General features: G+C 66.6%; 59 protein-coding genes (1 of these 59 only partly in view). 42 read left to right on the top strand and 17 right to left on the bottom strand.

Annotated elements, in window-relative coordinates:
• From HQ308_RS20250 to HQ308_RS20155, 20 genes are all read left to right on the top strand, one after another.
• Positions 1 to 727, top strand: partial view of a hypothetical protein gene (locus HQ308_RS20250; RefSeq protein ID WP_222647646.1) — the 3' portion only. 104 nt of this gene lie to the left of the window's left edge; the window shows 727 of its 831 coding nt (coding positions 105-831); its start codon lies off the left edge, out of view; it ends in the stop codon at positions 725 to 727.
• Complete coding sequence (locus HQ308_RS20245; RefSeq protein ID WP_222647645.1) at positions 724 to 1,572, top strand: hypothetical protein; 849 nt, start codon at positions 724 to 726, stop codon at positions 1,570 to 1,572. Before HQ308_RS20250 ends, HQ308_RS20245 begins: the two co-directional genes overlap by 4 nt.
• The gene (locus tag HQ308_RS20240; protein WP_222647644.1) at positions 1,569 to 3,197 is read left to right on the top strand and encodes a cutinase family protein; all 1,629 of its coding nucleotides are present in this window, start codon (positions 1,569 to 1,571) and stop codon (positions 3,195 to 3,197) included. Before HQ308_RS20245 ends, HQ308_RS20240 begins: the two co-directional genes overlap by 4 nt.
• Before the next feature lie 54 nt (positions 3,198 to 3,251).
• Entirely contained in the window at positions 3,252 to 4,928 is a 1,677-nt protein-coding gene (locus tag HQ308_RS20235; RefSeq protein ID WP_308115839.1) for a peptidoglycan DD-metalloendopeptidase family protein, read from the top strand.
• Positions 4,925 to 5,527 (top strand): hypothetical protein, encoded by a 603-nt coding sequence (locus HQ308_RS20230; protein WP_222647643.1) that lies wholly within the window; start codon positions 4,925 to 4,927, stop codon positions 5,525 to 5,527. The genes HQ308_RS20235 and HQ308_RS20230 overlap by 4 nt, the downstream gene beginning before the upstream one ends.
• Entirely contained in the window at positions 5,524 to 6,186 is a 663-nt protein-coding gene (locus tag HQ308_RS20225) for a DUF6668 family protein (RefSeq protein ID WP_222647642.1), read from the top strand. The genes HQ308_RS20230 and HQ308_RS20225 overlap by 4 nt, the downstream gene beginning before the upstream one ends.
• Positions 6,183 to 6,383, top strand: coding sequence for a hypothetical protein (locus HQ308_RS20220; RefSeq protein WP_222647641.1), 201 nt, complete (start codon positions 6,183 to 6,185; stop codon positions 6,381 to 6,383). Before HQ308_RS20225 ends, HQ308_RS20220 begins: the two co-directional genes overlap by 4 nt.
• A gap of 102 nt (positions 6,384 to 6,485) precedes the next feature.
• Positions 6,486 to 6,773 carry a hypothetical protein gene (locus HQ308_RS20215; RefSeq protein WP_222647640.1) on the top strand — a complete coding sequence of 96 codons (288 nt, stop codon included), beginning with the start codon at positions 6,486 to 6,488 and terminating at the stop codon, positions 6,771 to 6,773.
• Positions 6,770 to 7,063, top strand: a complete 294-nt coding sequence (locus HQ308_RS20210; protein ID WP_222647639.1) for a hypothetical protein — start codon at positions 6,770 to 6,772, stop codon at positions 7,061 to 7,063. The genes HQ308_RS20215 and HQ308_RS20210 overlap by 4 nt, the downstream gene beginning before the upstream one ends.
• 20 nt (positions 7,064 to 7,083) lie before the next feature.
• Positions 7,084 to 7,725: a hypothetical protein gene (locus HQ308_RS20205; protein ID WP_222647638.1), complete on the top strand. Its 642-nt coding sequence runs from the start codon at positions 7,084 to 7,086 to the stop codon at positions 7,723 to 7,725.
• Positions 7,726 to 7,773: 48 nt separating this feature from the next.
• Positions 7,774 to 8,625 carry a hypothetical protein gene (locus tag HQ308_RS20200; RefSeq protein WP_222647637.1) on the top strand — a complete coding sequence of 284 codons (852 nt, stop codon included), beginning with the start codon at positions 7,774 to 7,776 and terminating at the stop codon, positions 8,623 to 8,625.
• Between the two features lie 227 nt (positions 8,626 to 8,852).
• Positions 8,853 to 10,109 carry a hypothetical protein gene (locus HQ308_RS20195; RefSeq protein ID WP_222647636.1) on the top strand — a complete coding sequence of 419 codons (1,257 nt, stop codon included), beginning with the start codon at positions 8,853 to 8,855 and terminating at the stop codon, positions 10,107 to 10,109.
• Positions 10,110 to 10,226: 117 nt separating this feature from the next.
• On the top strand, positions 10,227 to 11,726 hold the full coding sequence (locus tag HQ308_RS20190; protein ID WP_222647635.1) for an SCO6880 family protein: 1,500 nt from the start codon (positions 10,227 to 10,229) through the stop codon (positions 11,724 to 11,726).
• A gap of 65 nt (positions 11,727 to 11,791) precedes the next feature.
• Positions 11,792 to 13,519, top strand: a complete 1,728-nt coding sequence (locus HQ308_RS20185; RefSeq protein ID WP_222647634.1) for a hypothetical protein — start codon at positions 11,792 to 11,794, stop codon at positions 13,517 to 13,519.
• Positions 13,516 to 13,824, top strand: a complete 309-nt coding sequence (locus tag HQ308_RS20180) for a transposase (protein WP_222647633.1) — start codon at positions 13,516 to 13,518, stop codon at positions 13,822 to 13,824. The genes HQ308_RS20185 and HQ308_RS20180 overlap by 4 nt, the downstream gene beginning before the upstream one ends.
• Positions 13,821 to 15,821, top strand: a complete 2,001-nt coding sequence (locus tag HQ308_RS20175; protein WP_222647632.1) for a type IV secretory system conjugative DNA transfer family protein — start codon at positions 13,821 to 13,823, stop codon at positions 15,819 to 15,821. Before HQ308_RS20180 ends, HQ308_RS20175 begins: the two co-directional genes overlap by 4 nt.
• A complete protein-coding gene (locus HQ308_RS20170) occupies positions 15,818 to 16,330 on the top strand; it encodes a DUF4913 domain-containing protein (protein WP_308115838.1) in 513 nt (170 codons plus the stop codon). The genes HQ308_RS20175 and HQ308_RS20170 overlap by 4 nt, the downstream gene beginning before the upstream one ends.
• Positions 16,331 to 16,384: 54 nt before the next feature.
• Positions 16,385 to 17,137 carry a hypothetical protein gene (locus HQ308_RS20165; protein ID WP_222647631.1) on the top strand — a complete coding sequence of 251 codons (753 nt, stop codon included), beginning with the start codon at positions 16,385 to 16,387 and terminating at the stop codon, positions 17,135 to 17,137.
• Positions 17,138 to 17,516: 379 nt separating this feature from the next.
• A complete protein-coding gene (locus tag HQ308_RS20160; protein ID WP_308115837.1) occupies positions 17,517 to 17,876 on the top strand; it encodes an Lsr2 family protein in 360 nt (119 codons plus the stop codon).
• 189 nt (positions 17,877 to 18,065) lie between these two features.
• Entirely contained in the window at positions 18,066 to 18,584 is a 519-nt protein-coding gene (locus tag HQ308_RS20155; RefSeq protein WP_222647630.1) for a hypothetical protein, read from the top strand.
• A gap of 43 nt (positions 18,585 to 18,627) precedes the next feature.
• Here the strand turns inward: HQ308_RS20155 and HQ308_RS20150 are convergent, their stop codons facing one another.
• Positions 18,628 to 19,410 (bottom strand): GAF and ANTAR domain-containing protein, encoded by a 783-nt coding sequence (locus HQ308_RS20150; RefSeq protein WP_222647629.1) that lies wholly within the window; start codon positions 19,408 to 19,410, stop codon positions 18,628 to 18,630.
• Positions 19,411 to 19,554: 144 nt separating this feature from the next.
• Positions 19,555 to 20,565 carry an AraC family transcriptional regulator gene (locus tag HQ308_RS20145; protein ID WP_222647628.1) on the bottom strand — a complete coding sequence of 337 codons (1,011 nt, stop codon included), beginning with the start codon at positions 20,563 to 20,565 and terminating at the stop codon, positions 19,555 to 19,557.
• Between the two features lie 141 nt (positions 20,566 to 20,706).
• On the opposite strand from HQ308_RS20145, the gene HQ308_RS20140 reads away from it, so the two are divergent.
• The 6 genes from HQ308_RS20140 (at position 20,707) to HQ308_RS20115 (ending at position 26,697) form a co-directional block, all read left to right on the top strand.
• The gene (locus HQ308_RS20140; RefSeq protein WP_222647627.1) at positions 20,707 to 21,027 is read left to right on the top strand and encodes a 2Fe-2S iron-sulfur cluster-binding protein; all 321 of its coding nucleotides are present in this window, start codon (positions 20,707 to 20,709) and stop codon (positions 21,025 to 21,027) included.
• A gap of 26 nt (positions 21,028 to 21,053) precedes the next feature.
• The gene (locus tag HQ308_RS20135; RefSeq protein ID WP_222647709.1) at positions 21,054 to 22,442 is read left to right on the top strand and encodes a cytochrome P450; all 1,389 of its coding nucleotides are present in this window, start codon (positions 21,054 to 21,056) and stop codon (positions 22,440 to 22,442) included.
• The gene (locus HQ308_RS20130) at positions 22,439 to 23,644 is read left to right on the top strand and encodes an NAD(P)/FAD-dependent oxidoreductase (RefSeq protein WP_222647626.1); all 1,206 of its coding nucleotides are present in this window, start codon (positions 22,439 to 22,441) and stop codon (positions 23,642 to 23,644) included. The genes HQ308_RS20135 and HQ308_RS20130 overlap by 4 nt, the downstream gene beginning before the upstream one ends.
• Positions 23,645 to 23,976: 332 nt before the next feature.
• A complete protein-coding gene (locus HQ308_RS20125) occupies positions 23,977 to 24,738 on the top strand; it encodes a transglutaminase-like domain-containing protein (RefSeq protein WP_222647625.1) in 762 nt (253 codons plus the stop codon).
• A gap of 1 nt (position 24,739) precedes the next feature.
• On the top strand, positions 24,740 to 25,852 hold the full coding sequence (locus HQ308_RS20120; RefSeq protein ID WP_222647624.1) for a BtrH N-terminal domain-containing protein: 1,113 nt from the start codon (positions 24,740 to 24,742) through the stop codon (positions 25,850 to 25,852).
• Positions 25,853 to 26,151: 299 nt separating this feature from the next.
• Positions 26,152 to 26,697 carry a PaaI family thioesterase gene (locus HQ308_RS20115; RefSeq protein ID WP_222647708.1) on the top strand — a complete coding sequence of 182 codons (546 nt, stop codon included), beginning with the start codon at positions 26,152 to 26,154 and terminating at the stop codon, positions 26,695 to 26,697.
• Between the two features lie 192 nt (positions 26,698 to 26,889).
• Here the strand turns inward: HQ308_RS20115 and HQ308_RS20110 are convergent, their stop codons facing one another.
• Positions 26,890 to 28,338: an MFS transporter gene (locus HQ308_RS20110; protein WP_261776381.1), complete on the bottom strand. Its 1,449-nt coding sequence runs from the start codon at positions 28,336 to 28,338 to the stop codon at positions 26,890 to 26,892.
• Between the two features lie 201 nt (positions 28,339 to 28,539).
• On the opposite strand from HQ308_RS20110, the gene HQ308_RS20105 reads away from it, so the two are divergent.
• Positions 28,540 to 29,169, top strand: coding sequence for a TetR/AcrR family transcriptional regulator (locus HQ308_RS20105; RefSeq protein WP_222647622.1), 630 nt, complete (start codon positions 28,540 to 28,542; stop codon positions 29,167 to 29,169).
• Between the two features lie 71 nt (positions 29,170 to 29,240).
• Here HQ308_RS20105 and HQ308_RS20100 read toward each other — a convergent pair whose 3' ends face one another.
• Entirely contained in the window at positions 29,241 to 30,269 is a 1,029-nt protein-coding gene (locus HQ308_RS20100; protein WP_308115844.1) for an epoxide hydrolase, read from the bottom strand.
• Between the two features lie 547 nt (positions 30,270 to 30,816).
• Between HQ308_RS20100 and HQ308_RS20095 the strand changes: the two genes are divergently transcribed.
• The 4 genes from HQ308_RS20095 to HQ308_RS20080 all read left to right on the top strand — a co-directional run bounded on the left by HQ308_RS20095 (position 30,817) and on the right by HQ308_RS20080 (position 33,355).
• Complete coding sequence (locus HQ308_RS20095) at positions 30,817 to 31,347, top strand: hypothetical protein (RefSeq protein WP_222647621.1); 531 nt, start codon at positions 30,817 to 30,819, stop codon at positions 31,345 to 31,347.
• 249 nt (positions 31,348 to 31,596) lie between these two features.
• Positions 31,597 to 31,755, top strand: coding sequence for a hypothetical protein (locus HQ308_RS20090; RefSeq protein WP_222647620.1), 159 nt, complete (start codon positions 31,597 to 31,599; stop codon positions 31,753 to 31,755).
• Between the two features lie 67 nt (positions 31,756 to 31,822).
• Positions 31,823 to 32,023 carry a three-helix bundle dimerization domain-containing protein gene (locus HQ308_RS20085; RefSeq protein WP_222647720.1) on the top strand — a complete coding sequence of 67 codons (201 nt, stop codon included), beginning with the start codon at positions 31,823 to 31,825 and terminating at the stop codon, positions 32,021 to 32,023.
• A gap of 738 nt (positions 32,024 to 32,761) precedes the next feature.
• Positions 32,762 to 33,355, top strand: a complete 594-nt coding sequence (locus HQ308_RS20080; protein ID WP_222647619.1) for a GAF and ANTAR domain-containing protein — start codon at positions 32,762 to 32,764, stop codon at positions 33,353 to 33,355.
• Positions 33,356 to 34,010: 655 nt separating this feature from the next.
• Here the strand turns inward: HQ308_RS20080 and HQ308_RS20075 are convergent.
• From HQ308_RS20075 to HQ308_RS20060, 4 genes are all read right to left on the bottom strand, one after another.
• Complete coding sequence (locus HQ308_RS20075; protein WP_222647618.1) at positions 34,011 to 34,424, bottom strand: hypothetical protein; 414 nt, start codon at positions 34,422 to 34,424, stop codon at positions 34,011 to 34,013.
• Positions 34,425 to 34,438: 14 nt separating this feature from the next.
• On the bottom strand, positions 34,439 to 36,235 hold the full coding sequence (locus HQ308_RS20070) for an LGFP repeat-containing protein (protein ID WP_261776379.1): 1,797 nt from the start codon (positions 36,233 to 36,235) through the stop codon (positions 34,439 to 34,441).
• Positions 36,236 to 36,478: 243 nt separating this feature from the next.
• Positions 36,479 to 36,637: a hypothetical protein gene (locus HQ308_RS20065; protein WP_222647617.1), complete on the bottom strand. Its 159-nt coding sequence runs from the start codon at positions 36,635 to 36,637 to the stop codon at positions 36,479 to 36,481.
• A gap of 41 nt (positions 36,638 to 36,678) precedes the next feature.
• On the bottom strand, positions 36,679 to 37,779 hold the full coding sequence (locus HQ308_RS20060) for an ImmA/IrrE family metallo-endopeptidase (RefSeq protein WP_222647616.1): 1,101 nt from the start codon (positions 37,777 to 37,779) through the stop codon (positions 36,679 to 36,681).
• 546 nt (positions 37,780 to 38,325) lie between these two features.
• Between HQ308_RS20060 and HQ308_RS20055 the strand changes: the two genes are divergently transcribed.
• The 3 genes from HQ308_RS20055 (at position 38,326) to HQ308_RS20045 (ending at position 40,711) form a co-directional block, all read left to right on the top strand.
• Positions 38,326 to 38,793, top strand: a complete 468-nt coding sequence (locus tag HQ308_RS20055; RefSeq protein WP_222647615.1) for a hypothetical protein — start codon at positions 38,326 to 38,328, stop codon at positions 38,791 to 38,793.
• A 47-nt stretch (positions 38,794 to 38,840) separates the two neighbouring features.
• The gene (locus HQ308_RS20050) at positions 38,841 to 39,170 is read left to right on the top strand and encodes a hypothetical protein (protein ID WP_222647614.1); all 330 of its coding nucleotides are present in this window, start codon (positions 38,841 to 38,843) and stop codon (positions 39,168 to 39,170) included.
• A 62-nt stretch (positions 39,171 to 39,232) separates the two neighbouring features.
• Positions 39,233 to 40,711 carry a ThiF family adenylyltransferase gene (locus HQ308_RS20045; RefSeq protein WP_222647613.1) on the top strand — a complete coding sequence of 493 codons (1,479 nt, stop codon included), beginning with the start codon at positions 39,233 to 39,235 and terminating at the stop codon, positions 40,709 to 40,711.
• Between the two features lie 128 nt (positions 40,712 to 40,839).
• Here HQ308_RS20045 and HQ308_RS20040 read toward each other — a convergent pair whose 3' ends face one another.
• From HQ308_RS20040 to HQ308_RS20025, 4 genes are all read right to left on the bottom strand, one after another.
• Positions 40,840 to 41,469 (bottom strand): PIN domain-containing protein, encoded by a 630-nt coding sequence (locus HQ308_RS20040; RefSeq protein WP_222647612.1) that lies wholly within the window; start codon positions 41,467 to 41,469, stop codon positions 40,840 to 40,842.
• A 61-nt stretch (positions 41,470 to 41,530) separates the two neighbouring features.
• A complete protein-coding gene (locus HQ308_RS20035; protein ID WP_261776378.1) occupies positions 41,531 to 42,034 on the bottom strand; it encodes a helix-turn-helix domain-containing protein in 504 nt (167 codons plus the stop codon).
• Between the two features lie 192 nt (positions 42,035 to 42,226).
• On the bottom strand, positions 42,227 to 44,050 hold the full coding sequence (locus tag HQ308_RS20030; protein WP_222647611.1) for a relaxase/mobilization nuclease domain-containing protein: 1,824 nt from the start codon (positions 44,048 to 44,050) through the stop codon (positions 42,227 to 42,229).
• Positions 44,047 to 44,427 (bottom strand): plasmid mobilization relaxosome protein MobC, encoded by a 381-nt coding sequence (locus HQ308_RS20025; protein WP_222647610.1) that lies wholly within the window; start codon positions 44,425 to 44,427, stop codon positions 44,047 to 44,049. The genes HQ308_RS20030 and HQ308_RS20025 overlap by 4 nt, the downstream gene beginning before the upstream one ends.
• A 412-nt stretch (positions 44,428 to 44,839) precedes the next feature.
• On the opposite strand from HQ308_RS20025, the gene HQ308_RS20020 reads away from it, so the two are divergent.
• The 3 genes from HQ308_RS20020 to HQ308_RS20010 all read left to right on the top strand — a co-directional run bounded on the left by HQ308_RS20020 (position 44,840) and on the right by HQ308_RS20010 (position 47,762).
• Entirely contained in the window at positions 44,840 to 46,144 is a 1,305-nt protein-coding gene (locus HQ308_RS20020) for a hypothetical protein (RefSeq protein WP_222647609.1), read from the top strand.
• Between the two features lie 236 nt (positions 46,145 to 46,380).
• Positions 46,381 to 46,797: a hypothetical protein gene (locus HQ308_RS20015; protein WP_222647608.1), complete on the top strand. Its 417-nt coding sequence runs from the start codon at positions 46,381 to 46,383 to the stop codon at positions 46,795 to 46,797.
• Complete coding sequence (locus HQ308_RS20010) at positions 46,794 to 47,762, top strand: hypothetical protein (RefSeq protein WP_222647607.1); 969 nt, start codon at positions 46,794 to 46,796, stop codon at positions 47,760 to 47,762. Before HQ308_RS20015 ends, HQ308_RS20010 begins: the two co-directional genes overlap by 4 nt.
• Positions 47,763 to 48,038: 276 nt before the next feature.
• Here HQ308_RS20010 and HQ308_RS20005 read toward each other — a convergent pair whose 3' ends face one another.
• Positions 48,039 to 48,494 carry a hypothetical protein gene (locus HQ308_RS20005; RefSeq protein WP_222647606.1) on the bottom strand — a complete coding sequence of 152 codons (456 nt, stop codon included), beginning with the start codon at positions 48,492 to 48,494 and terminating at the stop codon, positions 48,039 to 48,041.
• 416 nt (positions 48,495 to 48,910) lie between these two features.
• Here HQ308_RS20005 and HQ308_RS20000 point away from each other — a divergent pair, with 416 nt between their 5' ends.
• Complete coding sequence (locus tag HQ308_RS20000; protein ID WP_222647605.1) at positions 48,911 to 49,699, top strand: GAF and ANTAR domain-containing protein; 789 nt, start codon at positions 48,911 to 48,913, stop codon at positions 49,697 to 49,699.
• Between the two features lie 29 nt (positions 49,700 to 49,728).
• Here the strand turns inward: HQ308_RS20000 and HQ308_RS19995 are convergent, their stop codons facing one another.
• Positions 49,729 to 50,034: a hypothetical protein gene (locus HQ308_RS19995; protein WP_222647604.1), complete on the bottom strand. Its 306-nt coding sequence runs from the start codon at positions 50,032 to 50,034 to the stop codon at positions 49,729 to 49,731.
• Positions 50,035 to 50,291: 257 nt separating this feature from the next.
• Between HQ308_RS19995 and HQ308_RS19990 the strand changes: the two genes are divergently transcribed.
• Both HQ308_RS19990 and HQ308_RS19985 read left to right on the top strand, forming a co-directional pair.
• A complete protein-coding gene (locus HQ308_RS19990) occupies positions 50,292 to 50,906 on the top strand; it encodes a hypothetical protein (protein WP_222647603.1) in 615 nt (204 codons plus the stop codon).
• 36 nt (positions 50,907 to 50,942) lie between these two features.
• A complete protein-coding gene (locus HQ308_RS19985) occupies positions 50,943 to 52,028 on the top strand; it encodes an SHOCT domain-containing protein (RefSeq protein WP_222647602.1) in 1,086 nt (361 codons plus the stop codon).
• Positions 52,029 to 52,076: 48 nt separating this feature from the next.
• Here HQ308_RS19985 and HQ308_RS19980 read toward each other — a convergent pair whose 3' ends face one another.
• From HQ308_RS19980 to HQ308_RS23035, 3 genes are read right to left on the bottom strand one after another with little or no spacing between them, the layout of a single operon-like run.
• Positions 52,077 to 52,664, bottom strand: a complete 588-nt coding sequence (locus HQ308_RS19980; protein WP_222647601.1) for a DnaB-like helicase N-terminal domain-containing protein — start codon at positions 52,662 to 52,664, stop codon at positions 52,077 to 52,079.
• Positions 52,665 to 52,676: 12 nt separating this feature from the next.
• Positions 52,677 to 52,826, bottom strand: a complete 150-nt coding sequence (locus tag HQ308_RS19975; protein WP_222647600.1) for a hypothetical protein — start codon at positions 52,824 to 52,826, stop codon at positions 52,677 to 52,679.
• Between the two features lie 42 nt (positions 52,827 to 52,868).
• Positions 52,869 to 53,090 (bottom strand): hypothetical protein, encoded by a 222-nt coding sequence (locus HQ308_RS23035; protein ID WP_308115836.1) that lies wholly within the window; start codon positions 53,088 to 53,090, stop codon positions 52,869 to 52,871.
• A 110-nt stretch (positions 53,091 to 53,200) separates the two neighbouring features.
• Here HQ308_RS23035 and HQ308_RS19965 point away from each other — a divergent pair, with 110 nt between their 5' ends.
• Together HQ308_RS19965 and HQ308_RS19960 are read left to right on the top strand one after the other, a co-directional pair.
• A complete protein-coding gene (locus tag HQ308_RS19965; RefSeq protein WP_222647599.1) occupies positions 53,201 to 54,400 on the top strand; it encodes an IS110 family transposase in 1,200 nt (399 codons plus the stop codon).
• Between the two features lie 526 nt (positions 54,401 to 54,926).
• Positions 54,927 to 56,631 (top strand): MMPL family transporter (locus tag HQ308_RS19960; RefSeq protein ID WP_222647705.1); only part of this gene is annotated, 1,705 nt, incomplete at its 3' end.

The raw sequence follows: 56,631 nt of genomic DNA, 5'->3' as shown, positions 1-56,631 counted from the left end.
CGACGAGCACACCGGACACGTCGCGGTGATGACCCCACCGGACCAGCGGACCGACGACCACCTCGCCCCGTGGCAGGCAGTCCTCGCCGAACTCCCCACCGCGACAGCACCGGTGAACGTCCCCGCGGCGCCCCTCGCTTCCGAGGCAGGGTGGGTACGCCGCCATCGGTCCTCCCTGGCGGTCGCGGTGTCCGCCGCCGCTCTCGTGGCCGTCGCAGGCGGCGCTGCATGGGCCGTGCTGCCCTCCGTGACCGACGACGCGCCGGCCCCCTCGCTGGCGCAGGAACTCGTCGCGACCACGGAGGCCGTGACCACGACCTCCACAGCACCGACCCCGACCACGCCGGCTGTTCTGCCCTTCGAGCAGTGGTGCGCCCAGCAGCCCGGCGGCGAGGTCGCCTCCGCGGACTCCGCCGATCCGAACCTCGCGGCCATCGCCCGCATCGAGGATGCCTACTACCGCAGCCGCGACGTCGGCGCGGCGAGCGCGCAGCTCGCCGACGGTATCGACCTCGACCCCGCTGCGTTCGCCGCTGCCGTCGCCGCCATCCCCGCCGGCACCGAACACTGCGTCCTCGCCGACGAGAGGGCGCCGTCGCAGTTCCGGGTGACGGTGATCGAACGTCGACCCGGCGGCGAGCAGAAGCGGTTCGTCAGCTCCATGACCACCGCACCGGCCGCCACCGGAGACACTGCCGTCATCGCCGCCATCGGCCCTGCGTCGTGACCGGCGCATACGGGACAAGCCCGTCCTACCTGGACTGGCTGCCCACCGCCGCGGCCGCCGACACGGAGCCCGTCGCGGCGGCCGATCCGGCACAAGAGGTCGTCGTCGAGGACGGTCCGACCGCCGCGGCCCCGATCATCGTCGTCGCCGGCGCCCACGGCGGATCCGGAACAAGCGTGGTCGCGCTGCTGCTGGCGATGGTCTCCGACGACACCGTCGTCGTCCTCGACGGAACGCCCGTCGGCGGGGACATCAGCCGCCGCACGCCCGCCCCCGTCGCGCAGACGGCCGCCGTGTGGAGCGTCTGGCTCACCGGTGACCGCGCACTGACCACGTCCACCGGGTGGACCGTTCTGGGTCGGGACCGCCGCGACGACGCATCGCCCTCGCACCTCGCGGCGGCGGTGACCGCCGCCCGCGCCGCGGTCGGTGGCCACGGGCTCGTGGTCGTCGACGCCGGAGCCTGCATCGGGTCTACGTGGTTCGACGCCGCCGCCGACCTGGCCGATCACATCGTCGTCACCATCGACGACCGACCGGGGGCGGCCAACGCCGCGCGCCCCGTACTGACGGAGCTACACCGGCGCCTCGGCATCGCCGGGATGGGCCGCAGCGTGCAGCTCGTCGTCACTTCCCAGCGCCCCGGCGTCGACCACGTCACCGGGCCGCTCGCCGATGCGCTGACCGGCCGGGTCGCCGGGGTCGTGCATCTGCCCTACGACGCCGAACTCGCCGCCGGTGTCGGTATCGACCCCTCCCAGTTGTCGGCCGCCGCTCTCGGCGCCGCTATCGCCGTGTTGTCCGGATCCCGCGCTCACCTGCATCGAGAGGCCCACCGATCATGACCCCACGCCCGCACCATCTCGCGCCGCCGCAGACGTGGCGGGGGCGGCTCCTCGCCGCCGCCGTCGCCGCCGCCCTCGCGGCGGCCGCGGCGACCGGCACCGCCTCTGCTGCACCCACGTCGGCACCTCCCACCGGGTGCGACGTGCTCCACGTGTTCGGGTTGCAAGGCACAGGAGAGTCCGGTGACGCCGCGGCCACCGACGTCGACTCCGGGTTCCTGGGCTCCGCGATCACCATCCCGCTTTCCCTGGCCGCCGCCGAGGTCGGGCGCACCCTGATCCCGTACGCAGCGAGCTTCGGCGGCAAGCCCGGCGACAGCACCGACCTGCCCTACGCCCAGTCCATCGCCGACGGTGTCGCAGCGGCCGAGAAGTTCCTCACCGACTACGCCGACCAGTGCCCCGGCAGCAAGATCGCTCTGACCGGTTACTCGCAAGGCGCCCAGGTCGCCTCCGAACTCGCCCGCACCATCGGGGCGGGAACCGGACCGGTTCCCGCCGCCGACGTCGCGGCGGTCGCGCTGTTCTCCGACCCCACCCGCCCCGCGGGCGCGGCGACATTCCCCGGCTCGTCGACACCCGACGCACCGGCACCGCCGCCCGGGGTTCCCGCAGCCGATCTCGACGGCCTGGCCGTGACCGCTCCGCCCGCCGACGGCGGCGGGATCGCCCCCACACTCGCCGCCCCCGCCACCTCGGCAACCTCAACCGGGGGCAGGGCATTCGGTCAGCTCAGTGGCCGCGTCGCGCAGTTCTGCACTCCCGGCGACCTCGCGTGCTCACTGCCGGCGAACTCGTCGCTGGCGAAGATCGCCACCAACATCTCCGGTCAACTGCACCTGCAGGAGCAGGACCCGCAGCGCACCCTCGGCGATCTCGCCGGGGCCGTGGGCGGAGCGACACTGCGCACTGCTGCCGACGTCATCGACGAGGACGTCGACTTCAAGGGCGGCACGTTCCAGGTCGCCTCCGGCGGAGACACCGTCCTCGGCCGCCTCGCCGAGAACTCGGCACAGACATCCGACACCCCGGAGGCCGACGCGAAGATCGTCCGCGCCGTGGTCAAGGCCGGAGTCATGGGGCTCGGCGCCGCGGTCACCGTGGCCAAGAGAGTGCTGACCCCCGCCACGATCACCGAACTCGCCACCGTGGGCCTGGCCAATCCGCCGGCGGCTCTGGCGGTGCTGGGAACGAAGATCACCGCCGCCGTGACGCAGCTGTTCCCGCCGGCCACCATCTCGTCGGTGCAACGGCGGATCTACTCCGAGATCACCCGCGGCGCCCTGGACAACAAGGGCCTGCTGACCCTCGCGACGGACGTCCGCTACTGGGACACCGTGCGCCTGCACGGCACCTACGACCAGGTTCCCGTCACCGCCGACGGACTATCGCCGGCGAAGTTCACCGTCGAGTGGTTCACCCGCCTCGCTGACGCCCTCGCCGACACCGGCAGCTCACAGACGACCCGCAGCTCGCCCGTCACGAGCACCACAACACGAGCACCCGCGACCGGCACCACGTCGACCACCTCCACCGCTCCCACCACCACCGGGCCGAGCACGACCACCTCATCGAGCACGAGCAGCGCACCCACGACGCCCGGTTCCACCGCCGACGGTTCCTGACCGCCCGCACTGCTCTCGTCCCACCACCGCGACCACCGGAAAGGAGTCCCCATCGTGTCGACATCGCCCGGCACCAAGAGTGGCGCCGCAGCAGCGGTCGCCGCCGTCGCAGCGGTGCTCCTGGTGGTGGTCGCGGTGGTGGTGCTTTTCGCCCGCCCCGACGACATGTGCGCTCTCCCCGGCGCAGGGGCGCCCGGCGCACCGGTCCCGGCTGGAACACACGTCAAACCCACCGATCCCGCCGCGACGACACTGACCTCCGGATTCGGCCCCCGTTGGGGAACCGACCACAACGGAATCGACTTCGCCGGCCCGATCGGCACCCCGATCTACGCGTTCACCGACGGCACTGTCCGAGAAGCCGGACCGGCGAGCGGATTCGGGAACTGGATCATCCTCGACCACCAGATCGACGGAAAGACCTACTCCACCGTCTACGGCCACATGCGCGGCGACGGAGTCCTCGTCTCAGCCGGCCAACAAGTCACCGCCGGGCAGGAAATCGGGCTCATCGGCAACGCCGGCGAGTCCACCGGGCCGCACCTGCACTTCGAGGTATGGGACGGCGGGCGCCTGCCCGACGGCGCCGGAACAGCACTCGACCCGGCGTCCTGGGTGGACGCCGCAGTCGCTCCCGGCAGCGCACCGCCGCCGCCCGCACCCGGCGCAGACACCAGCACAGCCGGAACCGGCAGCGGCACAGGAGGCCTCAACGACAAGCAGCTCGCCCTCGCCGAGCAGACCGTCGCCATCGGGGAAGCGATGGGCATTCCGGAACGGGGCATCGTCGTCGCCCTCGCCACCCAGTCACGGGAATCGACATTCCAGCTCTACGCCAGCTCCAACGTCCCCGACTCCCTGAACTACCCACACGACGCCGTCGGATCAGATCACCTGTCGGTCAACCAATTTCAGCAACAGGTGACGATCTGGGGCGACACCGCCACACTGATGAACCCCGCCACAGCGAACCGCCTGTTCTACGAACACCTTCTCGCCGTCCCCGGCTGGGAGTCGATGCCCGTCACCGTCGCCGCTCAGACCGTCCAAGGCTCGCAGTTGCCTGGTGCGTATGCCGAACACGAACCGCTCGCCCGCACCCTCTACGACCGGTTCAAGGGTGCAGGCAAGGACCTGTCCGCCGCCGACCGAGCCGCCCTGGCCGGAGCCGCAACGGCGACCACCGTCGGCAGCGGCGCCGTGGATACGGAGTGCGCAGATGCGGCATCGAACACGAACGGCCCGGTCTTCACTCCCGGTGGCCCGTTCGGGGCGAACGTCATCGCGGCCGCGATGCGCTGGCTCGGCACCCCGTACGCGTGGGGCGGCGGCAACACCAATGGTCCGACGAACGGGATCAGCGACGGCGGCGGAGCCGGGGACGCGAACGGCGACACCGGCAAGGTCGGGTTCGACTGCTCCGGCCTGACCCTCTACGCAGTGTTCCAAGCGTCCGGCGGCGCGATCAGCCTCCCGCACTTCACCGGCGCCACCACCAACGCGGGCCAGCTCTACGACCCACGCGGACAGGAGATCCCACTGGAGCAGAAGCAGCCCGGCGACCTCATCTACTTCGGGTCCGGAGGCGACACCCACCACGTCGGCATCTACTACGGCGTCCAGAACGGCACCGAGATGTTGCTCAACGCCCCGCAGTCCGGAGACGTCGTCTCCATACAGCCGCTCTCCGGTTGGGCCGGGGAAGACATGTACGTCAGGAGATTCGGATGACCCACACGACCACCACCACCCGGCGGGCCGCGTTCGCGATCCTCGTCGTGGCCACGGTCGCCGTGTTCGCAGGATGTGGAACAACCACCGAGGAGAACGTTCCCGACGGCGGCACGCCGCCCACGTCGACAAGTGCCCCTGCCAGGGCGGTGTGCACCGACCGCATCGACCACGTCACCCGCACCGACACCTGCGATCTCGCCGCCGTCCTCACGGGCGCCGCCGACGCCCTGTACTCGTACCGCCCCGCCGAGCAGACCCAGAAGGGAGTGAACATCGACTCCGCGGCGACGCTGCTCAATCCCGCCTGGGTGCGAGAACTCGGGGTGTCCTACTCCGCGCTCGCCCCGGTCACCGGCGCCGACTGGGACCGATGGGCCGCAACGGGCCTGGCCGTGGACGCCGAGTCGAACGTGACACCGGACGACCACCCCGCCGACACTATCGCCCTCGCCCGACGCGTCGTCGCAGTGCACCAGAGCATCGTCGACTCGGGCGGCGCCCAAGTCGACGAGCTGACCCCGATCGCGCTGTACATGACCGCCACCCGAGCGAACGCACTCGCCGGATGGTCCGTCTCCGGGATCACCGTCCGATGAGCGCACCGGCGACCCGACCCGACCTCGAGACCGTTGCCGCGCGTCGGCCCGCGCCCGGCGTCATGGCGCCGCCCCTGCATCGTCAGGCGCCGATATGGCAGCAGCGCATCGAGCGCACCGATCTCTGCGCTGCGGAGCCCCTGGTGTGGTTGCTCGGCGCTCACGGCGGGGCCGCGGTCTCCACCCTCACGGCCTCCCTGGCGTGGGCCGGCGACAGCGGCCGCGCGTGGCCGTCCGGTGGACACGGCGACTCGCCGCTCGTCGCCGTGGTCGCCCGCACCCACGCCGCAGGTCTGCGCGCCGCCCACGACCGGGCGATGGCCCACCTCGCCGCGCTGACACCCGATCCGGTGCAGCTGCTCGGACTGATCCTCGTCGCCGACACCGACCGACGACCCAGCCAGCAACTGCGCCGCGAGATCACCCGCGTCTGTTCGGTGTTCGACCATGTCTGGCACATCGGGTGGGTAGAGCCGTGGCGGCACATGTGCCCCGACGAGCTTCCCGAATGGGGACCGCGCGCTCAGGTACCCACCGACAAGCGCGCCGCCGCCGACACCCGCACCGTCCCCGTCGAACCGGTCCGCGCTCTGCACGACGACCTCCTCAGCGCCGCGGTCGCCGCACTGCGCACCTCGCCCGAACCGGGGCAGCGATGACGGTGAACGTGTTGCTCTGGGTGGCCACAGCGACGGTGACGCTCGCCTGGTCGGTCGTCGGTGTGCGACTGGCGATGGCCGACTGCGGCGACCCTCGGCCGAGTCGCCCAGTACCGCTCCTCGTGCTGGCGAGTCTGCTCCTCGCCGCGGCCGGTATCGCTCACGGCGTTCCCCACCTTCCCCCCGGCATCTCGTGAGAGGCACCAACGGTGGCCGCTCCCCGCCCGGTCGACCACCACTTCCCCGACCACCACTCACTGATCTCGATCCTCCGCACCTCCACCTGAAAGGAACTAATCATGTTGCTGCACACACTCGCCGCCACAACCGACTATCTCGCGCAGGTCGGACCCAACGGCGTCGACGCCCCGCCCGGCGCCGAGAAGTACCAGCTCCTGATGAACATCGGCCTGTGGGTCGCCACAGGTGTCCTCGCCCTGGTCGGCGTGTTCGCCGGGGTGAAGTTCGCCATGGGCCACGCCGACGGCACCAACACTCGCGGCCAGCAGATGGGTCTGGCGGCAGTCGGTATCGGCGCGGTGTTCGCTGGCACCGCGACCGGCCTGGTCAACACCCTGATGACGTGAGCGCCCGAGACATGGCCGTGGCGACCATCATCCGCGCGGAGGTCCCCACCGACTCCTCACCGAAGACACCACCGGCGGAGGTGACCTCCGGCCTCGAACAAGTCGGTGCCTGGTTCTACTGGGGTGTCATCGCGACGCTGGCGATGCTCGGTGTCGCCGCCGGGATCTACCTGGCGACGGCGTACCACCGTGGCGGGCAGCTCGGCGAGGGCGAAAAGCGTGTGGCGATCGTCGCCGTCGCAGCGGTCCTGGTCGCCGGATCCGGCGGCTGGGCGGGGATCCTCCTGTGACCGAGCCGTTTCGGCGTCGGATGACCACGTCAGCCGCCGCGGCGCTGATGATCGTGGCCACCGTCATGGGATGCTCCGACGACCCGGCGGCGGTGGGCGATGCACCCGCCGCCGCCATCGACGTCGCCGCACCGCCCGCCGAGGTGACCTGGCGGCCGTATCAGGGCGTCGAGGTGCCGTACAGCGACGTCGATGGGCCGGCCGCGGACACCTCGTCGGCCGCACCTACCGGGTACTCCGCCACCCCGCAGGGTGCGGTGCTCGCCGCGATCCAGGGACAGGCCCGGCTGGCGTTGGCCCCGGATACCGCCTGGGCCACGGTCACTCGGGAACTCGTCGCACCCGGTGACGGACGCGACGCATTCGCGATCGCCCGATCGGCCGCCTCGATCACCGACGCTGCCGTCCCCGCCACCACCGCGGCGTTCACCGGGTTCCGGGTCTCGTCCTACGACGAGTCCCGCGCCGTGGTCGACGTCGCGACGACCATGCCCGGCGGCCAACTGACCGCGGTGCCGGTGACCGTCCTCCGGTCCACCGGCGACTGGAAGATCGCCCTCCCCGCCCCGACCGGCGCCGAGGATGATCCCACCGCACCGGCGGCGACGGACCCGATTCCGCTGCCGTCGATGGACGGATTCACCGCGTTCTCCGCCCCCTGACCAGGCGTCATCACCCCGGTCATCGCCCGACCCCGACAGGAGCCTCCCGTGCAGGAATCACCCACACCACCGCCCGAACCGAACTGGATCGACGAGCACCCCAAAGCCCGCTGGCTGGCGACCTCCCGCACCACCGGCGCGGCCGCAGTCGGGTTCATCGTCCTGGTGGTCGTGCTCGTCACCATCGTTCTGGTTCGCAGCGGGGATTCCGGCGACACCCCTCCTGCCGCAGCGCCGCCCGTCACCGCCGCTCCGCCCTCTGCCCCGGTCACCCCCGGCGGTGAGGGCGGGTTCGGCCCGTCCCTCGCCGACCCCTACGGCCGCGAGATCGCCGTCCCCATCAACGAACAGGGACAGGTACTACCGCAGACCGATCCCGGCGACCGACCGGCATTCGCCAAAGACGTCCCGGTCCCCGCCCCGGCGGGGATCATGTGGCAGCGCATCGGCGCCACCGTCGCACCGTTCTCCACCAGCGACGGCCCGACTCGCATCGACGGTCGCCTCGCTTACGGATTCGCCCGCACCCCGCAGGGCGCCGCGTTGGCGGGATGGCAGATCATGGCGCGCGCGCTTCGGAGTGCGGATGACCTGCGTGAAATCTACGACCTACAGACGGTCGCCGATCCCGGTAAGAAGCAGGCCGCGATGGACCAACTCGCCGCTGCCGGCAAGAGCGACTACCGCATCAGTGACGCCTTGTTCTTCCCCGAGGCGTTCCAGATCACCTCGTACACCGATAGTTTCGCCGTGGTCCGCTATGCCACTCCATCCGAGAACGGGACATGGGTTGCTGAACAGCGTTCTCTCGCATGGGACAACGGTGACTGGAAGATCCGCGACACCACCTCGGCGCCGCAACCCCGGCTGTCCTCCTTGGCGGGGTGGACCCGATGGTGAGCAAAGCACGGCCGATCTTTCGCCTTGCACTCACTGTTGCCGCCGTTCTCGGCGTACTTCTCCTGACGACCGCTCCCGCGTATGCCCAGGAAACCGATCCCCCGGCCGGCGACAGCGCCGACAGCCAAAGCCTGATCGAATCATGCGACTTGCTGCCTGAATGGGCACAGAACATCCAGGTTCTACCCGGTGCTTCTGCAGAGAATTTCTGCAAGGCCGGGGCGGTGGTGGCAGACCCAGGAGCGGCAGTCGGTGAAGCCGTGGACTGGGCGGCGTCCGGAGCTGTGGGTGAGGCCGCCGAAGCGTTCCTCGAGGGTTTCGGGCAGGCGGTGAACCTGATGTTCACCTGGTGGCTGGACATTCCGTTGCCGGATTTGGCGAACCCGGAGTCGGTGGGTGTGTTCCACAGCTACTTCTACTGGATCAACGCTTCCCTGGTCGCGGTGTCGATCGCTGTCGCCGCGGTGCGCCTGGCGGCCGCGAACGCCTCCGCTCGCGCCGAGCGGGCCACCGACACCGCGAAGATCCTGGTGCGGACGGTGTTCGCGACGGCGACGTTCGCCCCGCTGCTGATCGTCACGCACGCCGGGGCGGTGAAGTTCGGGAAGTGGATCGTCGAGGACGCCGCCGGCGGGAACGTCGCCGACGTGCTGGGAACGATGTTCGACCTGTCGCAGGTGTCGTCGTTGCTGTCCGCGGGACTGGTGATGGTGTTCGCGCTCCTGGGCATCGTCGGTGCGCTGGTCCAAGCGGTGTTCGTGGTCGTGCAGTACGCCATGTTGATCCTCGTGGTGGGGTTTTTGCCCACCGCCGCGGCCGGGTCCGGTACCCCGTCCGGCGAGCAGGCGTTCAAGAAGATGATCGGGTTCGCCCTGGCGACAGTGCTGTTTCCGATCCTCTCGGCAGGGGTGTACGCGCTGGCGCTGTGGTCCGCCGGCGGCGACGACGCGATGAGCAAGCTCTGCGGGATGGCGCTGCTGGCGCTGTCGTGCCTGTGCCTGCCGGTTCTGCTGCGTCTGATCGTGCCCGCCGTCGCCGCCTCCGGTGGAGCGTCCGGCGCAGCGGCGCTCGCCGGCGCCGCGGTGGCCACCGGCGCGGTCGCCGGTATGGCGATGAAGGCCGGCAGCGCCGGGGCCGCGGCGGCAGCGAGCGGCCGATCCGGGGCAGGAGTCGTCGGTGGGCAGTCACCCGACCGAGCCACCGGGGCCATGACCAACCCACCCACCACGTCCGCGGGGCAGGGCGGCGGCGGCCGATCCGGAGCCGTAGCAAGCCCGGCGGCCGCCGCTGGTGCGACGTCCGGGGCGCAGTCGGCGCCCGGTAAGTCCGGGGCCTCGTCGGGCGCGACCGCCGCCGGCGCCGCATCGGCCGCCAAGACCGGAGCCACAGCGGTGGCCGCAGTGATGAAGGGCGCCGAGAAAGCAACGGGCGCAGCAGCTGGAGACAGCAACCCGGACGGCCAGCGAGGCGGACGCACGCCATGACACCGAATTGCCAGACGACACAGTGCGAGACGCCGACGTCCGAGCACACCACCGGCAGCGACGAGAGGACCCCATGACCATCGAGACCGCCCGCGCGGACGCCGTCGGAGGTGCGCGATGACCGCGCAGGACACCGAGCGGCCGGTGCGCACCTACGCCGGGTTCGTCGACGAGCGCCGCACCTACGCGTTCGGACTGACCCCGTTCTCCTTCGCGGTCATCGCCGCGATCGTCCTGGTGACGCTGGCGCTGATGTTCCTCACCGGGTCCGCCCTGGGGTCGTTGGGGTTCGGCGCCGTCCTGGTCCTGCTCTGGATTCCTCTGGTGGTCAAGGGCCCCCAGGGCAAGACCGGCTACGAGATGCTGCTGCTGCGCCGGCAGTGGCGACGGCAACGCCGCACCGGCCGCCACATCTACCGGGCCGGGCAGTTGTCGAACCAGGCGGGCGGTCGCTCCCGGTTACCCGGTATCGCCGCCGAGACCGAGTTGTGGTGGGCGCTCGACACCAACGGTCACCGCTTCGGGATGATGCGGATGCCCAGCACCCACCAATACACGGTGCTGCTGCGGTGCCGCATCGGCGGCGCCGCCGGCAACGACCAGCACATCGTCGACGGGCTGGTCGGATCGTGGGCGAACTTCCTCGCGATGCTCGGTCAGGTCCCCAACATCGCCGCGGCCGCGGTGACCATCGAAACGCTCCCCGACACCGGCGAGCGGGCGCGAGCGAACGTCGACGCCATCACCCACCCGGACTCTCCCGGCGCCGCACGTCAGATCCTCGCCGAGCGTGTCGCCGCGTCCGCGACCGGCTTCCGGGTGCACGGGCGGGTGGCGATCACCTTCGATGCCGCCACCCCCGCTCAGCGCAAGGACCCGATGGCCGCCGCCGAGATGATCGGGGCGCAGCTCCCGGTGCTCTACTCCCAGCTCGCGCACACCGACGTCACCGCCCTGCCCATGAGCGACAGCGACTACGCCGCCGTGGTGCGCCGGGCGTTCGACCCCGCCGCCGAACCGGACATCGAGCGCGCCCTGACCCTCGGTGAATACGTCTGCGACTGGGCCGACGCCGGCCCGATTACCGCAGAGGAGGACGTCGACAAGGTCACCTACCGGCACGACTCCGGTATCTCGCGGGTGTGGACGATGACCTCCCCACCGTCCGGGTTCCCCACCGAACGCGTCCTGGCCGGACTGTTGTCCCCGAACTCGCAGGTCCCGCGCAAGCGGGTCACCGAGATCTTCCGCCCGTACTCCCCGGCCGACGCCGCCAAGACCGTCGAGGGTGACTTCAAATCCGCTGTCGCCGCAGTCAACACCGCACGCGGGATCGGTTCCGCCACCGCGGACATCGCTCTGGAATCGACGAACACCGCTCGCGTCGCCGAAGCGCGCGGGCACGGATTGGTGTCGATGTCGATGGTCATCACCGCGACAGCCGAGTCTGCCGAGGAGCTGACCGCGCTCGACCCGGAGATGCGGGGGTTGATCTCCGGCGCCCGGATCACCGCACGCCCGGCCTACATGTATCAGGCGGCCGCATTCCTCGGCGGACTCGGAATCGGGGTCCTGCTTCCCGACCACAGCACCATCCCCAAATCGCTACGCGGCTGAACTCACATGCCGCTGCGCGGCTGACACCGCCGTTTCTCATCGTCCACTCCTAGGAGGTCCCTTCCATGCTCCGCTCCCCGCTCGGCCCGGTGTCGCTGCGCCGCCGCATCTCCGACCTGACCGGTTCTGGTCAGCTTCGACCGGCGAAGCAGTCCCGCTCCGTCACAGACCCGATGAAAGCGGCCGCCACCCGCCGCCGCATCGAAGCTCGCGCCGCTGCTGAGGCCGAAGCGGAGGAGGTCAAACGAGCTGTCCGCGAACGGGACCCGTCCCGCACCGACCGCAAGAGAAGCGGGTGGCGTAAGGCGCTGCCGCTGCGCGCCCGCGGGTTCGACGGCCGCGGGGGTGGCCGGATGTCCGTGGTGGACCGCCCCGCCAGCTTCCGGGCGACCACCGATCAGGCGTGCGGGCCGTGGCCGTTCTACGTCGGCACCGGCCACCCCCAGTCCGGAACACCGCTCGGTGTGGACCCCGACAGCGGCCAGGCCGTCTGCTACGATCCGGTCTCGGCGGTGTATCGCTCACCGCGCCAACAGAACACACCGTCCCTGTTCATCCTCGGACTGCCCTCGTTGGGCAAGTCCACCGTCGCCCGGATCCTCGTGGCCGGCGCGATCGCGCAGGGGCAGATCCCGATCATTCCCGCGGACCTCAAACCAGACGAAGCCGCGCTGGTCGAGTACTACGGCGGCCTGGTGATCCGCCTCGGCCACGGCGAGGGCTACCTCAACCCGCTCGCCGTCGGCGCACTCGGCTCGATCCTCCCGTTGCTCGATGAGTTTCCTGACGTGCAGCGCAAGGTCGCCGCCCAGGTGCTCCAGCGCCGCCGCCGGCTGGTGTCGGGGCTGTGCGAGCTCGAACGCGGTGGCCCGCTCACCCAGTCCGAGTCGAACGTCCTTGCCGTGGCGCTGCGCGTCCTCGACGCCGATCCCAGGTTCACCCCCGAGCATCCGCCGCTGCTCTCGGACCTGTTCACCCTCATCGAGAAGGGGTCGCCGGAACTGGCCCGTAAGACCATCAGCGTCGACGACCCGGCCAAGTACGCCGCCAAGGTCGAGGGGTTGCTCGAGACGTTGATCGGTCTCCTCGACGGCGAGCTCGGCGAAGTGTTCTCCCGTCAGACCACCACGGCTCTCGATCTCGCCGGGGAGCGGCCGCCGGTGGCGGTGTGCGTCGATGTGTCCTCCATCGGCACCGAGGACCCGACCCTGGAAGCGGCGATCATGCTCGCCTGCTGGTCGGACGCGTTCGGCGCCGTCGAAGCCGCCCACGTCCTCGCCGACGTGGGGCTGCGGGAGAAGCGCACGTTCCTGGTGGTGCTCGACGAGCTGTGGCGGGTTCTGGCCGGAGGCTCGCAGATGGTGCTGCGCGTCGATCAGCTCACCCGTCTGACCCGCACGATGGGAACGGCGCTGCTGATGATCACCCACACCGTCGCGGACCTGGAAACTCTCGCCACCGCTGTCGACATCAGCCGCGCCAAGGGCTTCATCGAGCGCGCCGGAGCCGTCATCGTGGGCGGATTGCCGACGCAGGAGATGGACAAACTCGACGGCATCATCCCGTTCACACACCAGGACCGCGATCTCGTGTCGTCGTGGTCCACCCCGGCCGGCATCGACGACACCGGCCGCGAACTGCCTCCACCCGGGCGCGGGAAGTTCCTGCTGCGCATCGGCACCGCCCGCCGACCCGGGGTGGTGCTGCAAACCGTCATCACCGCCACCGAAGCCGCCGCCGGGTACCACGAGACGAACGCCCGCTTCGCCCACGTCGGCGGCGGCGGGCGATGAGAGGTAAGCCGTATCCGGCGGAGATCCGGACCCGTGCGGTGCAGATGGTGACAGACCGACTGCCCACGGCCCGCTCGACGTGGGCGGCCATCGAAGCGGTCGCTGCGCACCTGTCCCTGCACCCCAACACCGTCCGGTGGTGGTACCGGCAATCCCAAGGCGTCACCGACGAGCGGCCCCTGATGCCGAGTGAGCAGAACGGCGAGATCGCCCGGCTCCGTGCGGAACTCGTCGAAGCGCAACGCCTCATCGCCGACCTCGTCGGCTCGACACACACCCACGGGAAAGAAGGAGTCATCGCATGAGCACAGGGAGAGGGGCGAAGAATCCGAACGCCGGTGGCGACCCGATGCTGGCGATGACCGGCGGCGCGATCATCGTCGCCGCGGTGGCGTACGGCGGCGCGGAAGCCGCACTGAGGCTGGGCGGCCCGCTGTCCGACATCGATCAGCATGTACCGGGGTCGCCGTTCGCACTGATGGCAGCGTTGGCGAATGGGTCGCTGGTGTGGCCGGTGGGGGCGACGATCATCGCCGTAGCGTTCGGGATCGCCGGTCTGATCGTGATCGTCGCCGGCACGGTGTGGGCGATGACGCGGCGCCGACATGTGACCCGCGTCGACGACGCCGGCCGGTTCCTCGGCCGCCCCCGGGAAGTGGCGCGGCTGGGGGAGAAGGCACTGCGGGCGGAGATCGCTCGGCTGGGGGACCCCGTCGCCGCCGACCAGCCTGTCGCGGCACCGCTGGGGCGGTTGGTGCTGGGCCCGAACAGGTTCGGCATCACTTTGTACGCCGGGCCGGAGGACGTCGCCACCCACATCTGGGGACCCCGGATGGGCAAGACCAGCTGCGTGATCATCCCGCAGCTCCTCGCCGCTCACGGCGCCGTACTCACCACCTCCAACAAACGCGACGTCGTCGACACCACCCGCGCCTACCGGGCCGAGAAGGGCCCGGTGTGGGTGTTCGACCCGCAAGGAGTGGCGCAGGAGTTGCCCCGGTGGTTCTACGACCCGCTGACCTGGGTGCGCTCCGCCCGGCCGTCGACCACGCAGGGCCTCACCGACACCGACGAATCCGACAGTCGCCGTGCGGAGTTGGCGGAGCTGCTCGGCGAGGATGTCGTGGCCACGATGAGTCAGTCGGCGCAGGAGACGAAAGCCGCGACCCTCGCCGGGATCTTCGCCACCTCGTTGACGGGGGAGAACACGAAGCGCGAACCGTTCTTCGACCCGATGGGGCAACGCCTGGTCACCGGGTTCCTCCTCGCCGCCGCACTGGAGCATCTGCCGTTGCCGATCGTCTACACGTGGGCGACGACCCCGGAGAATCAGGAGCCGGTGCGGCTGCTGCGGGCTCACGGTTTCGGGCGGTGGGCGGAGTCGATGATCGCCCAGTACAACGCACCCGACAAGCAACGCGGGGGAGTGTTCGCCACCGCGGCGAACATGCTCGGCGCTCTCGCCTACGCCGAGATCCATCCGTGGATCTCGCGGATGGGGGAGCGCGACACCCGCCCGGAGTTCGACCCGGCCGCGTTCGCCGGCGAGGACGCACCGACCTTGTTCTGCTTGTCGATGGAGGATTCCGCCAACGAGTGCGGGGCCCTGGTCACCGCGTTGACCGTCGCCGTCACCGACGCGCTGGTGGACCGGGCCACCGCCACCCCCGCGGCAGGGAGCTTGCCGGCGGGACGGCTGCGGGTGCCGGCGACGTACGCGCTGGACGAGGCCGCGAACGTGGTGCGGTGGCGGCAGCTGCCGAACCTGTACAGCCACTTCGGCTCCCGCGGCATCACCGTCACCACCATCCTGCAGTCCTGGTCCCAAGGGGAGGAGTGCTTCGGTCCGGGCGGGATGAAGAAACTGTGGGGCGCCTCGACGATCCGCGTGTACGGCGGCGGCGGATCCACCGACGACGGCCGGTTCCTCGAGAACACCTCCGCCGCCCTCGGTGATCACTGGGAGATGAGCCAGACTGTCTCCACCAACTCCTCCGGGCGGTCGAGTTCGCAGCAGCGGCAGAAGATCCGCACCCTGCCCGCGGATGCCCTCGAAGCGATGCCCGCGGGTCGGGCGGTCCTGCGCGCCGCGAAATGCCCACCGGCGCTGATCGAGACGCTGCCCTGGTACACCGGACCGTTCGCGGGCGCCGTCGCCGACGCGCAGACCCGCGCCGGCCAGGACCCTGTCGTCCGCCTCAATGCCGACGACCCGGATCCGGCGGACGCGACATCCCTCCTCCCACAGCCGACGAAGCATCCAGTCGCAGCGCGGCGGACTGACGCGGCGGTGGCCTCGTGAGCGACGAGTTCGACCCGGATACCGACATGGGCGGAGCCTGGCCGACTGATGCATCACCAGCCGACAGCGATCGAGACGAGCTGCAAGACGGTCCCGGCGGCGACAAGGCGGGCGGGGCGGGGGAGCCGGCCGATTCCGAGGCTCGGGGCCCGTACTACCCGAACGCGTACCGCTTCTTCGCCGACTTCCTCGCCCCCGCATACCGGCGCAAGACCATCGACCACCCGGCGCTGCGGTGGTGCCCGAGTTGGTTCCTGCACCCGGAGGCCCGCGCCAGGGTCGACGCACTGTGGCGGGCGTGGGAGTACCTGCGGCTGGATCCGGCCACCGGGATGAGTGTGTGGTGGAAGGACCACGCCGATCACCACATGTCGAGGATGCTGTCCCCGGACGGCACCTTCAAGGACTGCACTCCCGAGCATCGGCAGGTGCACCCGCTTCCGAGCATCGCCATTCCTGACGAGCTGCTGGCGCTCCACACTGCCGATTCACCTGTGTCCCCTGCCTGACGGCACCTTCACCTTCCAGAAAAACCCGTAAACCCCCTGAACCGAGGAGCACTCATGGCCGACGACGAACACGAACAGCTCTCCCGCCAGACTGGCATGGTCCTGCGCACCGCGGTCCAGGTCGCAATGCAGGTCGCTGAAGCCCTCGCCCGCCGCCGCGAGCAAACCCTGCGCACCGCGGCCGCCGCGTCGGAAGCACGATCACGAGCCCTGGCCGGGCGGCTGAACGCCGAACAACGCTCGGCAGAAGCGCTCCTGCGCAACACCATTAACCGGCAGTGGTGGGCCACCGCCGCCGATGCGCAGATCGTCGACGCCGTCCGAGTCGCGCACACCTGGAAGGACGCCTCCCCCGTCGCCGAACGGGCCGCTGTCAGCATCGAGGACCGGCTGCGCACCGACAAAGGCGTCGACCTCACCGCGCTACGCGACACCGTGAACACCGCAGTCGTCGCAGCTTGCGTGGAACGTGAGCTCGCGGACCGTGCCGAGCGCGACCACCAGGCCGATGAGAACGCCAACCGATCAATTCTCAATGACCCGGAATCGCGGACAACGCCGCCCGCACAACACCTCTCGTCGACCACACTCGGATGGGACACCACGCAACGCCGCGAACAGCACAGAGCCCAACTCACCATTGCAGGCCTCGACACCGAAGCGATCGATGCGCACATGGTCACTGACACTTCCAATGCCGCTGTGCTCTACAGCACCTCGATGCAAGCGCCCATCAAAGCGCCGTCGGCGACACCTGGAGACCGTAGTCAGAGCTACGACTTCACTACCGATCGCGGTAGACGTTAAGACGGGCCGGAGGTCAACACGTCGATCGTCCCGACCTGAGGAGGTATTCGCGGGTAGATCGAAGAGCGGCTCGCACCGAGCTAAGCCGAACGTGGGACTTTGCCGTAAACACGAGAATGAATAACAATAACATCGACAGCGCCGTCCAGCACAGGGCGACTTGGACATCGACACCCAGGTGATGATCGTCCCATCGATCTCTGCGCCAGTGCGGCACGCTCTCGTTGCGCGGGCTACCACACCGGGCGCACCCTGCTCCCCGAGTGCCGAGTAGCTCAACGGTGAGAGACGGCCTGACCGATGTCCGGACATTCGATGCAGCGACGTTGACCGGCGCGAACGGTCGTGCGCCGGTCGACGTCGTTTCGCAGAGGAGTTCGTGGTGGTTCGTAGGGTAGATGTGACAGTGCTCGATGATATCGACGGGAGTGTCGCACACGAGACCATTGTGTTCGGTTATGACGGGACGTGGTTCGAGATCGACCTATCCGAGGACAATGCAGCTCGGGTGCATGGCCTGCTCACCGAGTGGAGTGGGCGCGGACGACCGGCTGCGAAGCAGTCGAGCGGGCGGCGACGCACGGCCGCAGATCGCGCGAACTCGGCAGCGATACGCACCTGGGCACGCGGACAGGGGTTTGAAGTGTCCGACAGGGGGCGTCTAGCCGATCACGTCGTCGCCGCATACCAAACACGGACACATTCGCCGAAGCGGGAAGTCTTGCTGACGTCAGACTGATCGTTGCGGGCAAAAAAAACCGAACTGATCAACCGCTGGCTCGAAAATAAGCTAAGGTGTCAGGTGATTTGCGCCGCATCCACGATGAGGGCTGTCTCGGCTGTCGGGACGTGGGTAGGGCAGCGCCCGCCGATTCGATTGTGATTACGAGCACGGCATCCGATTAGGCGAAGCATTCGAATTATCGGTATGGTTCACCGCTCTCATCAGACTCCGCGTTCCTGCGATTTTCTCGACCTCGTGCACCCGTACGACGGCGTCGGCTCGGGGTCCGGTTCCGATGTCGGGCCGGGGCCGTTTCTGGTGTGGTTGATCGACGACCGGGACACCGTGATCATTCGATCGGCGGCATCGTTGGCGGCTGCCGTAGAGGTGGCGCGCGCCTACCGTGACGCGTGGGGCGGGCGCGTCCGGTACATCGAGCACCCGGACGGGGGAGTGGTCGCGCCCGACGAATGGGAACCGCTCCTGGCGACGCCGGATCCGCTGCCGTACGTCTACACCGTCGAGCTACGGACCCCGCGGTCCGCCGGGTGCGACGAATTGGTCTCCGCGTTGTGGACGAGCACCGATCTCGACGAGGCGGTGCGCTGGCGGGCGATGCTGCCCGCTGCCCTGCGTGCACGCACGTTGATCGTCAGCAACGCACCCGACGGGCACTATCCACGCGCGGCGTCCGTGCCCGGTCAGGCGGACGTCCGTTCGTGACGGCAGGGGTAGGGCTCGGAGATCCGGTCGGCGCCGGACGTCATCAGTCGGGAGGATTCTGCGGGCGCGCGACGGACTCGATCAGGTCGTCGGCGACGCGGACCTTGCGGTTCACTACTTGCGATCGTTCGACCGGCACCCGGAAGGCTTCGTCGGCGGTGACGCCGTGCACCGCCATCAGGATGCCCTTGGCCTGCTCGATCGGCCCGCGGTGTTCGAGTGCGTCCCGCAGCCCCTGCACCTCGGCGCGGAGGGTGCCGAACCGGTCGTAGTCACCGAGGACCTCCGCCAGCACCCGGGTCAACCCGACGGCGGTGTCGACATCGGCGTCGGTGAACGCCGACGATGCTTCGCCGTAGAGATTGAGGGAGCCGAACCTGACGCGTTCGGTGGCCAGCGGCACCGCGAGGAACGAGCGGATGTTCTCCTCGCGGGCGACGTCGGCGAATCGTGGCCACCGCTTCTCCGCCTCGACGCGGTCGACCCGCACGACGTCCCCGGTGCGGGCCGCGTGCAGGCACGGGCCCGACCCGATCTCGTACTGATCGGCATCGACCCGCAGGGTCCGGGCATCACTGTGCACGGCGGTGAATACCCGGTCCGCCACCTGAACGGTGACACCGCAACTGGCGGCGCCGTCGATGGCCTTCGACGACAACGCCACCAGCGACCGCAGAGCCCGGTCGAGCCCGGCGTCGGTGTCGACAGAGGTGCCGAGTGCGCTGCGCACATCGGCGTCCTGCTCCGGGTGTCCCCACCGAACGGGGGGCGGGTCGTTCGCCCGCACCGAGCCCTTTGTGGCGCGGTGCGCGTTGTGCGCGTCCATGTCCACCAGTATGGGCGACCCTGTCGACCACTTCCGGCCGAATGACACCATCGCGGAGCAGGGAGGTTGATGTCGGTGGGTCGATGCTCCATGACGGTCATGCGTGTCCGCACACTCGCCGGCCCACCGCTTCGAGTGAGGTGCTCAGTAGTGGTAGGGATTTCGGAATTCTCTGGGAGACCGTCCTGTCCAACGCTTGAAGGCGTGCGAGAAATTGGCCGCATCGCTGTACCCGAGTTCCGCAGCGACCTCACTCACGGACATCGTGCGATCGAGTAGGAGAAGTACTGCGCGTTCGTGCAGCATCGACTGCTGCAATCCCCGGTATGTGGTCCCTTCTGCCGCAAGATGCCGCTTGAGAGTGCTGGTGGAGATCGCCATCTGACGTGCTATCCAATGGTGGGATGGCTGGCCGGGATCTTTCTGCAGAATCTGACGCACTCTCTCCGAGAATGACGCCGTTCCGGTGCGCTCTGCGAAGGTTCGTTGAAGATCGGCGATGGCGAGTCGGTACGAGAGAGGGTCCGAGAATCGGCAAGCCATTGTCAGGGTGTCTTCGGGGACTTCGACGAACGAGACCGGAGCGTCGAAGGACAGTCGTTCCGCTGAGACGGACGGGTGACCAGCCATCACGGTCGGCGCGGGCCAGCTCAAGTGCAGTTTCACCGAGGACATGTCCCCTGCCAACATGTCGAGCAGTCGCAGCAGCGCACACCCGCCGTAGGTCACCACAAGGCAGTCGAGTGCCGGGTCACCGGTGTTCGCGGTGAGCCCGACCGAGAGGCCGTTGCCACTGGAGTTGAACTGCGACCTCAGCGCCGTCGAGATCAACGGCAGATAGGTGAGCAGCTCGACGATCTCGGCCACCGAGCCGGCACTGATCAAGGGAGCGCTCAGCGGACCGAAGGACGTCAGCTGCGCCTCTTCGGCGAACGCGATGCCGAACACGATGGCCTGGTCGATATCGAGCTCGGGGTAGACCTCCCGGAACCAACGTATCGGGACTTGGATGTCGTGCCGGATCAGGGTGGCTTCATCGGTGCCCTCGCGACGCATGATGGCACGCAGGCGTGAGGCGGCATCCGAATCGAGCGCGCGTTGCTCGAGGAGCTGCACGAACGCAAGCGGCGGGATCCCCTCGTCTCCGAGACTCATCTGGACCCCCTGAGCTGAATTCACATGTTTTCGACTCCGCTCAACATAGCCCTATCGCTGATGGGCGACGAAACTTCGGGCAAGGGCTTGCGACCGGGCTCTCACCCGTGCATGTCGCATCCGTACACACGAGGAGTTGTCATGGCAGTTGTCAAATTTGTTTCCCACGACGGCACAGAGCACGAGGCGTCGCTGGTCACAGGGCAATCGTTGATGCAGACCGCGACCGAAAACGCGATCCCCGGAATCGACGGAGACTGTGGTGGGGAGACTGCGTGCGGCACCTGCCACGTCATCGTCGATCCGCGATGGTCTGCGATGGTCGGACTATCCGGCGCGGACGAGGAAGAGATGCTCGCGATGAATCCGGAACGTCAATCGACCTCTCGGCTCTCCTGCCAGATGGTGTGCTCGGAAGAATGGGACGGCCTGGTCGTTCGAACACCCGAGTTTCAGCTGTGACCACGATGAAGGTAGGTAGAACGGCGATGAAGGTTTCCGAGATGATCGGTGACAAGATTCAGTCGGCCATCCCTATGGATCTGCAGATCCGGGGCGCACACGCTTATGACAAGGCGCGGCGCCGGGTGACGGGAACAAACGGTACCAAGTTGTTCGTCGAGAGCCCCCTCCCACCTGTCGAAGAGGTCGAACTAGCCGCTATCGATCTGAGCAACCCCTTCCTGTATCGACAGGGGCGGTGGCAGTCGTATTTCGAGCGCATCCGCAACGAGGCGCCCGTGCATTATCAACCCAACAGCCCATTCGGCCCGTTCTGGTCCGTCACGCGCCACGCCGATATCGTGGCGGTCGACAAGAATCATGCGGCGTTCTCCGCCGAGCCATTCATCGTCATCGGTGTGCCACCGCGCTTTCTGGATATCGAGATGTTTATAGCGATGGACCCACCGCGTCATGACAGGCAGCGGGCGGCGGTTCAGGGTGTGGTCGCCCCGAAGAACCTGCGGGACATGGAGAGTCTGATCCGATCGCGCGTCAGGGAGGTGCTCGACGACCTCCCTCTCTACGAACCGTTCGACTGGGTTCAGAACGTGTCGATCGAGCTGACCGCCCGGATGCTCGCCACCCTGTTGGACTTCCCCTACGAGCAACGCCGCAAGCTCGTCGAATGGTCAGATCTTGCCACCTCGATGGAACAAGCCAACGGCGGCCCCTCGGACCTCGACGAGGTGTTTGACGGCATGCGGGAGATGGCACGCGGTCTCAGCGAGCTCTGGCACGACAAGGCGGCGAGGAGGTCGGAACAGGAGGAACCGGGCTTCGATCTGATCACCATGTTGCAGAGCAACGACGACACCAGAGATCTGATCAAGCGTCCGATGGAATTCATGGGCAACCTCGTGCTGCTGATCGTCGGTGGTAATGACACGACGCGAAACTCGATGAGCGGTGGAGTTCTCGCGCTGAATCAATTCCCGGAACAGTTCGAGAAGTTGAAGGCCAACCCCGATCTGATCCCCAATATGGTGTCCGAAATCATCAGGTGGCAGACACCGTTGGCTTACATGCGCCGAATCGCCAAGGTGGACACCGTGTTGAACGGGCAGTTCATCCGAAAAGGCGACAAGGTGGTGATGTGGTACGCCTCCGGTAACCGGGACGAGCGCGTGTTCGAACGACCCGACGATTTCATTATCGATCGGCGCAACGCTCGCAACCACATCGCCTTCGGATTCGGGGTACATCGGTGCATGGGCAACCGGCTGGCTGAAATGCAGTTGCGGATTCTCTGGGAAGAGTTGCTTTCGCGATTTGAGAACATCGAGGTTGTCGGCGACCCGGAATACGTTCAGTCCAACTTCGTGAGGGGTATCAGCAAGATGACGGTGCGTCTGACACCCAAGCCCGGCGCATGACACAGCGAGCCCTGGTCATCGGCGCCAGCCATGCCGGAGCACAACTCTGCGCGAGTCTGCGCCAAGAAGGCTGGAGCGGAGAGATCGTCCTCATCGGGGACGAAGCAGCGACTCCATATCAACGCCCACCGTTGTCGAAAGCGTACTTGGCCGGCAGATGTGGACTGGGTGAGATTTCGATCCGCAGTGCGGACTTTTACTCCAAGCAGTGTATCGAGCTCGTGAATGCTCGTGTGGAGGCGATCGACCGCCCCGCTGGCCACATCGTTCTCGGTTCCGGGGATGTCATGGCGTACGACAAGCTCGCGTTGTGCACGGGTGCCCGCCCTCGTCGGCTCCACGTCCCGGGTGCCGATCTCGGTGGCGTCCATTACCTACGAACCGCAGCAGACGTCGACGACATCCGCGCGGCCGCCACGCGCGGACGGCGGGTGGTGATCGTCGGCGGCGGGTACATAGGACTGGAGACTGCCGCCTCGCTGCGCGCGCTCGGCCTGCACGTCACCGTCCTTGAGGCGACCACTCGTGTCCTCGAGCGTGTCACTGCACCCGATGTGTCGTCTTTCTTCGAGCGGATCCACCGAGAGAAGGGTGTCGACATCCGGACCAACGCAAGGGTCGAAGGCCTTTCCGGCAACAGGACGGTAAGGGAAGTGACCTTGACCAGCGGTGACACGATCCCCGCTGACCTCGTCATCGTGGGCATCGGTGTCGAACCGAACACCGACCTCGCGGACGGCGCCGGCCTCCTCGTCGACAACGGCATCGTGATAGACGACCATGCACTGACCGACGACCCCGACATCACGGCAGCCGGGGACTGCGCGAGCCACCGCATGGCCCGTTATGGCCGGCGTATACGGATGGAGTCCGTGTCGAGCGCAGGGGAGCAGGCCAAGGTCGCCGCCTCGACCATTTGTGGGAACACCAGGAGTATCGAGGCGCTCCCGTGGTTCTGGTCCGATCAGTACGACGTCAAGCTGCAGATCGCCGGACTCAACACCGGATACGACGAGGTCGTACTCAGTGGCGACCCCACCCGAGACCGCGACTTCAGCTGCTACTACCTCAACTCCGGCGAACTGATCGCGGCCGACTGCATCAGACGCCCTCGCGACTTCATGTTCAGCAAGCGGATCATCGCGAACCACCTTCCCGTTGTGAAGGCCGACCTGGTCGTCGGTGGTTCCGCGCGCAGTTGAGAACACGACAGCGAATCCGGCAGAAGCTACGCATTGTTCGGGAAGGCACCTCAGATGACCACCGTCCAACGCCACCTCTCGGCGGACGTTCGCGAACACGACGGTTCCGCCAGTCCTCGCAACTTGCCCGGCCGGCGTCCCCCGACACGGCGCCGACGAGTACCTGCGACGGGGACCCGTACGTCGACATTCGTGAGCGGCGCCGCGGGGGCCGGGACGGACGAAGCGGGAACGGTCCGGACTCCGACGTCAATATGCTTCCCGCAGCTGTACCAGAGAGACAGGCTCCGTCGAGATATCACCTCGCCGGCACTCTCGTTCAGCAGGTCTGCATGAACGAGGCGTCGACATCGTACTTGGGGGCAACCAAGTTTCTCGACATCGACCACGAGTCCGTCCAGGCGTTCGCCGCCGCCGCAGTTGGGGAGGCGCGCACCGACCGGGACAAAGTGAAGCGGCTCTTCGCGGCCGTCCGCGACCAGATCTGGTACGACCCCTATGCCATCTCGGACGATCCGGCCCACTATCGCGCAAGCTTCGTCCTTGAGACGGGTCGCGCCTACTGCGTTCCGAAAGCAGTACTGCTGACCGCAGTGTGCCGCGCGGTAGGAATTCCGGCGTTGGTGGGCTTCGCCGACGTGCGAAATCATCTGCAGACCGACGCGTTGCGCACTTCAACGGGCACGGACCTGTTCGTCTACCACGGTTATAGTCGCCTCTACATAGAGGGCAGGTGGCTCAAGGCCACGCCTGCGTTCAACAGCGAGTTGTGCGATCGATTCGGGGTCCCGGCAATGGAATTCGACGGCAGGCATGATGCCCTGCTGCACCCCTTCACCGCCGACGGTGCTCGACACATGGAGTATGTGCGCGAACGCGGCGTCTTCGATGACCTGCCTTTGAGCGCGGTTCTGACCGTGCTTCGGCACACCTACGGACCGCTGATCTTCACATGCGCTCGCGGCGTCTCTGATTCCGCCGCGGACCCGGGCGGCGGCCCCCAGCCCGACGTCCCGGCACCGTCGGTTACATCGGACGAACCGTGCCGGCGTCCACCATCTGCATCGACCGATGTCGACCCGAAGAGGAACTGACATGTCACACGGACTGATCGAAAACTACCCCCACCAGATCGGTGGACACTGTGGTTCTGGTGCCATGCGCGACCTCTTGCACTGGCACGGCTTGGGGTGGGGCAGACCACCCGCTGAAGGGCTGGTGTTCGCGCTCGGTGGAGATCTGGGATTGTCTTACCTGCGATCGGATGGCCTTGTTCCGCCTGTGTACCTGGTGGGCAGAGGTGCCGATTTCGAGATCGACCTGCCACGCAGGCTGGGAGGACAAGTCGAAGTTCTCACCACGGACGATCCTCGTCAGGGGTGGTCGTGGGTTCGAGACGAGATCGACGCAGGTAGACCCACCTTGGTGTGGGGTGACATCGCGGAACTGCCCTACCTGAAAGTTCAGCTACAGATGAGCCGGCACGACATCGTGGTGATCGGTTATGACGAATCCGAGGGAACGGTGACGGTCGTCGACAACGACCGAGCCGACGTGCAGGAGATCCCGTTCGAAGCCCTGGCGCGAGCACGCTCATCCACGTCTTTTCCACAACCGACTCGTCACTGCACCTTCCGCATCACCTGGCCGGACAGACTGCCTGACATCGCGACCGTTGCGGCCGAGGCTTTCGCTCAGTCCGCTGTCAGTATGCGCCACCCGACGAGACCGGGAATTGCGGATCTGGCAGAGGCCCAGGAGCAAGGATTGGTCGCGGTCGACCGATTGGTACAGGACGTGAGGGGCTGGGTTGATCTCCCGGTGTACGACCTCGAGATCCTGCTGTTCAGCCTCAGTATGTTCATTGAGAAAGCCGGTACCGGGGGCGGTCTGTTTCGCCGGCTACTAGCCGACGGATGCGAGGAGGTAGCACGCCTGACCGGAAACGAGGCGACCGCGAATCTCGCTGCCGCGGCCGGTCGGTGCGCTCAAGTATGGACCGAGACTGCCTGTGCATGCAGGGACCGTGGTGTCGACGCACAGGTCCGCGCTGCGAGGGTGGCCACAACGGTAAGCCAATTGCCCGCACTCGAATCCGCGCTCGTGGACGCCCTGGAGGCTGCCTCACGGTCACTAGTTGCCACGGACCACGCGGGAGGCTCGATGTGGACGGAGCAACACAGCGCGCGACGGACACCGAGCGAATGACAGACCGCTGGCGGGCACCACGATCAGGGGTCTCGTCCACCGAGACCTGTGAACCGATCGTCGCGAAGCTGTCACTTCCGTTAGAGGCCGTTGTCGCGACTGCGTCGCTGCGGGCACCTGTGAGTCGTCGACCGGTTACTGCGTGAAGCGCGGGACGCGCCCCGGCCGAGACGCACGCCTGACTCGACACGCTGTCGGGGCGGACAGTTCGGACACCGCCGGTGCACGTCTTCTCCGACGGCAGGTAGACCGGCGACTTGGGCTGCACGACATAGTGTCATCAACAGAGAGGCATGAACATGGACAATCTCGGGGACCCGGTCGCCGGGTCGGCAGGTCCCGACATCGAGAGCTGGGTCAGCGCGTTTCGGGTCCCGAGAGCCGACACGATGGAGTTGCCGCCTCACCACCCCCACTGCCTCGGTTGCGGTCCGGCGAACCCGCACGGACATCAGTTGGCGGTGCAGCGTGAGCAGAACGGCGTCATCGCTCACCACCGTTTCGACGAGCGTCACGTGGGAGCTCCCGGGATAGCTCACGGAGGGGCTGTCGCGACCGTTCTCGACGATCTTTTCGGTTTCCTGCTCTACACCGTTGGTGAACTCGCCGTAACGCGCCGCCTGGAGATCGACTACCGTGCACCAGTACTTCTCGCCAACCCGTACGTCCTGCGCGCAGGGGTAAGAGGCCGAGTCGGCCGCAAGCTGGATCTCACGGCCACGATGAACGATTCCGAGGGTCGCTCTGTGGCCACCGCCACGGCCCTGTTCATCGTGGTCGAACTCGACCACTTTGTGCGGTCGCAGGCCGATCTCAGGGGTGAGCATTGTTCGGACGGACAATGATCCGGCCCGGTTTCGCTTCATCGGAGGCACTCCCGCTCCGTCACACACATGCTCGAGGCCTCGAGTGTTCGGCCCCGGATGACACCTCGGGCATGTGCTGAAATTTCATTCACGATGACCCCGGGGGCGCGGTTTGCATCAATCGCGCGGGCTGCTTCTCAGTCTCGCTGCCTGCTCCTGCATGCCAGGCCGCTAAACGGGGCTGCTGGGGCCGGGGGCGAAGAATGCCAGTACGACGGCCGCAGTGGCCGTGATGAGCGCCAGTGCGAGCGTGGCTTGTCCGCTGCCGTGTACGAACGCAGTTCGTGCGAAGTCGACCAGCGGCTCAGCCACCGGCCCTGCACGATCAGCAACCTGCAGGGCCGTGGCAAGGGAATCCTCGACTGGACCGCGAGCAGCTTCAGGCAGCTGGGGCAGAGCCGGCTGGATGCGGTCGCTGTACCCAGCGGCGAGCACGCTGCCGGCTACGGCAATTCCGATAGCAGCACCGATCTCGCGGGCAGCGTCGTTGACGGCGGCCGCGACCCCGTGCTTGGCCTCGGGGGTGTCGGCGACAATAGCGAAAGTCGCCGGGGCAGTGCACAACCCCAGCCCAGCGCTCATGATCAACAGAGGCCACAGCAGATCCATGTACTGCGCCGCGACAGTCAACCGACTCACCATCACCAGTCCCGTGGCGATCGCGCCCAGGCCGACCACAGTCATGATCCGAAGTCCGACGATGCCCGACAGCCATGGCGCGATCACCGAGATCACGATCAGCGGCACCACCATCGGCGTCAGCGCCACGGCGGAAATGAGTGGCCCGTACCCGAGAATCAATTGCAGATACTGCACCAGGAGCAAGAACACCCCGAAAGTCACCAGAAACTGAACCGACACCGATAGAGCGCCGGCACCGAAGCCACGGCGAGCAAACAATCGAACATCGAGTAGCGGTGCTGCCGAACGCAATTCGATCACCACGAATACCACCACCGCGACGGTGCCTAACACGGCACTGACGGCGACAACAGGGTCCAACCAGCCACGAGCCGGCACCTCGATCACGGCGAAGACGATCGCGGCGACCGCAACTGCCACAGTCACCGCACCGATCCAGTCCACCGGAGGATGTTCATCCTGGCGAGACTCGGCGATCGTGCACGCCAATCCAGCCAGCACCACCCCCGCTGCGGTCAGCCCGACAAACACTGAGGTCCACGACCATCGCTCCAGCAGAATCCCGGCGCCGAGGATTCCGAGAACTGCACCGGACCCAGCGACTCCGGCCCACACCCCCACAGCACGGCCACGGTGCGCAAACGGGAACCCCGCAGTCAGTATCGACAAGGTCGAGGGCATGACGAGCGCTGCCCCCGCTCCCGCGAACGCACGAGCAACGATCAGCCACACAGGGTCGTCGAGAAACAGTGGTAGCGCCGACGCTGACGCGAACAGTGCCAGCCCGGCAATCAGGACCCCACGACGGCCGTAGCGGTCACCAATGGCTCCTGCTGGCAGCACCAAACAAGCCAGCACCAACGTGTAGCCATCGACGATCCAGGTCAGTTGGGCTTGTGTCGCTCCTGTCGTGACAGCGATCTCGGGCAGCGCCGAGTACAGGGCCGCCATCGCGGCCACCACCAGGGCCACTGCCATACAGGACACAATCAGCATCCACCACTGAGCTCGAGTCCATCGCGTCGCTCCGATATGAGTCGATCCACATTCGCCCACCGGAGCGCCTCCTGTAATGGAACTAGCAGTATCGGTACAAGACCATTGGTATCACACCGCCGGGGCATGACAGGATACGCAGGTCGTCGACGACCGGAACGTGGTGAGAGGAGAATGCCGCACATGGCCGATCCTCTCGATCCCGTCGATCCCCGGCTAGAGCGCTCACGCATGCGGTTGCTCGATGCCGCCAGTCAACTGCTGACCACGGGCGGCGTGGAGGCCGTCACGGTCGAAGCGGTCACCCGGATGTCGAAGGTCGCCCGTGCCACCCTGTACCGCCACTTCGGAAGTACCACACAGTTGCTGGCCGCCACCTTCGAGCGTCTACTTCCTCCCGTGGATTCGCCTACCGAAGACGGATCGGTGCGCGACCGCCTGATATCGCTGCTCACCGCCCAGGCAGACCTCATCGAACAGGCGCCGGTTCAGATGACCACACTGGCGTGGCTGGCCATGGGATCGATCAGGGGCAGCGATGCCAGGCACCATGAACTCGACCCCGGAGCGGTCAAATCACTCCGCGCCCGTGTCATAGAGCAATACCGGCAATCGCTCGATCAAATCCTCACGACCCCCGACGCCCGCGCCGCGCTCGGCGAACTCGACACCACCTTCGCGCTCTTGCAACTACTCGGCCCGATAGTGTTCTCACGCCTCACGGGTCTGCGCCCCATCGATGCCGACGACTGCAGACGCCTCGTCGACAATTTTCTCGCCGCACATGGAACAGGCTGCGAAGGGAGTCGCTGATCATCCGTGCACGCATTGACACCGGGCCTGCATTCAAAGCCTTCCACCGATTCGTGGGGCGGTGTCAGTTTCTACGGGAGAATTCTGCGCAGCGATATGAACTGGGACTGAAAGTGGCACCGTCGACATGTACAGGCACGAGTGTTGCCGGTGTCGTGCGCGAGTTGCAGGAACCCGGTGGGGACACCGAACGGCTCCGGAGCCGGTCCCCACGCCGAGGTGGCGTACTCGGTGTAGGCGCTGGTACCGGCGGTGCCGGTGAACCAGTACAGCGACACGTGATCGAGCACCCGATCGGCACCCAGCACGTCCTCCGGCAGTGCGCTGATCGGCCACGTCCACGCCGCGAACTTGTCCACCATCCACGCCAGCTGCCCCACAGGGGAGTCGGTCAACCCGTACGCGAGGGTCTGCGGGCGCGTCGACTGCACCGCGATGTAGCCGTACTCGGTGCGCATGAACTCCCCGACTCGGGCCAGCCGGTCCCTCTCGAGATCCGTCAGTGCGCTCAGCGTCGCCTCGTCGACGGACTCCGGCGCCGTGAAGGTCTGCGAGCCAATGATGTGCACGCCCCCCACCCGGTCGGGTGCGTGCCGTGCGACCGCGGGGGAGACCGCGGCGCCGAGGTCGCCGCCCTGCACCGCGAACCGGTCGTACCCCAGCTCGGTCATCAAGCTCACCCACGCCGCTGCGATGCGGTCGGGGTCCCACGGTTCGGGTGTCGGGCCGGAGAGGGTGAACCCGGGCAGTGAGGGGACGACGACGTCGAAGGCGTCGGCGGGGTCGGCCGGGTCGGTGAGCGCGTCGATGATGTCGAGGAACTCGAACACCGACCCGGGCCACCCGTGCGTGAGGATCAGCGGCAGGGCGCCGGGGTGCGGGGATCGGACGTGGACGAAGTGGATGCGTGTGCCGTCAATGCTGGTGGTGAACTGCGGGAACGCGTTCAGGTGTGCTTCGCGGGCCCGCCAGTCGTAGTCGGTTCGCCACAGGCCGGCGAGATGCTTCAGGTACTGCACCGGCACACCGGTGCCCCAGGAGTCACCGGGAAGCGGCGCCGGCCACCGCGTGTGCTCCAACCGACTGTGGAGGAGGTCGATCTCGTGCTAGGGAACGTGGAGTACGAACGGTTCGATGCTCACACCTGCGAGCCCCTGCGATCGAGGACAGTCGCAGTCCGCAACCGACAGAGCCCTGATCCGGCATCATCTGTTCATCTCCCCGTAGGCCGGGAAGGACCAGCCGACCCGCCTCCGTTGCGGTACCCGCGCAGGTTGGCGATGAATGACCGCTCGTTCGCACCTGACTGAGAGTCAATGATGGCCGTCACGTCGTCGCAGCCATGGCAGTTGCCGAACGAACTGCGTTCCCTGTTCGCCGAATGAGGCATCTTCCACTCGGAAACCTCCCGCGAGTCGACACGTGTCGGATCGTCGGCTGCACCGCCGCGTCACCGCGGCAACCTAGCGAGGACAGCGCCGCCTACCAAGAGGCCATACGCGATTCGCTCGGCCCGCGCTCGGCCTGCGTCAAGGCGCCGGCCGCGGCAGGGCAGGGTGGACGTCGATGACCGAGATCCGTCCCACCCCGCTGCCACCGGACTGGGTCCACGCCGCTGAAATGTCGACTGGTCGGTACGGTCGGACGATGCGCCGGTGGGGTCGGTCGATCGCGTCGGCCATCGTGATCGTCGGTGTCATGGGCGTGATCGGCTGGCCCGCTCCTCGCCCGCCTGCGGCGCCGCTCTCCGAGCCCACCTGCGTCGGATACCTGCATGGGGTGCCTGCGGGCGCGATCCTCGACCCCCAGCACGACACGGGCAGTCGCCCACCCGGCTTCGACACCGTCGCCGTCGTGCGCTGCGAACCGGCGGAGGCGTTGATCGTCGACCAGGAGGTGACGCGGGTGCGGATGACCACCTTCACCGGCGACGTCGCGGCCGTGCAGGCGGCGTTCGACCGACGGTCCCCCAAGGTCACCTTCGACCGGTTCTTCTTCTGCTCGGGGGACTACCCGGTTCCGGTGGTCGCCGTGTGGTTGGTGAACGACGACGGTCTCGGGTACCGGCCGGCGTTGCCGCGCACCCGCTGCGGCAGAACCGACTTCACCGCCCTCGACACGACCGAGGGACTGACTGTCGTCGACGCTGTCGTCATCACGGCGCAGCCGCACGAATGACGCGACCGCACGCCTCTGCGTCGGCCGGGGCGGTGCCGACGCAGAGGCGTAGCGGCTCCGGTGGACTGCAGTGCCCGTGAGTGTCGCTACGGTTCATCTCGGCCGGGATTCGGCAGCGTCGACGGTCGCGCAGGGCGCACCAGTGAATCGAAGTGGAGCTACAGGTGGCGGAAGATCCGGACGTGGCGCAGGCACGGGTGTTTCTTCAGGCGTTGATCGAGGAGACGACGGCCGTGGCCGCGCAGCTCGATGATGCGCGCCAGGCTCGCCGCCGAAGCTCGGGCCCGGGGCAACACAGCACTCGGTCTGTGGCACGAGCAGCAGCTCAAGGCCCACAAGCGGACGCTGCGGGAGCTGTCCCGCCAGTCGGAGAATCTGCGCGCCAGGTTCTCGCTGGCCGCGGAGTGACCATTACCTGTGCGAACAATATGGCCGGAACATTGGCTCAGTGGTGACATGGGTCGACTCTGAACAGATGACAACCACCAATAAATCGGAGCATCTCGCGGCGGTGCAGGATCGACTCACCGCCGCCCTGCCCGGGGTGAGTCGACACGACATCGAACAGACCGTGGCCGCGGAGTACGTCCGCTTCGAGGGGCGTGCGGTTCGAGACTTCGTTCCGCTGTTCGTTGAGCGCAATGCTCGTCAGGCGCTTCGCTCCGCTGTGTACTGACGCCGCACCGACACAGAGCAGTGCACGGTCACCCAGGTCAGGGGGACCGTGCACTGTGGTCGTTTCAGGGACCTGATCGTGCCCGATGTCGGGTGGTCAGGTCCGCCGAATCAGCTGAAGAAGCTGAGTCCGTCGAGGAAGTCGCCGGCGCCGCCGAAGATGTCGGACAGGGCGCCGAGGAAGTCGACGAAGCTGGCGAGGTCGGTGATCATGGGAGCTCCCGTGGTGGTCGAGTGGTCGAGGCAGGAATGCCGTTCATTGGTACCGATCGCCGGTGAACGAACAGTGATGAATGGATGACCGCGACGTATTCGCGTCCGTGAACGGTTCGCGTCAGATCGGGTCGATGACCAATAACTGCGCCCAATATGAGGCGGCGTGCTCGCCGAGGTAGGGGAGCAGGGTGTCGAAGACAATGTAGGACATCGGAGCACTCCTGAGTGGCGGCGGTTCGAGCTGGCCGGCGGGATGCGGCGAATGCAAGAGTGCCCCCCGCGCACGTGACTCAGGTGGCGCCGCGGTGAACGGACGGTGTCGACTCGGCGCACTGACCGGCGCCCTCGGTCGCCGGGCGCGATCATGGTCCGGTGGGCAGCAACCAGACCGAGAACCTGCGCGGGATGATCGAGTACGCACGTCGGTGGTTGCCCTACGGCGGCGGTCCCGACGACGAGATCCTCGTGACATTCGGGATTGCGGGACACCAATTCTACGAAAGGCTCGGCCGGATCCTCGACAGTGGGGATCCTGTGCACCGCTGCAGCTACCGATCCGGTCGTCACCCGGATCGACGATGTCCAGTACGCGAGCGGGGAGGGCCCGTGCCCGCAAGCGGCGACTACTCGGCACATCGTGCGCGTCACCGGGGCGCAGGCGAGGGCTCTTTACCCGCGGTTCTGGGCCGGTCAGGCCGACTTCGGGATGCGCAGCTTCTTGTCAGCGCCGTTGACGGTGGACGACACCCACGTCGGAGCGCTCAATCTCTACAGCCGGGGCGATCACGGGTTCGACCGCCTCGATGAGGCGGCACTGCGGATCTATGTGATCGCCGCCGAGAGCACGCTGCATGCCGCCACCAGAGTCGCGACCCTGCAGGGCACAGTCGACGGCTACGTCAAGGCGATGCAGACCCGTGCCGCGATCGAGCAGTGCAAGGGCATTCTCCAACTGCTGCTGGGGGTGTCGGAGGAGAAAGCATTCGACCTGCTCACATGGCAATCACAGAACACCAACGTCCCGGTGAGACAGTTGTGCGAGCAGTTGCTGCACGACATCGCAGAACAAGAATGGACCGACGAGTCGACCAGGACCGATTCGGAAAGGTCTTCATGAGCGTGCACACCCGCACACCACGCTGACCCGTCGATGGCCGTGTTGCCCTGGGCCGTTCTCACGCGCCCGGCAGCGCACGTCAGTTGATAAAGAGACGACCGAAGCACCACATAGGAACATCGGAAGAGCGAGCACAGTGCGCAGGCCGCTGCTTGACCTACGCACCGTGTACAGGTGCAGCGGGGCACCTGGTGGCAGAGGTGCCACAGACTCCGGGGTACGAAACAGCCATGCGCACATCCAACGAATACGTTCAGTTCTGAACAAACAGTTCAGAAGTTCGCCCGCGCAGTCGTCCGAACTCGCGGAACACCTCGGCAGCTCGAAATCACACGAGACGTCGTCGCGATTGGGTCGTAAAACAGGCTCCCGCGCCTTGCTGAAAGTAACGATATTCATTGCCGATAATAGTTATTATGACATAGGTGCTGCTTAAGCCGACATTGACCAGGCTCATCGCGCCAACCCGACGGCCAACCGCGAGATCCGGAAACGAGAAAGCCCCCGGCCTGTCGGCCGGGGGCACCCCATCAGCGAACCCCGCTACAGAACGCCACCTCGTTGCTGCGCAGAGCGCGACTATGGAACCCTCGATCAACGCCCTTCGCGTCGAGACCCAAGTGCAACTACAACTCGACGACCCGGAGCGTTTTCATCAGTCAGGGGTAGGCGCGAGGTGACCAATCTTGGCAACTACTGCTCCTGTTCTCCTGTCTGTCCAACATGCTTCCTGAACATCCTTCATGTCGTTCGCAACCAAAAATGTGCCCTGTTCCGTCGGCCATTCCAGACGTTCGTCCAGAAAGAGTTCCTGAACGGCTTCGGCAACCCGCATGATCGCTTCAGGAGTTGTCACCTGGTCCACACTGATTCCAACCGAGTGGCCTGTGTTGTTGATGCGTAGGCCAACCATCCAGCCACCGATCTCCGGAGCTTCGGTGATATCCCATCGAAGAATGTCTTTGGCCACAGGCGGACGGGTCACGAGATCTTGGCCCACCGTACGACATGCACGTGCTATTACTGGGGGCACGTCCTCGTCAAACTCTTCATCAAGCGGATAAAGCATGTTCGCTCACCTCCTCACTCAGTTGTAAGGTCCGATTCGAATGCGTCGACACCGGGGCCCTCTGCAGATCGTCCTCCTGTTGGAGGCGGCAGGTTGTAGTCCAAAACCTGGTAGGCAAAACTGAACTGATAGTACGTGTAGTCCCCGCTGAGGGTTTCGAAGCTACAGTAGCCGAACAAATCATACTGCGCACCGATCGTGTTCTTCGGAATAGTGGAGTGCCAAAAGTAATTTATAGGAACCTGCATGTGACTATCGCTATACTGTTGAATCTGTCCGAACTTGTTCAGGTAGGATTTGCAGTCCATGAGGTTTGAGCCACCGAGCGCCTGGGCGGATTCGTTGAGTTGCTGCCCCCACGCCATCGGATAGAAATACTTGCCGTTTTCAATCTCCGGATCAAAGTTGTAACTGACTTGTCCGGAGAACGTTGCGTACCGATCCTTTTTAATGTAGTTGGGGTCTTGCGGCTGGAAGGTCTTGGTGTGTTGCCCGGCTGCCGGGGTCGCAAGTTCAAGACGCATCTTATTGGTTTGGAAGTATTGCGTTATATTTCCGGGTTCGAACTCGTCTCTAATTTCGTCTGATGTTGGGTAACCATATCGACTCCGTTCGTAACCCTGAGATGCCCATCGCTCCAAGAAGAGGCCCGTCACGGGGTGCGCCCCGTGCGTGGGGTGCCAGTAGATGACACCGCGTTCGAAGCGAGCCATGCGTCCTTGCCCGTCCGGTATCCCGATTTCGTCACCGGTGATGTAGCCGAGCGGACTACCGCCGGGGGCGTTACCGCCGATGGTGTTCCACTTGTCGCGGATCGGTCCGTTGCGGATGGCGGAGCCAATGGCGTTCTGAAATGCGACGTAGACGGCTCCACCCTGAAACTCCTGCCGACGGCCTCCGTCCGGGAGGAGGACTTCGTCGGTGGTGGGGTAGGCCAGCCATCCGCCTTCGTAGCCAAGGTTGCCCCAGCGGTTGAGGAAGCTGTTGACAACGGGATGCGCTCCGCCGGCCGCGGACCAGTAGATGGGCCCGTTGACAAAGGTGACGCGTTCCCCTGCTCCGCCGGGGTTGACGATGTTTCCGCTGGTGGGGAGCCACAAAAAGCTGCTCACACCACCGAGCGAGTTGTATTTGTCGCGGATAGCGCCGCACACGTCGAAGCTCGTCGGCCAGTACCTCTGGCACGTCACTGCAGCTCGGGACGTGCGCTGCTTCGCGATGAGCAACGCTTCCCCAATCTCGGCCTGGTCGGCCTGCTCTTTCGTGTACCCCTCGGGCCATTCCTCCCGATCCGACCGCATCTTTCCCGGGACGAGGGTGCTGTGCGGATTCTCCGTCGGCAGTCCGGTGTACGGGATTCGCTTGACCTCGGGGGTTGGCTCGGTGGCCTCAGCGCTAGGGATCGCTGTTGCGATGGTCGTCGTAGCGCTTGACGGTGCAGGCGCCGGCACGTCAGCGACTCCCGGTGCCTCGGACGCTGTGGTGGGTGCCTGCGAGGTGGCCGGTGCGGGCGACGGCGCTTCGGTGCACGAGGTCGGCGTCGCTGGTGTGGTGGTGGACGGGGCCGCTGTCGTGGTCGTGGTGGTCGGTGCCGTGGTGATAGCGCACGGGTCGACTGGTGCTGGTAGCTGCTGCTGCAACGCCGTCGGCGCGGAGCTGGTCGGTGCGGCCGGGGTGGTGGACGGTTGCGCGGTGGCCACCACTCCCCCGCCGGTGGCCATCAGGACTGCGATCATGCCGGCGGTCAGAACCGCCCGCGGGGTCGAGGAGAACATCGGTTTCGGCCGTGGTGGCCGAGCAAAGATCGTCATGAACGCTGCTCTCTCAGAGGGACGACGCCGGTCCCAAATGCCGGGTCGCCACAACATCTTTAAGGGCAAGTCACAACAAGCGCAACCGATCCAACTGGCACATACCACCTAAAACAAACCGATGAGTTAGTTGCCTACGCGAAGAACCAGCACGGCAATGGTGGACCAGCCGCCCAATCGGGAAGCACGAAGACGACTCGCCGAATAGCGTTGCTTCTGAACCCGTTTCGTGTCCTGTCAATTTCACTCAAGGTCGAGACGTTGCTCTGCGCGTCGACGACCCGTTCCCGCCGAGTAGGTCCGGTGCGCTGCGGCACCCGCGTGATCAATCCACACCGCATGGCTGCCCTCGACCGACCAGATACCGGGCACCCCGGTGCGCCACGAAGTCGGATCCAGCATGCGTGAACGCATCTTCCGACTCCCACTGTGAAAAACTATGGCTATTCCCAGCGTGGGAGGACATCGCTGACTGACGGGGCATTTTTGGCCAGTGTCGTCCGCCAGTCCAATCGGCCCCGTTTCTGCAATTGACCAATCAGCACGATACGCGCGAGGCCGAGTTTTGTCGCAGTCTGTTCGACCCACGGCGCATTGATTCGTGAGGGAACCACCGGGTGCCCGCCCGGAAATATCCATGTGCCGGCGCTGTCGTTGGCTTCCCTTTCCCGGTTCGACTCTTGTGCGTGACTGTCGTCCAAATCTTCGACAATCGGGCCGTCGTCGACGTGTCCGCGGAGAATATGTGCTATCTCATGGAGCAAGGTGAACAAAACTTTGTCGAGGCGCTTGCCGCGCCCAGATACTCCTATGACGGGGTAGCCATCTACGAACATCGCGCACCCGTCGATTTTGGCGCCGGGTAGCGCTTCGACGTACACCAGCCGGACGCCGGCGTCGCGCAGTCGCTCAGGCAGCGCCGCGAAGTCCTCCGCTGTTCTCACCAACCGAGGAAGGGACGCGGCGAGCTTGGCCAGCATTTCGGGCGAGTACTCCCCCTGGGGAGGTAGCGTTCTGGCTTGTTTGCGCACGCAGGCGAGCCAAGCTTGCTGCAGCATGGTGATGCCTTCGCCGGCGTTCGCGCGTTTGGCCGCTGCTGCGATCTCGGGCTGAGAATCTATGGAGGTGAGTCCGAACAGGCTTGACACCTCAGCTTCCAGCTCGTCCAGAGTAGAACCCGTCAGTATCTTTCTTTTCTGCAAAATTTGAATGGGCGCGAGCTCATTCAGCCGAGCCCGGCGGCGTACATCGCCAAGTTTCGCCTGCGTCGCCTTATTCGTCGCTTGCCGGGCCAAAAGGTACTGGTCCTGCAGCCTCAGCCAGAACTCCGGCGACTGCCCGAGGGCAGCACCAATCTGAGCGGCCGACTCCCGAGTTATCTCCTTCTTTCCGGTGACGATCTCGGATACGAATTGGGTCGGGCGGTCGATCACGGTCGCGAAGTCGGCCTGGGACCATCCACGAGACTCCAGCTCCCTGCCCAAGAGTTCGCCGACAGGTGTCTGGTCGATCGGTAGCAAGTCGTCGTGTGCGGTGTTGCTCATCGCTGGGGTTCCATCTCTACTGTCGCGACCCCGAAGACCACAGCAACGTGGTTCCCGGAGTACTCGAACGTGAGGTCAATAACGCGGCCCGAACCCAACGTCGCCCGGGCCCGCCTGGGGTCACCGGAACCGTGGGGTTCGATACGCAGCGAGCGCATGTTCCGCAGGTCGGTTTCGACGTAGGCGGCTCGTGCGCACTGAATGAGGCATCGAAAATCCCTGATCTCGAGGTCACTCCAACCCGCCGGTCGGAAACCTGGATCCGTGGCGAGGCGGCGCAACCCCTCGTCCAGGTAGTCCTGTTCCATCGCCTCTTCCCCATCACCCATTGGCCGATAACTTGAATGCCGTCTTCGAACCTACCGCCATGCGACAGGTATCCGACGCACAACGTCTCCAGATACTCGACTGTGACTCATCACCCCTTGGGTGATCGGCCGTTGTGCTAGTGTCATCTTGTCGAGCACAGCCGGAAACCGGAGGTGCCTCGGCAGTGGGGCGGAGTTCGTACGGGAGTTCGCCGAAGCGTTCCAGGAGGAAACAGCGATGACAGATCTTCAGGACAACCAGCGGAAGCGGGACTCGCGGCGGCCTGAGCTCATTACCGTCACCATCGACGACGCCGAGTTCGATACCGCCGACGACGACCAGGACGCCGCATCCCTGGTGCGTCTCGCGGGTCGTGACCCGAGAGAATTCGACCTCTTCGTCGTCGACAAGCACGGTGTCGAGACGCACATCGAAGACGTGCAGATCGTCAACCTGCGCGACGGCGGACTATTCCGCACCCGGCGGAAGGTGCGCTTCACCATCGACGGCGAACGCCACACCAGTTGGGACGACGACCAAACCGCTGCTGCGTTGCTGCGGCTGGCCGGAGTTGACCCGACCAAGTACGACCTGGCTCGCGTCAACGCTGCCGGAAATCCCGAAGTCTTCAGCGGCGACCAGGTGGTGACCATCCACCACGGGGACGAGTTCGTCACCGCCAAGCAAGCCGGGCCTGTCGCGTGATGGATCTGCCGCCACCTGGTTCTCCTGCGCGCCGGTTCGCTGATGACATGACCGCCGTTGGGGCGACGGTGCGCGCCGAGCATGGACGCCTGCTGTTCGACGTCCTCGCCGTCGGCGGCGCATGGGCCGGACAGTGGGTGGCGACCGGTGTCAGCCTGGCGGAGGTGCAAGCCTGGCCGCAGGCGCCGCCGCATTGGGTGCATCTTCCCGACGCCGTGGTGTTCGAGACAACCAACAGCGACACCACTGACTGCCCACCCGGATGGCGGCGGCATTCCCGTGAGTTTGCGTTCACCGACACCTCGATCCCTCCGGCCCAGGCATGGCTGAGTCACGTTCGCGGTTTGCTGTCGCTGGCAGTTTCGCCCGCGGCTTAGCCCACGACTGAAAACCCACGGAACAGAACAGCAAGACGGACTCTGCAAAGAAGGATCACGCAATGCGATATTCGGTCGCTATAACGGGCGCAGTACATGCGGCAATGCTCGAGCACCTGGTCCGTGACGATGGGCAGGAAGACGTCCTCGCCGCCACCTATCTATTGTCCACCGGTGTGCGGCGCACGACTGCCGTGGTGCAGACCGTGATCCCGCCGCGGGACGGTGAACGGCTGGTGCACGGCAACGCCTCGTTCACCAGTGCCTACGTCCTGCGCGCAGCAGCCGAGGCCCGCACGCGCGGTGAAGGATTGGTGCTGCTGCACTCCCATCCCCGTGGCCGCGGATGGCAGGGCCTCAGCATCACCGACCACGACACCGAAGCCGATTACGAACGTGTCGCGCGCGCTTACACGAAGATGCCGTTGCTCGGCATGACCCTCGCAGGCCGCGACGCCGGATGGTCAGCTCGGTTCTGGTTCGACGGCATCCGCCCAAGCTGGGCGGAGTCGGTGCGCTGCGTATCGGACAGATTGACCGTGACGTGGAACGACGCTCTGATGCCTGCGCCTCAGCCGACCGCGTCACAGCAGCGCACCATCTCGGCGTGGGGCGACTCCGCACAGGCCTCGATCGCCCGCTTGCGTGTTCTGGTCGTCGGCACCGGCAGCGTTGGTCTTGACGTCGCGCAACGCCTTGCCGCAACCGGGCTACTCGAAGTCGGCGTCATGGACTTCGACGCCGTCGAGCCCGTCAATCTGGATCGCATGATTGGCGCCACGCGACTCGACGCCGACCTGGGCCGAGCAAAAGTCGCCGTCGCCGCGCGTCTCATGACTTCGGCAGCCACCGGCAACAACTTTCATCCCGTCGTGCATGAGGTAGACATCACCGATCCCACCGGGCTTCGAGCCGCCTTGGACTACGACCTGATTTTCTCTTGCGTCGACCGGCCCTGGCCGCGCGCCGTTCTCAACCAGACCGCCTACGCCGACCTGATCCCCGTAATCGACGGCGGCATCGCCCTCGACACCTTCGCGGACGGCAGGCTACGGGGCGGCATCTGGCGCGCCCACACTCTCGTACCTGAGCGCCCCTGCATGGTGTGTCTGGGACAACTCGACCTCGGCGACCTCAGTCTCGACATGCAGGGCCTACTCGACGATCCCACCTACATCGCCGAGTCCGGCAGGCAGACACCTGCCGGCCAGAACGTTGCAGCTCTCTCCGCCAGCGTCAGCGCCGCACTACTAGCCCAATTCGTGAGCCTCGTCGCACACCCAGGCGGGCGCGGTGTCCCCGCACCGCTGCGCTACCTCCTCGCACCTCACCGCCTCGAACATTCCGAGGCGAAGACCGGGAAATACTGCAGCTACGAGTCCGAGACCGCCACCGCAGACCATCGTCCAACGTTGACCAAACCTCAGACCGAATGGCGCCGCATCGTCAGCGAACGCAACGAGGTAAAACACTCACTGCGGCTGCGGGTGCTCGACGCAGCGCACCGCACACTGCAGAACGTGACCTCTCGATTGGTGTGAAGCGCAGCCGTCCCCAAACAGCCGATCGTCGCCGCCAATGTCCTGGACATGCTCGTCGACGCCAGCGGCTGGTACCCCTACTCCCTCCGGGACTTCGGTAACTGTCGGCACGCTCGTCGAGGCACTCGCTAGCTCGCGCCCAACCGCGGAATGGAGAATTCCGTTTGTCTGATGTGACTCAGAACCCGGTCCGCGAAGCCAGGGGCTCCTGCCTTCTCGAGGCGTTTAGGGAGCGTCGGATGGTCCAGCTCAGGATGCTTGTTCTTTTGCCGGACCCAGTGCGTCAGCTGATACTCAAGGACCTCGCGGACGGTTCCGGGCGACGAGTCGTCGATCAGCAGGAAGAAGTCGTCAGCCGTGTAGACCTCATATGGCAGATCATCCGCAAACTGAACGTCTTTGACGTTCTGCGTCAGAATTATGTCGGCGTCGCCATGGATGGCTGCACCATGTAAGTGAGCATCGTGAGGGTCCTTGTAAGCGGCTGTTGGATCAATCTCGAAGTCTGAGATGAGGCCGGCCGGGAACATGTCGAACAGCTTGCGACGAACATCGGTCAACTGCCGGTCGGAGGCGAAGGGGAGCTTCTTACGACGGTGATACGTGTACTCGGTGATGACATCCTCGGTCCACATCACGTCGTACATCCCACTCGGCTTCGGCAGCCAGGAGAGCAGCAGAGTCCAGTCACGGAGAGTTCTGGACAGAAGAATATTGGCATCGACGAGAACGCCCATTCCTCCCGTACCCATGCTCATGGTGAGGACTGTACAAGTACGGGAGGGATGGGGCTTGGCGGTTGGAGTGTGTCGAGCTGCGTCAGTTTTCTTCGAGTCCGAGCTCGTCTTCGAGGTCACGCATCTCTTCGAACGCAGCCAACCGGGCTTGCCTCTGACCGTCTCTGTAATCCATGATGTCCTCGCTCAAGACGCGGGTGTGAGAACGAACTTTGTGGCTCGGGATGTCGCCCTGAGAGATGAGTTTCATCAGAGTGGGCCGTGACACCCCGAGGAGCTTTGCAGCCGCCGTGGTCGTCAACTCTTTCGGGACACTTCCGACCGTCACCGTGCCGCCGCGGCTGACAACCTCCAGGACCTGCCGAACGATCGCAGCGAGCTCGGTCGGCATGGGCGTCTGATGACCTCGGTCATCTAGATCGCTGACCAAGACGCCGCCGATAGCCGCCGGAACACTGCTGGTGAACTGTTTCGCCTGCTCGACCTCGTGCTCGTTCAGGGACAGAACAGTCCGGTCATCACGTTCAAGTGCGGTACTCATCTGCGCCCTTCCTAGCTCGTTTTTGTCGATGACCCGAAGATACATGGTTGCACTTATAAGTGCAATGCTTATTTGGAGCGTCCGCGCTCCGGGTCTTGATAGAACGCGGGGCCGAAGCACAACGGGCGGGGGCGAGCCACTCATGTTCAGGGCCCCTCCACCTGCCAACTGCGTGTTGTCCACACGCTCGCCGACCAACATCAGTGCCCTGCACGTCGTGAACGTTGTGGGACTCCGCTAGCGTTCCGGCTCACCCTGGTCACGCTCTTGATCAGACAGTGAAGTGCCGGCTCCGTGAGCGCCGTCGCCCGCCACTCCCCTGCGCACGCGCCGTTCATCCACTGCCTGCGCCCGGCCCCGTTCGAGCATTGCCAATAACTCGTCTCGTTCCTCTGCGGGCAGATCGTTGATGACGGTTCGACGCGCGGCCGGTGGCTGCGGGATATCTTCGCCTGCGGCGCGTCGAGCCGCTCTGTCGATCTCCCCCGCCTCGGGTGGCATGGCAATGCGCCGCGTCACCCGAGTCGGCGCACCACCGGAATGGGCATCATCAGAGCCGACTCGAACGAGTAGGCGTTCGTGCAGCGTGGTCAGTTCTCGTTCCCGCACGAGCGTCAGGGTGTGCGCCTGGTGGGCATGGCCGGCGGCACGTTCGGCGTCGGCGAACGCTTCCATCGTCCGCATCATCTGGCGCAGCAGCAGTGCGTTCGCGGCGGCACCGCCGCGGGTCGCGAGCGCCGCCTGCATCATGATCAACGCAGCACCGCCCGCATGCCTCCGTTCCGGATCAGGCGTGATGCGTTGGTACGCCGGGATCTGCGCGGACTGCGCCAGCGCCGCTGCCGCTTTCGCCAACGGTCCCGGTGTCGGCTCGGTGCGCGCTGACCATGCAGCGAACACACCGGCGGTGCGTCCGGCTGCGCGCGCCCACTGTGCGGTGTCCTCAATCGGGATCGACGTCAGGTAGGTGTTCCACTTGCCGATGTCTTCCGCTGCGCGCGCAATCAGTTCCGGGTCGAGCGGTGTGCGTTCGCGCCCGGTGGTGATGGTCACCGCAGTACCCCGGCGGGCGGCCGACCACTCCGCTGCCGCGTCCTGCGGCGCGGTTCCGGTGGTGTCCCATTCGTCGCGCAGTCGCGGCAGGGTCAGGTCTTTCGCCAACCGTCCGCCGCCGTACCAGACGGGCTTTGTACCGGCGGCTCGCTCGGCGGCCGTGGGTGTGGTGGCGACCGAGTATCCGACGACGGTGCCGGTGGTTCCGGTGTCGTAGCGGGGGCGCATGAGCACCTTCTGGGCGCGCAGTCTGCGCACGAACTCCGCTTCGGTCTTCGACGCTGTCGCGCACGCGCGCACCCTGCGCTCCAACAGTGCCCGCGACGTCTCCGACGCCCCAGTGCGGGTGGCGCGAGCTGCTTCCGCCGGCTTGACACCGCGGGTGCCGCGGTCGTTCTCACGGGACGTCAGCACCACCAATCCGTGGGTGCGTTCGAGGGCGTTGCACGCGGCCTGTGCGCGTTTGAAGTCGTTGAAGGTGTCGACCTTCGTGCCGTCCTCGCGGACGGCGGATGCGGCGATGTGGATGTGGTCGCCGCCCGCGGTGGTCTTGCCGTGCCGGATCGCCACCCACCGCGCAGACGGGCGGGGAGACTCCGGGTCGTCGAAGCCCATCTCGCGCATGAAGTCGCCCGCGATCGCGCCCCACTTCTCGTCCGACAACTCCCCCTCGTCGGGGTTGAGCGAGAGCGAGCAGTGCCAGACGTTGCGGTCACTGGTGGCGTCGGCGAGCGCCACCGACCGGGGCGTGCCATCGTCGATCGCCGCGTTCATCCGGCGGCGGTTCGTGTACGAGACCTCGGTGCCGAACACGACCCGAGCTGTGTCGATTTCGTGCGCCAGCTCGATTGCCTCGGCGTGCGACAGCTCTCCGGTCGGTGCACGCAGAATCACGCTCTCGTGGCCGGCGACGATGTGCGGGTTCTCGTGCTCGTTCGACCTGCCGGGACCGGCGAGGTACGACACCAGTCCCGTCATTTTCGCGCCGCGCGTGATGTTCGGGATCACGTGCCGGTCAGCTCCCGCGGCAGAGTGCGGATCCGGTCGAAGACACGGAGCACCGACGCCAGCGTCGCCTCCGTCTCCGGCGCCAACTCCCCCGTCGCATTGGCGACCTTCGCGAGCTGGTTGACATTACGGCCGAGCGCCGCGATGAGCTTGGTGACAGCGAACAGCTCCGTCAGATCCTCACGCGAAACAGACGCCCGCGGAGCCTTGAGCGCCGAGTCCGCCAGCAACCGCGCCACCGTCACACCCTGCACTCGAGCAGCGGCCTGCACGGCGAGTTCCTGCTCGTCGGTCAGCTTCACCACATGCCGGTGCACTCGGCCGCCGACGACGTTGGACTGCCGGCTGCGCAGCCACCCCGCTCTGCTCTCGCTCACCACCCGCTCCTCACGTCTCGAACCGTCCCGAATGCCCAGCGCAGCGACCCCGACCGGGGACCCACACGCCCAGTGTGGCAGGGGCCCGCTGAAACCGCCAGGTTTAGGGCACCCAAGTAATAGCTTGCTCCGCCTGGGGCACGACGGCGGGCCGTGGAGCGTGCGGAGCGGGTCGCCGTCGTGCCCCAGGACGAGCGCAGCGAGTTCCGCACCGGGCCGCGAGTGCAGCGCGGCCGGCGGTTGTCCCCGGTGGTGGGCCCGACCCCGACTGTGGGTGCCTGAGATCGAGCGCAGCGACCGAGAAATCTCGGGCATCCACACGAGGAACACGGTCGGTCCACGGCGGGGGGCAACCGCTCGAACCCAGGCCGGGGATACTGGACCGATGCCGTTCGCTTGCACCGCGCTGTCCGTGTTGTTCACCGGCCCCGGTGACACTTCCGAACTAGTGGCGGCCGGCGTCGCCGCGGTGCATGACTGGAACAGTTCAAGAGCCAAGAACTCGGAGTACGTCCTGATCCCCAAGCATTACTCGACCGATTCTGTGTCGCTGTTCGCGCAGGGGAAAGACGGTCAAAGCGTCATCAACGAACAGCTGGTCGACGACGCTGACATCGTCATCTCCGTATTCCGTCATCGATTCGGAACCGCCACACCTCGTGCAGAATCCGGGACCGCCGAGGAGATCGACCGATCCATGAAGGACGGCACCCGGTTGCATATCTACTTCGTCAACGCCGACGAGGACCGGCCCGACCTGAGGGACGAAGAGCCGCGGGATCAGTGGGACAAACTCGAGAAATTCCGGCGCGGGCTCAAGGAGGGCTTGTGGAGCCAATTCGACACACCGGCCAACTTCCAAGACCTGGTGCGACGCGCGATCGAACTCGACATTGCCGAGTTCTCCCGTGACCGATCCAGCGTCCACGTGAACGAGCCTCCACACTCCGACTCTCCCATAGACCTTCGCGTCGACGTTGGACCATCTGTCGGCTACTTCACCGACGGCGACACGGCGCGCGAGGGGTATATCAAGTCAGCGACCGACACGGCGATGGGCGAGTTCAGAGCAGCTCAGAGTGAGGCAGTACTGCCGCTCAGCGACAACAATCAGATCACCGAACTCGGTCTGCGAACGTCGCTCGATGAGTGGGCCCAGGCTGTCCGCATCAAGTGGGAATCCTCCCTGCAGTATCTCGCGGGGTGGGGCTGGCCGACCTTGACGATGGAACTGGAACAACTCGCGGACACGTACCTCACATCGGTACGCATCGACCTTCGATTCGAGGGCGTCATCGGCGTCCCACCCCGGGTCGGTCGAGCATTCGATCTCGGGACGATGATCCGACCTCTGCCCGGACACTCGCCTCGCATGGGAGCTCCCCGCAACGTCAACCCCATCGACTCGCTACTCGACTCCGGCACGTTCACCAACCTGCACCCAAAGGGCTATCCGGTCACGTGGGAGAACGATCAGAATTCACTTGTTGTCACGGTCCAGCTCGACAAGCTTCCCCCGAAGACACCTTGGAAGCTGAACGCTCCTGATGTCGTTCTATATCTGCCGGAGACGACTGAAGGAGAGTCCATCGCAGTCACGTGGGCTGCGAGCGCGGCAGGCGTTTCAGGACTCTTCGAGGGTTCACTTCAACTGCCCGTGAGAGCTGAAACCGTCACTGGTACTTGGAACGCCGCGCAGGGGAGCCAGACTTCCTAGCAACCCGAAGGGCGACGGCGGTGTATCGGCTCTGTGCCGTCGATTCGGTTCCAGCGGTGGCCTGGGTGGCTCTAGGTGGACCGTTGCTACGGCATCTTTTAGAGTTGTAGGCGATCGGGACGCCGTGCGGGCCGCCCCGGTCAGTCCCCCTCCATGGGTGAGTCGAGCAGTCGCGTGCGTAGCACGCGGACTCGCGGTGACCCACCCGGACTGACCGCCCCCGAAAGGCCCGCATCATGTCTGTCACCTCCGTTACTCCTGTCGACCCGTCCGCTGTCCGCGCCGCCGCACAGGCCGCGCTGAACGACCGCCTTGCCCACATCGACACCATCGTCACCGCGCAGAACGACCGCGCCGCCGCCGCTGACGAAGTCCGGGCGGCGCAAGCACGGGAGGCGGCGCTCGCGGCCGCCGAGACCGCCGCGTTCCGCGCCGCAGTTGCTGGCGGGTGGACCGTTACCGAGCTCCGTAAAGCGGGTCTGTCCGTCCCGGACTCCGTCGCCCGCCCCAGCAAGCGCGCCGCCCGCACCACCGGCGGTCGCGGACGTGGCGCCGACACCGCGTCCGGCCGGCCCCGGGACACCACCGCTCCCGCCGTCGAGACGACAGACGACGCCGCGCGGACCGCTGTCGACGAGTCGAGCGCGGCATGAGCGACGCAGTCGAAACGACGGTGTGGCGGCTCACCCCTGCTGGGGAACCCGGCCGCACACCGCTGGCGCACGGGGTGTTCGTCGACGACGCCGGCGCCCACGAGTTCATCGCACAGCAGATGCAGACGCTCCCCTACCGTGGGGTCGACAACGTGATGATCCAACTCGTCACCATCGACGGCGAAAGCCCGACACGACCCACCCGCAACATCGTGGGCAGCACCTCGTCGGTGCTCGCGGACCTCGACCACCTCGACCAGGCGGCGCACGCGATCTCTTCCGTCCTCACCCGCATCGCGCAGACCCGGAGCGTGGATGTCGCCGCGGTGTTGGAGCTCGCGGCCGCGTCGGCGGCGGCGAACGTCGGCGGCACCGACACTCTGTTGGCGGCGTCCCCGCAGTCGGAGTCGGCGCAGCACGTCGCCGCACTGGCGGCGTTCGGGACCGACCCACAGGTGCCGCTGGCGAAGCGGACGGTGCCGGTCGTGCTCTACCTCGAGACGTGGGACCAGCAACTCGTCGACTACGGGATCGAGCAGCTGTGGCAGCGGGACCGCACCGACATCCGGACCGAGCTGCACCCGGACGATCTTTCGGCCGACCAGCGCGCGGCACTGGAAGCGGAGCTGGCAGCGGTGCACGAGTTGTACGCGAGGGACACCCGCACCTACATGACCGCCTGGACCGCCGCCGCGACGGAGAAGGCCCGCCGGATGGGACTGCGGGAGTCGGTGCCGGTGGTGGTGTCGACGCAGGAGACGGAGTTCTTCGACGACGGGGACCTCGAACCGATCTACGACCACGCGTTCGCGCTCGCCCCGCTGCCCGGGTGCGGGTACGTGCCCGGCGCGTTCCCGCACCGGTCGGCGGACGGCGGTGTCGACGTCGAGGCGTTCATCGCGGCGGAACGCGCCGCGCGGCGCAGTTACCGGGACCGCATCTCTGCTGCCGCGGCGCAGTCGTGACCGCTCACCGGGCGATGACGACCCGGTTGGTTTACCTTTCTGGTGTGGGCGCCGCCGTGTCGTCGGTCCGGATCGTCATCGCGGTCGACGTGGTCGGGGGCGGTGTTCACGCATGTTCGCCGGACTGCCGCCGTTGGCCTCCTCCCCGTTGGTGAGGTGGTGGTTCGGTCCGGCCCTGCCGGGTGTACGAGTGACCCCTCCCCACCCGGCAGGGCCTTCCACACCGCACGCACCCCCACGTCGAACCTGACGGAGCGGCCGTCGCGCGTGCCGGTGTCAGCTGTGCCGTGTGTCGGCGGGTGCGAGCCCGGGCACCCATCTGCCGGTATGTCCGTCGAAGATGCGGCCGTCGGCGGTGACATGGCGGGAGTCGTGGTGCGCGACGGGCCCGACTCGTAATCCTGCGGATGCCAGGTCGACGCGCACTCCGTCCCGGTCGTAGACGTGACCGGCCCACACCATCCCCGCCAACTCGCGCACACCCACCCCCGACCGGGCACTTCTGCTGCGGAGCTCGTCGACGCGTGCACGGCACGCCCCGATCACCGGACACAACGTCACGCATCGCGTCGCTGAGACACCGAGGGCGGCGGCGGTGGACTGGTCAACGTCCCACGAGGCGGGGTCACGCTGGCACGGCGGAACCACGTGGCCGCCGGAGCGCTCGTCAGCGGGCTGATCGGTGGTGTCGAACCATTGCGGTGGCAGTGGTGTCGGAAAATGTTTGGTCATCGCTGTCTACCGTGCCCGATCGTCACCGATGTCGCTCGTCCTCCGGTCCGTGTTCTCTCCTCACCGGACAGCGCTGCCGGATCGGAAGGATCGGAAGGTGTCGAGTCATCACCACCGAACACGCCGCCCACCGCGGCTACCGCGACCGCGCACGCGGCCAGAGCAGCACCGGCGGACAGGTGACGTCCTGACGCGGCGAAGCTGTTCGGCAGCTGATGGCCGCACGGCAACGTTCGCGGTCATTCACCTCGGAGACACACGGTGCGGTCGACGGATGAAGGGCGAGTTCTCTGACTGAGTCGCATCAGCGGCGGTAGGGTCTCGACACAGGACGCCGGAGACCCACCTCCGCTCGGTTCACCGCCCTTCGACGAGGCCGTGCTCCGGTAACCCTCCTCGATCGAGAGGCGTTCGCCATGAGCGACGACGGGCCGGGCGAAGGTCACGCCGATCTGCTGGCGCAGGTCCGCCGCACGAACCATTTCCGCCGCGCTCACGCCATGAACGGCACTGCGCTCGACACGCTGGTCTCGTCGATATCGATACCTGTGTCCGACGATGCGGATCTACTGGCGGTGATGGACATCGCCGCCGCGGCCGCCGTGGCGATGCTCCCCGGTGTCGGACATGCCGGGATCACCGCCCGCAGCGGCGGGGAACCGTTCACCGTCTCCCCCACCGACGACGTCGTCTTCGCCCTCGACGCCGTGCAGTACATTCTCGACGACGGACCGTGCCTGCGGGCGATGCGCCGCCGCGCCCACGTTCACCTGACCCTGACCGACGCCCGGCGGCTGTGGCCGGCGCTGGCCGAGATCGCCGACGGCACCGCTGTGGTGCGATTTCGCGCCGCCCCGATCAGCGTCGACGGCCGCGCCGTCGGCACTTTGAACCTGTACTGCACCGACGACCCACTGCCGTCACCTGAGGACCGGTACGAGGCCGACGTGATCGACGTGCTGGTCGACTACGTGGACGCAGCACTGAGAACTCTCGGCGTCCAACACGACCTCGAACAATCGGTGGATTCGTTGCGGACTGTGATCGAGCAGCGCCGCGTGATCAGCATCGCCGTCGGCGCGGTGATGGTCGAACGCGACGTGAGTATCGACCGAGCCCGGCGGATCCTCGACGACCACGCCCGATCGACCGGTGAGCCGACCCATGAGGTGGCGACGCAATTCGTTGCTCGTCTCGACGAATGAACCGATCATGATCGGCGGACGAAGGACGGCTACGGCCGAACCACAACTGTGCTGGCGGCCGGTCTGACGGCGAGTGCTCGGGTGACGAGCGTTTCCAGGGATGGGTTGGGCAGATCGGGGCACAGCGCGGCGGTGCTGTCGCAGAGTGCGGCGATGCGCACGACCATGGGGTCGGATGTGTGGGGTTCGCCGGTGTCGGCGGTGCGAGCAGCGGCGTCGGCTGCGGCGTGTTCACGCAGGTAGCGGGCATAGGCAGCCCAGTAGATGCGGGTGATGGCGGCGCTCCCGGAGGTGCTGGGGGATGTGTGCGGGGCCAGAAGGTTTCCTGTGTGCACGGTCGACCGCCACTGAGCCCCGCGTCCGTAGCGCCAGGCTAGCAATCCTCGAATGTGCGTTTCGCAGGCTGGTGTCGGTGGGTGCGCGTGAATCAGAGCGTCGACGGTGGTCGGTCTTGACGGCCGCCACCGTTGTCCAGAACGCTACGCCTGCGGCACGCCCGTAACCGGGTGCGGAAAACGTTCTCCAGGCAATGTCGTACCGACCTCGGGGGTGGGCACTTCGTCCGCGGAGAGGCTCGGTACGAATGATCGGCATGGCCAGGTGCTGTCACCGTGTACCGCGTTCCTGCGATTTCCTCGACGTCACCGGCCAGGACACCGCACACGGCAGCGAGGTCGGTCATTTCCTGGTATGGCTGATCGACGACAGCGGCGCGGTCGTGGTCCGGGCTGCTGCCACCCTGCCGGCGGCGGTGGACGCCGCTCGCGCGTACTGCGCCGCCTGGGGAGCGAACGTGCACTACATCGAGAACCGAGAAGGAGTCATCGTCCCGCGCGAACAGTGGAAATCACTGTTCACCACTGCGGACCCGCTGCCGTACGTGTACACCGTCGAACTACGCTCACCGCCGTCCACCGGACCCGACGAACTGATCACTGCGCTGTGGACGAGTACCGACCTCGCCCGGGCCGTGCGGTGGCGGGCCTCGCTTCCCGAGTCGTTGCGCCGGCGCACCCTGATCGTCAGCAACGCACCCGACGGGCACCACCCTCACAAGCCCCCGGCACGCGAACAGCCACGAAGACCAGGGATCGCCGGCGATCGAGGGCGGCGACACCCGCGCCCAGCTCCGCCCCACGGCCGGCGCCTGGTGCTCATCTTCGGCCTCATACCGTGGCTGAAACGCCCATCGTCGATGGCGCGATGAAACAGCCGGAGTGCCCGCCGTTACGTGAGGATGTCGATGTCGACTCAGTTTTCGCCCAAGTTGAAGGACAAGACAGCTCAGGCATGGTGTTCCGCATTGAGTGCGCATCTGCATCCGGGTGAGCAGGTGTGGGCGCTCGCGAAGACCAACAGCATGAGGCCGTTGATCGACGGTGTGGCGATCACCAACGCGCGTGTCGTCGGCTTTCTCGGTGGTGAGGTCGCCGCGAAAGGGTTCAAGGTGGCCGTGGATGCCGACGAGTTCGCCAGCTTCGACCTGGTGAAGAAGTTCGGGAGCAAGGCCCTGGTCGTGCGCACTCTCGAACGGGGCGAGGTGTCGTTCGGGTCGATCTCAGACGCGGAGGCCGATTTCGTCCGGCACTACGTGGGGCACCTGGCTGCGTCGGGGTACCCGCAGAACATTCGCGCCGCGGCCGAAGCCCGGAGAGACGAGTCGGCCCGGATCGAGCAGCTCCAGCAGGACGGACGCCGCAACGTCAGAACGATCGGCAACCCTGTGAAAGACAAGGAATGGGAAACGGTTCGCTCCCACGCGGCACCGACCGAGGTGCCGTGGTTCGTCATCAACTCCGGTGGCGGCTACGGGTTCCTCGCCGCGTTCGAGGACCGACTGATCATCGCCAAGGTCAGCGCCACGGCGAGCATCATGGCCGGATCGTTCGGCGGGGGCCGGGTCACGACGTTCCCCTACTCGCAGATCACCAACATCGAATACAACGGTGGCATGGTGAACGGGGTGCTGGAGGTACTCACCCCGAGCTACCAGGGCACGGGCAATCACGACTTCTGGCGTTCGTCCGGACTCGGCCGCAACAAAGCTGCAGACGACCCACGGACCCTGTCGAACTGTCTCCCCCTGGCGCGGCACCTCCACAAAGAAGCGCTCCCCCTGTTGGTGGAATTGCAGCGAAAGATCTCGGAGTCCAGCCGGCCCACCATCACAGTCCATGCACCGCATCCTGAACCTGCCCGCGGCGGTGCCGGCGGCGGGAGCGGACTGGCCGATGAGCTACGGAACTTAGCGGAACTCCACAGCCAAGGGGTGCTCGACAGCGATGAATTCGCCGCAGCGAAACGCGCAGCGATCACAAAACACACCTGAGCGAACAACAGTGGTCCGAATCCGCAGCGTCGGCCGCGTCGTTGTAGTTCAGGCGTGCGCTCCCCCGGCTCGAAAGGTGCTGATCCGCTTCCACGCTGCCCGCTGAGCGGTACCGAGCTGCACCATGTAGTCGAACAGCTCGTCCTCCGGGCCCTGCTCGGCGGCCTGGACGATCCGCTGCCCGGTGACGTGGAAGCTCCGCCGGTAGGACTGGGAGAGCACGATGTCGGCGTAGTGCACCGCAGCGGAGGATCCGGTGGTGTCAGCGGTGACGACATCCGCCAGCGCTCGGCGCAGCGGTGCGTCCTTCTGCCCTCCCCCGGCTCGGTGCAGGACAGCGGCGACGGATGCGGGGTCGTGCGGCTGCCCGCTGGTGACGAGGTCGGCGATGACGGTGAACAGTTCCGCGTACGCGGGCTCGGCGAAGTCCGCCGGCACCAGGGCGTCGGCGACGCGGACGGCGGCGGCAGTGTCGAGGGACCACATGAGCGCGCAGAGGGTCAACGATTCCGGGTCGGTCCGCGGGTCGAGGCCGGCGCTCGCGTCGGCGCCGGGATCTGCGACGTCGGGTGCGAGGTCGAGGACCGGGTCGGTCGGGTTCTGCTCGGGTTCGGGGACTGCCCGTAATGCGCTCATGACGTCCTGGACTTACCGGGCGATAGTGGTGTCGGCGGTCGGGTGGGTGTTCCAGGGGCCGGGGATGACGACGGCGCTGGTGGTCTCGGCGGCGAGGTCCGCGTCGATCTGGGCGGCGATGAAGTCGTGGTCGGGCTGGTAGTCGAACGCGAAGTGCTCCATAACAATCTTCTTTCGGGTCGGTGGTGGGCGTGCGGTGTGCCGTCAGGCTGCTGAGGTGGCGACGAGCTCGGCGAGGCGGTCGTCCCGGTATCCGCTCCAGTGGGTGTCGGCGTCGACGACGACGACGGGTGCGGCCAGGTAGCCGAGGGCGAGGACGTAGTCCCTAAAGTGCTGCAGGTCCGGCAGGACCGGACGCCCGGAACGGTGGGGTGTAGCAGAGGACGTAGTGCAGTTCGAGTCGCTTCCCGCGAATGGCTGCCCCACCGGACTGGACACTCTGGCCGCACATTGAGATCTGCGACGACAGTGTCGCTGATTAGGGACCTGATGGTGGAGCTGTCCTCGGGAACGACGCACTGACAGAAGGAGAACCGATGGCCGAAGTGGAGCTGTGGATCGGAATCGACGTCGGTAAACGCACCCATCACGCATGCGCGATCGACCACGCCGGCACCGTCGTCTGGTCGCGGCGCGTCGACAACGATCAGACTGCCATCGATGACCTCATCCGGTCGGTGGGCACCGCGAACGTGCGGTGGGCGGTCGACCTGACCAGCGCGGTGGCCTCGCTGCTCCTCACGCTCCTCACCTTGGCCGAGCAACATGTCGTCTACATCCCCGGCCGGGTCGTGCACACCATGGCGTCCGCGTACCGCGGCGAAGGCAAGACCGACGCCAAGGATGCCCGCCTCATCGCCGACATCGCCCGCACACGAACCGATTTGGACACCGTGATGGTTCCGGAGCCTCTGGTGCTCAACCTGCGCCATCTCACCGGTTACCGAGCGGAGCTGATCGCTGACCGGGTGCGCACCGTCAACCGTCTCCGCGGCCTCCTGAACAGCATCTTTCCCGCCCTTGAGATCGAGCTCCGGTTCCTCGGGCGGTCGGCCCTACTGCTGCTGTCCACGTTCTGCACACCAGGGGCGATACTCGGGGTCGGCGCCGACGGTCTCGACGCGCACCTCGCCGGCCTCGGTGTGCGCAGCGACCGGCGCAGAACGGTGGTCACCGCCGCGCTCGCTGCCGCGCAACGGCAAACATGCGTCGTCGCCGGTGAGGAGGTCACCGCGGCGCTGGTCAGGCGGATGGCCGGTCGGCTCCTGGCCATCGACAGCGAGACCAAAGAAGTCGACGAGCAGATCCAGGATTTGTTCCGCCAGCACAAGTACGCCCGAGCACTCGAATCCGTGCCCGGCATCGGCGCACGGCTGGGAGCGGAGTTCCTCGTCGAGACCGGTGGGACGCTGGACGGGTTTGCCACCGCCGGCCACCTCGCCTCGTACGCCGGCCTCGTACCTGTTCCTCGCGACTCCGGCCGCATCACGGGCAACCTTCGACGACCCAAGCGGTACAACCGGGGACTTCGCCGGATGTTCTACCTCGCAGCACAGGGCAGCCTGAGCACCGATGGTCCCTCACGCGAGTACTACCAGCACAAACGCGGCCAGAACAAGGTGCACACCCAAGCCCTGCTCGCCGTGGCGCGCAAACAGGTCGACGTCGTGTGGGCCCTGATCCGCGATGACCGCGTCTTCACCCCAGAGGCACCCGGGCGACTCCGGGCTGCCTGACTGCCGCGGGTCGACCGGCCGATGTCGCGGCGGGACGTCCACACACACTGGTGGAAAGAGCCCTGCGCCCACAGGCTCGTCTCCGTCGATTGAACACGCCTGGCCCTCCCCAATACCCCCTGGGGTACTTGCATACCCCCCCTCGTATATGGCACGGTGGGTGTCGTCCAGGCGATCGAACTCAGAAGGAGCGCCCCGTGTGCCGTCCCGCCGAGTGCCCCCAGTGCGGCAAGACCACGTGGTCGGGCTGCGGCCGACATGTCGACAGCGTGATGACCTCGGTCCCGCAGTCGCAACGCTGCACGTGTGACCGCCGGTCCGCACCGCCCCCATCCGGCGGCCTGCGTTCGCTGTTCCGCCGCTGAGCCCACCTCCACTCAGTTCTCGACGGCGGCCGCTCCAGGCCGTTCAGATACCCCCACCCGTATAGGAGTCCACCGTGTCCCAGCCCGACACCGTCGCCGAATCCCGGCCCGGCGACCACCACGACAGCGCCCCCGGCCGCCTCGGCCGGTGGGGCGCGGCCATGGTCACCCGCCGCCGCTGGGTCTTCGGTACCTGGTTGATCCTGCTGATAGTCCTCGGATCCGCTGCGCCGTCGGTGTTCTCGTCCCTCGCCGGCGCCGGGTGGCAGGCGAACGGATCGGAATCGGTCCAGGTCCGCGAGCTCGCCGAGGAACACTTCGGCGGCAACTCCTCCGCCGCGGTGCAGGTCGTCGTCCACAGCGACTCCGGTGCGCTGACGGACCCGGAAGCGACCACCGCGCTCACCGGCGCGACCGACATCCTGAACGCGGACCCGCGTTTCGGCGAGATCGTGCCCCCGCAGCCGGGGATGACCATCAGCCCCGACGGGCGCACCGGCATCCTGATCGCCGGCGCCGACGGCACCACCGACGAGATGGTCACCGCCGTCGACGACGTCAAGGACCAGCTCACCGCACTCTCCGGCGACGGCGTCGAGGTCTACCCCACCGGGGCGTCGGCGCTGTGGTCGGACTTCAACAAGGCCAACCACGACGCGATGATCCAGGCAGAACTCATCTCCTGGCCCGTCACCCTCGCCATCATGGTTCTCGCGTTCGGCTCACTCGTCGCCGCCGGATTACCCCTGCTGCTGACCATCGCCGGTCTCGTCGCCTCCGCCGGCGGGCTGGTCCTGCTCAACGAGATCACCCCGATCTCGGTGTGGGCCATGAACTTCGCCATGATGTTCGCCCTCGCACTCGGCATCGACTACGCCCTGTTCCTCGTCGCCCGCTTCCGCGACGCCCTGCGCTCCCGCGATCCCCGCGCGGCCGTCGCCGAGACCATGGACACCGCCGGCAAGGCCGTGGTCCTGTCCGGGCTCACCGTCCTGGTGAGCCTGTCCGCCGTGCTGATCGTCCCCGCCCCCGCGGTGCGGACCATGGCCGTCGGCATCATGCTCGCCGTCACCTTCGTCCTGCTCGCCACCCTCACCCTGCTCCCCGCCGCCCTCGGCGCGCTCGGATCGAAGGTCAACGCCGCGTCCCTTCCCTACGCGAAGCGTCAGCAGCACCGCTCGCCGATGTTCGCCGCGTGGGGCGCTCTCCTGCACAAGCACCCGTGGCCGTTCGCGCTCGCCTCGATCGGCGTCCTCGTCGCACTCGCACTGCCGGTCCTCGGCTTGAAGGTCGCGATGCCGTCGATCTCCGTGGTCCCCGAGGACGCACCGGTGCGGCAGGGCTACGCCCTCGTCCAGCAGCAGTTCGGTGACGGCGCCCCCGGCGCACTGCAGATCGTCGTCCCCGAGACCGACGCCGCCGACACGGCCTCTGCCGCTTCGGAGGTGCCCGGTATCGCGATGGTCACCCCGCCGCAACCCGCCGCTGACGGCTCCGGCTACGCACTCCTGCAAGTGATTCCGGCTGTCGACCCGTCCGACGAGTCGATGGGCACCATTCTTGCCGACCTCCGTGGCGAACTGCCGGAGTCGGCGCTGGTCGGCGGCGCACCCGCGGAGAACCTCGACCTGCAGCAGGCCCTGAACGACTATCTGCCGCTCGTCGTCACGATCATCCTGATCCTCGGGTTCGTGCTGCTCCTCGTCGCACTGCAAGCACCCCTGATCGCTTTCCTCGGTACCGCGGTCAGCCTGCTCTCCACCGCCGCCGCGTTCGGCGTCGCGAAGCTGATCTTCCAGGACGGGCACGGCGCCTCGCTGCTCGGCTTCACTCCGCAGGGCTTCCTGAACGGGTGGGGACCGGTGT

The sequence above is a fragment of the Rhodococcus sp. BP-241 genome, from assembly GCF_019836145.1.
In the GTDB taxonomy this organism is placed as follows: domain Bacteria; phylum Actinomycetota; class Actinomycetes; order Mycobacteriales; family Mycobacteriaceae; genus Rhodococcoides.
This window is presented reverse-complemented; position numbering and strand designations above follow the sequence as displayed.

Coding starts and splice junctions, on each gene's coding strand:
- HQ308_RS20010 (WP_222647607.1), top strand. CDS start 46,794: ATGAGCGACGCAGTCGAAACGACGGTGTGGCGGCTCACCCCTGCTGGG.
- HQ308_RS20040 (WP_222647612.1), bottom strand. CDS start 41,469: ATGAGCATGGGTACGGGAGGAATGGGCGTTCTCGTCGATGCCAATATT.
- HQ308_RS20065 (WP_222647617.1), bottom strand. CDS start 36,637: ATGCTGGATCCGACTTCGTGGCGCACCGGGGTGCCCGGTATCTGGTCG.
- HQ308_RS19980 (WP_222647601.1), bottom strand. CDS start 52,664: ATGAGCGCATTACGGGCAGTCCCCGAACCCGAGCAGAACCCGACCGAC.
- HQ308_RS20110 (WP_261776381.1), bottom strand. CDS start 28,338: ATGGCAGTGGCCCTGGTGGTGGCCGCGATGGCGGCCCTGTACTCGGCG.
- HQ308_RS19975 (WP_222647600.1), bottom strand. CDS start 52,826: ATGGAGCACTTCGCGTTCGACTACCAGCCCGACCACGACTTCATCGCC.
- HQ308_RS20115 (WP_222647708.1), top strand. CDS start 26,152: ATGGACAATCTCGGGGACCCGGTCGCCGGGTCGGCAGGTCCCGACATC.
- HQ308_RS20090 (WP_222647620.1), top strand. CDS start 31,597: ATGATGCGCGCCAGGCTCGCCGCCGAAGCTCGGGCCCGGGGCAACACA.
- HQ308_RS20175 (WP_222647632.1), top strand. CDS start 13,821: ATGAGCACAGGGAGAGGGGCGAAGAATCCGAACGCCGGTGGCGACCCG.
- HQ308_RS20150 (WP_222647629.1), bottom strand. CDS start 19,410: ATGGACGCGCACAACGCGCACCGCGCCACAAAGGGCTCGGTGCGGGCG.
- HQ308_RS20140 (WP_222647627.1), top strand. CDS start 20,707: ATGGCAGTTGTCAAATTTGTTTCCCACGACGGCACAGAGCACGAGGCG.
- HQ308_RS20130 (WP_222647626.1), top strand. CDS start 22,439: ATGACACAGCGAGCCCTGGTCATCGGCGCCAGCCATGCCGGAGCACAA.
- HQ308_RS20185 (WP_222647634.1), top strand. CDS start 11,792: ATGCTCCGCTCCCCGCTCGGCCCGGTGTCGCTGCGCCGCCGCATCTCC.
- HQ308_RS20085 (WP_222647720.1), top strand. CDS start 31,823: ATGACAACCACCAATAAATCGGAGCATCTCGCGGCGGTGCAGGATCGA.
- HQ308_RS20205 (WP_222647638.1), top strand. CDS start 7,084: ATGACCACGTCAGCCGCCGCGGCGCTGATGATCGTGGCCACCGTCATG.
- HQ308_RS20060 (WP_222647616.1), bottom strand. CDS start 37,779: ATGAGCAACACCGCACACGACGACTTGCTACCGATCGACCAGACACCT.
- HQ308_RS20155 (WP_222647630.1), top strand. CDS start 18,066: ATGGTTCACCGCTCTCATCAGACTCCGCGTTCCTGCGATTTTCTCGAC.
- HQ308_RS20045 (WP_222647613.1), top strand. CDS start 39,233: ATGCGATATTCGGTCGCTATAACGGGCGCAGTACATGCGGCAATGCTC.
- HQ308_RS20095 (WP_222647621.1), top strand. CDS start 30,817: ATGCGCCGGTGGGGTCGGTCGATCGCGTCGGCCATCGTGATCGTCGGT.
- HQ308_RS20225 (WP_222647642.1), top strand. CDS start 5,524: ATGAGCGCACCGGCGACCCGACCCGACCTCGAGACCGTTGCCGCGCGT.
- HQ308_RS20035 (WP_261776378.1), bottom strand. CDS start 42,034: ATGTATCTTCGGGTCATCGACAAAAACGAGCTAGGAAGGGCGCAGATG.
- HQ308_RS20190 (WP_222647635.1), top strand. CDS start 10,227: ATGACCGCGCAGGACACCGAGCGGCCGGTGCGCACCTACGCCGGGTTC.
- HQ308_RS20055 (WP_222647615.1), top strand. CDS start 38,326: ATGACAGATCTTCAGGACAACCAGCGGAAGCGGGACTCGCGGCGGCCT.
- HQ308_RS20005 (WP_222647606.1), bottom strand. CDS start 48,494: ATGACCAAACATTTTCCGACACCACTGCCACCGCAATGGTTCGACACC.
- HQ308_RS20220 (WP_222647641.1), top strand. CDS start 6,183: ATGACGGTGAACGTGTTGCTCTGGGTGGCCACAGCGACGGTGACGCTC.
- HQ308_RS20015 (WP_222647608.1), top strand. CDS start 46,381: ATGTCTGTCACCTCCGTTACTCCTGTCGACCCGTCCGCTGTCCGCGCC.
- HQ308_RS20050 (WP_222647614.1), top strand. CDS start 38,841: ATGACCGCCGTTGGGGCGACGGTGCGCGCCGAGCATGGACGCCTGCTG.
- HQ308_RS20120 (WP_222647624.1), top strand. CDS start 24,740: ATGTCACACGGACTGATCGAAAACTACCCCCACCAGATCGGTGGACAC.
- HQ308_RS20230 (WP_222647643.1), top strand. CDS start 4,925: ATGACCCACACGACCACCACCACCCGGCGGGCCGCGTTCGCGATCCTC.
- HQ308_RS20135 (WP_222647709.1), top strand. CDS start 21,054: ATGAAGGTTTCCGAGATGATCGGTGACAAGATTCAGTCGGCCATCCCT.
- HQ308_RS20145 (WP_222647628.1), bottom strand. CDS start 20,565: ATGAGTCTCGGAGACGAGGGGATCCCGCCGCTTGCGTTCGTGCAGCTC.
- HQ308_RS20105 (WP_222647622.1), top strand. CDS start 28,540: ATGGCCGATCCTCTCGATCCCGTCGATCCCCGGCTAGAGCGCTCACGC.
- HQ308_RS20125 (WP_222647625.1), top strand. CDS start 23,977: ATGAACGAGGCGTCGACATCGTACTTGGGGGCAACCAAGTTTCTCGAC.
- HQ308_RS19990 (WP_222647603.1), top strand. CDS start 50,292: ATGGCCAGGTGCTGTCACCGTGTACCGCGTTCCTGCGATTTCCTCGAC.
- HQ308_RS19965 (WP_222647599.1), top strand. CDS start 53,201: ATGGCCGAAGTGGAGCTGTGGATCGGAATCGACGTCGGTAAACGCACC.
- HQ308_RS20180 (WP_222647633.1), top strand. CDS start 13,516: ATGAGAGGTAAGCCGTATCCGGCGGAGATCCGGACCCGTGCGGTGCAG.
- HQ308_RS20000 (WP_222647605.1), top strand. CDS start 48,911: ATGAGCGACGACGGGCCGGGCGAAGGTCACGCCGATCTGCTGGCGCAG.
- HQ308_RS20070 (WP_261776379.1), bottom strand. CDS start 36,235: ATGACGATCTTTGCTCGGCCACCACGGCCGAAACCGATGTTCTCCTCG.
- HQ308_RS20165 (WP_222647631.1), top strand. CDS start 16,385: ATGGCCGACGACGAACACGAACAGCTCTCCCGCCAGACTGGCATGGTC.
- HQ308_RS19985 (WP_222647602.1), top strand. CDS start 50,943: ATGTCGACTCAGTTTTCGCCCAAGTTGAAGGACAAGACAGCTCAGGCA.
- HQ308_RS20240 (WP_222647644.1), top strand. CDS start 1,569: ATGACCCCACGCCCGCACCATCTCGCGCCGCCGCAGACGTGGCGGGGG.
- HQ308_RS20075 (WP_222647618.1), bottom strand. CDS start 34,424: ATGCTTTATCCGCTTGATGAAGAGTTTGACGAGGACGTGCCCCCAGTA.
- HQ308_RS20215 (WP_222647640.1), top strand. CDS start 6,486: ATGTTGCTGCACACACTCGCCGCCACAACCGACTATCTCGCGCAGGTC.